This window comes from Variovorax sp. GW821-FHT09A10, assembly GCF_059418385.1.
This window is the reverse complement of sequence record NZ_JBWKPT010000004.1, coordinates 1-54,661: the sequence shown is the minus strand read 5'-3', so window position 1 is coordinate 54,661 and position 54,661 is coordinate 1. Positions and strand designations below refer to the sequence as shown.

The window sequence follows — 54,661 nt, the reverse complement described above, 5'->3', positions numbered from 1 at the left end:
AGCGGAAGAGGGTGACGGAGACGGTGGCAACGGCGTGGTGACGTGCGCGAAAGACGGGCGACCCGCCGCATCCGGAGGCCCGGACGATTCCTTGTACATACAGCTCCCTGACGACAACTCGGAACGGACCCCGGCTCCTCCTCACGAGGTCGTGGTCCGGCGTCCGGAGGGTGTTGCGGGGCCGATCGTGTGCGCCGGCCATCCTGGCAATCCCCCGGATGCGCGCGGGATTTTCGCCTGTATTTGGTACATATGTGCAACTTTGCACGCTTGGTGCGATGTTGCTGCGCCCGAGGGCTTGCTTGCGAACGGACGTTCGTTCTATTCAGCGCGCGTCGTGAAAGATCAGGCCCAGCGTGTGGCGCTGTCCGCTGCGCACGCGGCTCACGCCGTGGCGCATCGTCACGCGGTAGCTGCCGCGCGTGCCCGCCACCGGCCGCTGGTTCACCGCGAAGATCACGGCCTCGCCCTGCGCGAGCGACACCACCTCGGCGCGCGACTGCATGCGCGGACGTTGCTCGGTCAGCACGAACTCGCCGCCCGTGAAGTCTTCGCCGGGCCGGCTCAACAGCACCGTGAGCTGCAGTGGAAATTGCAGGTCGCCATACAGGTCCTGGTGCAGGCAGTTGTAGTCGCTTTCGCCGTAGCGCAGCAGCAGCGGGGTGGGGCGCAACTGGCCCGCCGCATGGCAGCGATCGAGGTAGGCCGCGTGGTCCGACGGGTAGTCGGCCGGCTGGCCCATCGCGGCGGCCCAGGCATTGGCCAGCGGCGCGAGGCGCTCGTACAGCGCGCTGCGAAATGCCACGAGTTTGGAAGGCAGCGGGTTCGCGAAGTACTGGTACTCGCCCTGGCCGAAGCCGTGGCGCTGCATGACCACGCGGCTGCGAAAGCGCGCGCTGTCGTCGTACATGGCCGTGAGCGCGGCGCATTCCGCGGGCGTGAACAACGCCCCGGTGACGGCGCAGCCGCAGGCGGCGAGGTCGGCATCGATGCGGGGCCAGTCGAGGGCGTGGATGCGGGTGGCGACGGAAGAACTCATGCGGGCAGTGTCGCGTGGCGGCGGGATGCGGGCTGGCCGTTTTCGGACGCGGGTTTCGGTGGGGCAGTGCCGGCTTGAGCGATCATCCTGAAGACCCAGCCCGAAAGCATTCCATGAGCACCCAGAACCCCACCCCCCAAGACACCGCCAGCGACTGGCAACTCCCCTGGACCGGCGGCTGCCGCTGCGGCCAGGTGCGCCTGCGGATCACCGCACCGCCGCTGCTGGCCATGGCCTGCCACTGCACCGGCTGCCAGCGCATGAGCGCCAGTGCGTTCTCGCTGTCATTGGCCATCCCCACGCCGGGCTTCGAAGTGGTGTCGGGCGAGCCCGTCATCGGCGGGCTGCACGGCGAGGAGTCGCACCACTTCTTCTGCCCGCATTGCAAGAGCTGGATGTTCACGCGCACCGAGGGCATGGACTATTTCGTCAACCTGCGCGCCACCATGCTCGACCGGCACGAATGGGTCGCGCCCTTCGCGGAAACCTGGACCGACGAGAAGCTGCCGTGGGCCACGACGCCTGCAAAGCACAGCTTCGGCACCTTGCCCGCGATGGACGCCTTCCCAGCGATGATTCAGGCGTACGCGCAAGAGGGCGCACGGCCGGCTGCGAAGGACTGAGCGGACCTGCCTCGATTCCCGTCTCGGCTCAGGAGCCGGGGTTGCCGGCCGCGTCTAGCGCCGCGAGCATGTCGGCCACCTGGCGATGGTGGGCGCGCTCAAACATCCAGCGGCTTCCGGCCCAGCAGGCGGGCCAGCTCGGCCAGCAGTTGGCGTTCGTTGGCCTTGAGCGCGGACGGATCGGCGTGGCGCCAGTTGCGTTCGTAGGTGCCCCAGGCTTCTTCGGGTGTGAGTTCCGCGTCCGCGGGCAATTGCCATGCGAGGCGGCGCAACTGCGCGAAGTCGCCCACCCGGACGGTTTTCGTCGGCATGGGCGAAGAGGCCGGCGTCGCCGTCTCCTTGGCGATACCTTCGATCGGCGCCGTCACTTCGACATCCAGACCCAGTGCCGCCAGGGCGTTCATGTAGGCCCCCATCGTGACGGAGGGCTCGCCGCGTTCGATGCGATGCAGCGTCATGCGCGACATGCCCGCTGCCTCGGCGGCCGTGGTGGCGCTGATCCTGAGCGACTTCCGACGGGCATGGATATGCTGGCCGAACGCTTCAAGGCGTCGGCTGGCTCTGTCCAAGGTCGGCGGGGCGGTGGATGGCATATGTGTATCTCATATTAGGCATACCTAAGAAAATGTCTAGTACGAGATACATTTTTGGCTGCTTCAACCTTCGCGCGCCTGCCCCAGCAACCAGTCACTGAACAACTTCAGCAACGGTCGCTGGTCCGCCCGCTCCGGCGTCACCAGGTAATAACTGCGCTCCGCCGACAGCGCGCGCGGGCAGGCCACCACCAGCTCGCCGCGCGCCAGCTCGTCGGCCACCAGCATGGTCGGCATCAACGCCACGCCCAGGCCGTGCGAGGCGGCGGCGGCGAGGATCGAGAACAGCTCGTAGCGCGGGCCGCCACGCGCGGTGGGCGCGTCGACCTGCTGTGCGTCGAACCACTGGCGCCAGCCGTCGGGGCGCGTGCTCTGCTGCAGCAGCGGCATCCGCGCGATGGCCGCGGGCGACACGGCCTTGCCATGGGGCAGCAGCGAAGGGCTGCACACGGGCACCACGTCTTCGTGCATGAGCAGCAGCGCGCGCGTGCCGGCCCAGTTCTCGACCTGCGCGGGCGTGCCGGCGTACAGCGCGGCATCGAACTCCGCGTCGGCGAAGAGAAAGGGGCGGGTGCGCGTCTCGATGTGCACCACCACGTCGGGCTGCAGCGCCGCGAAACCGCGCAGGCGCGGCACCAGCCAGCGCGTGGCGAAGGTGGGCACCGCGGCCAGCGACAGCGACCCGCCTTCGCCCTGGTGCGCCATGGCGTCGAGCGTGTCGCGCTCCATGGCCTCCAGGCGGCGGGCGATCTGGCGTGCGTAGGCGGCGCCGCTGGCCGTGAGCGCCACGCCGTGCCGCGTGCGGCGGAACAGCGCCACGCCCAGGAAGGCCTCGAGCGCCCCGACCTGGCGCGACACCGCGCTCTGTGTGAGCGCCAGTTCCTGCGCGGCGCGGGTGTAGCTCTCGTGGCGCGCGGCGGCGTCGAAGCACACGAGGGTCTGCAGGGGTGGGATCTTGCGGCGCATGTATGCCGGGAGTGTATGACTGGCGCCCTGGTTTCACCAGTAAATCAACAAGATGTATCTCTCGAGATGTGCGTCAGACGCATATCTGGGTGAGGATTCATCGTTTGCGCCGGGCCTTCTGCGTGGCTACGATCGACCGCATTCCCCCTTCTTTTGTTTCTTCTTCCTTTTCCGGAGACATCCACATGGCCGCCAAAGCGCAATTCCACTGGGACGACCCCCTTCTTCTCGACCAGCAGCTGACCGACGAAGAACGCATGATCCGCGACGCGGCCAACGCCTACTGCCAGGAGCGCCTGGCGCCCCGCGTCATCGAGGGCTTCCGCACCGGCGAAACCGACCCCGCCATCTTTCGCGAAATGGGCGCGCTCGGCCTGCTCGGCCCGACGATCCCCGAACAGTACGGCGGCCCCGGCCTGAACTACGTGGCCTACGGCCTGATCGCCCGCGAAGTCGAGCGCGTCGATTCGGGCTACCGCTCGATGGCCAGCGTGCAAAGCTCGCTGGTGATGGTGCCGATCTTCGAATTCGGCACCGAGGCACAGAAGCAGAAGTACCTGCCCAAGCTCGCCACCGGCGAATTTATCGGCTGCTTCGGCCTGACCGAACCCGACCACGGCTCCGACCCCGGCAGCATGGCCACGCGCGCCAAGAAGGTGCCGGGCGGCTACTCGCTGAGCGGCTCGAAGATGTGGATCAGCAACTCGCCCATCGCCGACGTGTTCGTCGTGTGGGCCAAGGAAGTCAGCGAAAGCGGCACCGTCGGCCCGATCCGCGGCTTCGTGCTCGAGAAGGGCATGAAGGGCCTGAGCGCTCCCGCCATCCACGGCAAGGTCGGCCTGCGCGCCAGCATCACCGGCGAAATCGTCATGGACGGCGTGTTCTGCCCTGAAGAAAACGCCTTCCCCGAAGTGCAAGGCCTCAAGGGCCCGTTCACCTGCCTGAACAGCGCCCGCTACGGCATCTCGTGGGGCGCCATCGGTGCCGCCGAAGACTGCTGGCACCGCGCCCGCCAGTACACGCTGGACCGCAAGCAGTTCGGCCGCCCGCTCGCCGCCAACCAGCTCATTCAAAAGAAGCTGGCCGACATGCAGACCGAGATCACGCTGGGCCTGCAAGGCAGCCTGCGCCTGGGCCGCATGAAGGACGAAGGCATTGCCGCGGTCGAGATCACCTCGATCATGAAGCGCAACAACTGCGGCAAGTCGCTGGACATCGCCCGCATGGCGCGCGACATGATGGGCGGCAACGGCATCAGCGACGAGTTCGGCGTGGCCCGCCACCTGGTGAACCTGGAAGTGGTCAACACCTACGAAGGCACGCACGACATTCACGCGCTCATCCTGGGCCGCGCCATCACCGGCATCGCAGCTTTCGCCAACTGAACGAACGCATGAGCACCAAGCCCGCAGCACTCGACGGCATCAAGGTCCTCGATCTGTCCCGCGTGCTCGCGGGCCCGTGGTGCACGCAGATCCTCGCGGACCTGGGCGCCGATGTCGTCAAGATCGAACGCCCCGGCGTCGGCGACGACACGCGCACCTGGGGCCCGCCGTTCGTGAAGGACGCGAACGGCCACGACACCGACCAGGCCAGCTACTTCACGTCCTGCAACCGCAACAAGCGTTCGGTCACCATCGACATGGCCACGCCCGAGGGGCAGGCGCTGCTGCAGCAGATGGCGGCGCAGGCCGACATCGTGGTCGAAAACTTCAAGACCGGCGGCCTCAAGCAGTACGGCCTCGACCATGAAAGCCTGCGCGCGGCCAACCCGCGCCTCATCTACTGCAGCGTGACCGGCTTCGGCCACGACGGCCCCTACGCCGAGCGCGCCGGCTACGACCTGATGATCCAGGCCATGACCGGCATGATGAGCATCACCGGTCGCCCCGACGGCGAACCCGGTGGCGGCCCGCTGCGCGTGGGCGTGGCGCTCACCGACCTCTTCACCGGCGTGTACGCCAGCACCGCCATCCTCGCGGCGCTGCAGGTGCGCGACCGCACCGGCGAAGGCCAGCACATCGACATGGCACTGCTCGACGTGGGCATGGCCATCCTTGCCAACCAGGCGAGCGCTTTTCTCAACACCGGCAAGGCGCCGGGCCGCCAGGGCAACACGCACCCGAGCCTCGCGCCTTATCAAGACTTTCCGACGCAAGATGGTTCGATGCTGCTGGCCATCGGCAACAACGGCCAGTTCGCGCGCTTCTGCGAAGCCGCCGGCCACGCCGGGTGGGCCGCCGACGAACGCTTTGCGACCAACACGCTGCGCGTGAAACACCGCGGCGTGCTGATCCCGATGATGGAAGAACTCACGCGCACCCGCACCACCGCCGACTGGGTCGCGCTGCTCGAAGACAAGGCCGTCCCCTGCGGCCCCATCAACGACATCGCGCAGGCCTTCGACGACGCGCAGGTCCAGGCGCGCGGCCTGGCCGTGACGCTGCCGCGCGATGCGGGCGACGGCATCGCCAGCATCACCGGCGTGGCGAGCCCGTTGCGCCTCACGGCCACGCCGCCCGTGCTGCGCCGCGCACCGCCCGCGCTCGGGCAGCACACGCAAGAGGTGCTGGCCGAGATGGGCGTCGACGCCTCGCGCTTCGAGGCATTGCGCGCGGCCGGGGTGGTCTGACACACTGGCGGGCATGACGCGCCCGCCTGATCCGTCGTCTCCTGACACTGCCACCGACGCAGCCCCGTTCGCGGTGCTGCGCATCGACCACGTCGTGCTGCGCGTGCGCGACGCCGCGCGGTCCATGGCCTTCTATTGCGACGTGCTCGGCTGCACGCTCGAGAAGCGTCGCGACGACCTCGGCCTCGTGCACCTGCGCGCCGGCAGCAGCCTCATCGACCTCGTCACGCACGACGGCAAGCTGGGCCGCCAGGGCGGCGCGCTGGCCGGGCGCGAGGGGCGCAACGTCGATCACCTGTGCCTGCGCATCGAGCCTTTCGATGAAGCCGCGATCCGCGCGCGCATGGCGCGGCACGGCGTGCCGGTGCAGGGCGAGGTGCAGAACAACTTCGGGGCCGAGGGCAGTGGCCCTTCGATCTACATCGAAGATCCCGATGGCAACGGCGTCGAGCTGAAGGGCCCGGCGGCCTAGACTCTGCGGCGCCTTGCGCAAGCCGCGGCTGACGCAGAATCGGCGCGCGCCACCCGGCGCTAAACAATCATTCAGGGGGATTCCACATGACCGAACATCCGTTCGCCGCGCGCGTTGCCGCGCGGCTTCTTGCGCTCGCGGGCGCCGCCTCGCTGCTGGCCGCCTGCGGCACGCGCCAGCCTGCGGCCCCCGAACCCCCGCCGCCCGAAGCCACGGCGCGCAACAGCGTGCTCATGGCACCCGTGGCCTACGGCACCACCGCCAAGGGCGTCGCGCTGTCGAAGGCGGATGATTCGTGCGACGTGCCCGCCTCGCTGCGCCAGGCCGTGCAGGACCAGCTGCTCGCGCCCTACGAGTTCCTGCTCGCACCGCCGCTGCCCGCCCACGCGCAGGGCGCGCCCGTGCTGAAGCTGGAGATCACCGACCTGCTCGCGAACGCGGGCGGCCTCTACGGCGGCCCCAAGATCGTCCAGCTGCGCGGCACGCTGGAGCGCGACGGCGCGGCGCCCGCCAGGTTCACGGCGCAGCGCCAGATGTTCATCTACTTCGGCATGCCGCGCAGCACCTGCAGCATGGTCGGTGTCGTCACCTACAAGCTGGGCGAGGACATCGCGCAGTGGCTGCAGAAGCCGGTCGACGGCGCGGTGCTGGGCGAACGCTGAAGACGCGCCGGGCGCGCGGCGTTCAGCCGCCGCGCCCGATCACCGCCACCGCGAACACCACCACGCCCAGCGCGAGGTTCAGCGTCACCAGCTGGCGCACGGTGTTGAGCCGCGCGGCCGCCACGGGCCAGGCGCTGTCGTCCACCGCGCGGCGCAGGGCGCGGAAGACCGAGGCGCGGATGTAGACGTAGACCGCCGCCATCACGAGCGCAATGCCCATCATGGCCTCGACGCGCCAGTGCACGGCGCGAAAGCCGCCGGTCGCGAGGATCATCGCGAAGCCGCTCACGAACAGCAGCGTGACCGACGCGTCCACCCCGACGAAGAAACGCCGCAGCGTCGCGGCCATCATGCGCAGGCGCAGCGGCGGCTCCAGCGTGGCGACGGCGGCGGGGCGCACCGCGAAGTGCATGACGGCCATGCCGCCGACCCAGAAGGCGGCGCACAGCAGGTGAATGAAGAGGGGAGCGAGGTAGGACATGGGCTCCGATCAGAACACCGAACCGTGCGCGCACGCAACGCAAGCCCCCATGCCCTTCAACCCGTCGCGCCGCGCCCGCGCGTGCTCGCGCGGGGCTTGGCGGTGCCCGTGCCCGCGATCGAATCGGCATAGCGCTTCATGTCCGCCACCACCTGGCGCAGCAGCGTTGCCGCGGCCGGCGGCAGCAGGCGGCCGTGGCGCGACACGATGTGCGAGCGCCCCTGCGACAGCAGCGGGTTCTTCATCGGCAGCTCGACCAGCGCCGGGTGGTCGGCATTGGGCGTGAGCGAGATGCGCGTGCCCAGCGTGTAGCCCAGGCCCGCCGACACGAAGTGGCCCAGCGCGCTGAACGAGGTGGTGGTCAGCAGCGCGGGCAGCCGCACGCCCTCGCTGATCTCGGCCGCCTCGATGTGCTGGCGCACGCCGAAATTGCGGTGCAGCGTGGCGCCGGGGTAGGGCAGCAGGTCGGCCAGCTTCAGCGGGCGATCGAGCTGCGCGAGCGGGTGCGAGGCCAGCACCATGGCCTGGATCGGCTGCGCGTGCGACTGGTGCGAGGTGAGCCGCTCGTCCTTCGGCGGCTGGAACAGCATGCCGATGTGGGCACGCTCCTCGATCACGCGGCGCACGATCTCGTCGGTGCTGGCGACGTCCAGGTTCACCGTGATCTTCGGGTGGCTGGCCATGAAGATGCGCAGGCTGTGCCGCATGAGCCAGTCGACATAGCCTTCGCCGGCCACGATGTCGATGTGGCCGCTCTCGATCTTGCGGATGCTGTCCATCTGCGCCAGCAGGTGCTGCCTTTGCCCCTGCTGCCGGCGCACGTAGCCAGCCAGCAGCTGGCCCGCGTCGGTGGGCACCACGCCGCGTCCGTGGCGCTCCAGCAGCGGCAGGCCGCACTCGGTCTCCAGGATGCCGATGGCGCGGCTCACGGCCGACGGGTCCATGTCGAGCACGTCGGCCGCGCCGCGCACCGAGCCGCTGTCGAGCACCTGCATGAAGTAGCGCACCCGGCGGGTGTCGAGCTTGTCGTCCATGGCGGTCGTCTCCGAGTGTTGCATTCAATGCAACGAATATCCTTATTTGCGGTCATTGATGCAAGAGGCTCGCAGCCCGAAACTCGCCGGCACCCCTCGAAAACGCCCCATCCCGCCCCACCCATGACCTCCGCCGCCTCCACGATTGCAGCCGTCGCGCCGTCCACCGCCGCCGGCAAATTCAAGCTCCTCGTCGTCACCCTGGTCCTCGTGGCCGTGGCCGAACTCATCGGCCCGACGCAGTTCAGCGTCGGCCCCGGCAAGGTGGTGCTGCTGCCGATGCTGTGGGCGCTGCTCATGGCCGCCGCCTGGGGCATCGCACACCGGCGCGTGCCGGGCGTGGTGCGTGTGGCCACGGCGCAGCAGTCGCTGGCCGGCGGCCTGCTCAACGCAGGCCTGCTGCTGTTCGTGGTGAAGCTGGGCCTCACGGTCGGCGCCGCGCTGCCGCAGGTGAAGCAGGCCGGCTGGGCGCTGCTGTTCCAGGAGTTCGGCCATGCGCTGGGCACCCTGGCGCTGGGCCTGCCGCTGGCGCTGCTGCTGGGCATCAAGCGCGAAGCCGTGGGCGCCACCTTCTCGGTGGGCCGCGAGGGCAACCTCGTGATCATCGGAGAGAAGTACGGCATGGCCTCGCCCGAAGGCCGCGGCGTGCTGGCCGAGTACATCACCGGCACCGTGTTGGGCGCACTCTTCATTGCGGTGCTGGCGGGCTTCATCGCCAGCCTGCACATCTTCGATCCGCGCTCGCTGGCCATGGGCGCCGGCGTGGGCTCGGGCAGCCTGATGGCGGCGGCGCTGGGCGCCATCGCCGCGCAGAGCCCGGCCGAGATGCTGCCGCAGCTCACGGCGATTGCCGCCGCATCGAACCTGCTGACCACCGTGGCCGGCTTCTACTTCACGCTGTTCCTGTCGCTGCCGCTGTGCTCGTGGCTCTACGGCAAGCTGGAGCCGGTGCTGGGCCGCTTCTCGAAGCATGGCGCGCAACAGGGCGCTGCCGTGGACGCGGGCGCGAACGTCTCGAGCGCCGACGTGGCCCACGCCGCACCGACGTCGCTGCGCGACACGCTGCTGGCCTGGCTGGTGGTGGGCGGCGGCGTGCTCATCGGCAATGCCGTGACCTACAAGGTGCCGGTGCTGGTGTCGCTCGAAGGCGTGCTCGCCGTGGTGGCGATTGCCGGCGCCGTCGAAGCCATCAAGCGCTTCGTGCCGCGCCTGCCGATGGTGCTGGTGCTCTCGGTGGTGGCCACCGTGGTCGGCATCCCGGGCCTGTTCCCCTTCTCCGACGCGCTGATCGCGATCACCGCCAAGCTCAACTTCCTGGCCTTCACCACCCCGGTGCTGGCGCTGGCCGGCTTCTCGGTCGCCAAGGACCTGCCCGTGTTCCGCCGCCTCGGCTGGCGCATCGTGGTGGTGTCGCTCACCGCCACCGCCGGCACCTTCCTCGGCGCGACATTGATCGCCGAGTTCTTCCACTGATTTCATCCCACGAGAGATTCACGCCATGTACCGCGACCCCGAGATTGCCGAAGACACCCGTGCCCGCATGCTCAGCTGGCGCCGTGACATCCACGCCAACCCCGAGACCGCCTTCGAGGAACACCGCACCGCCAACGTGGTGGCCAATGCGCTGATGCTCATGGGCCTGCCCGTGCACCGCGGCCTGGCCGGCACCGGCGTGGTCGGCACGCTGAAGAACGGCGACGGCCCGAGCATCGCGCTGCGCGCCGACCTCGACGCGCTCAACATGCAGGAGCTGGGCACGCAGGCGCACGCCTCGAAGTGCGTCGGCAAGATGCACGCCTGCGGCCACGACGGCCACACGGCCATGCTGCTGGGCGCGGCCGAGCACCTGTCGCGCCACAAGCCCTTCCAGGGCACGGTGCACTTCGTGTTCCAGCCCGCCGAGGAAAACGAAGGCGGCGGCCGCGTGATGGTGGAAGAGGGCCTGTTCGAGCAGTTCCCGGCCGACGCCGTCTACGGCATGCACAACTTCCCGAGCCTGCCGCGCGGGCGCTTCGCGATCCGCAAGGGCACCATGACGGCCTTTCTCGACACCTTCGAGATCGTCATCACCGGCAAGGGCGCTCACGGCGCCATGCCCGAGACCGGCATCGACTCGGTGGTGATCTCGGCCCAGCTCATCAACGCGCTGCAGACCATCGTGAGCCGGCGCACCGGCGCCACCGACGCGGCCGTGGTCAGCGTCACACAGATCCACGGCGGCGACACCTGGAACGTCATTCCCGAGACCGTGGTGCTGCGCGGCACCGTGCGCACGCTCGACGCCGCCATCCAGGACAAGACCCAGGCGGCGATGCAGCAGATCTGCGACGGCGTGGCCGCCACGCACGGCGCCAAGGTGGCGCTGGAGTACCGCCGCGGCTACCCCGGCGTGGTCAACACGCCGGCCGAGACCGACGCAGCCATTGCGGCGGCGGCCAGCCTGGTCGACATCGAGCAGGTGCACACCGACATCCCGCCCGCCATGGGCTCGGAAGACTTCGCCTTCATGCTGCAAAAGCGCCCCGGCGCCTACATCGGCATCGGCGCGGGCGAGGGCCCGAACGACCCGAACGTGCACAACCCGTACTACGACTTCAACGACAACATCCTGCCGCTGGGTGCGGCCTACTGGGTGGCGCTGGTCAAACAGCAGCTTCCGGTCGCATGATGCGCTGATGCTCTCCGCCTTCGAAATCTTCAAGATCGGCATCGGGCCGTCCAGCTCGCACACCGTCGGGCCGATGCGCGCCGCGCTGCTGTTCGCGCAATCGCTCGAACGGCGCGGCCTGCTCGCGCAGGTGGCAAGGCTGCACGTCGACCTGTTCGGCTCGCTCGGCGCCACCGGCCATGGCCACGCGACCGACCAGGGCGTGATCCTCGGGCTCTTCGGCGACGCGCCCGACACCGTGCGGCCCGAGACCGTGCAGCCGCGCCTGGACGCGCTGCGCCGCACCGGCCAGCTCGCGCTGCTGGGCACCACGCCCATCGCCTTCGACCGCGTGCGCGACATCGCCTTTCGCGGCGAAGAGTCGCTGCCCGAGCATCCGAACGCGATGCGCTTCACCGCCTTCGCGGCCGACGGCGCCGTGCTCGCCGAAGGCACCTACTTTTCGGTCGGCGGCGGCTTCGTCGTCGAGGGCGGGCAGGCGGTGGCGCAAACGGCCGCCGCCGCGGCGGCCGTGCCGCATCCCTTCACGACCGGCGACGAACTCATGGCGCAGTGCCGCGCGCACGGCATTTCCGTGGCCACGCTGGTGCTGCGCAACGAATGCGTGTGGCGGCCCGAGGCCGAGGTGCGCGCGGGCCTGCTGCGCATCTGGGGCGTGATGCAGCAGTGCGTGCAGCGTGGCTTCGGCATCGACAACCCGCTGGCCGCGCAGGCGCTGCCCGGCCCGCTGCGCATGCGCCGCCGCGCGCCCGAACTGCACCGCGAGCTGCTGGCACAGGCCGGCGCCGCCGATCCGCTCGCGGCCATGGACTGGGTCAATGCCTTCGCGATGGCGGTGAACGAGGAGAACGCGGCCGGCGGCCGTGTCGTCACCGCGCCCACCAACGGCGCGGCCGGCGTGGTGCCCGCCGTGATGCACTACTACCAGCGCTTCGTGCCGCAGGCCAGCGACGAGGGCATCGTCGACTTCCTGCTCACCGCCGCGGCCATCGGCATGCTCTACAAGACCAACGCCTCGATCTCGGGCGCCGAGGTCGGCTGCCAGGGCGAGGTCGGCGTGGCCTGCTCGATGGCGGCGGGCGCGCTCGCCGCCGTGCTCGGCGCCACACCCGCGCAGGTCGAGAACGCGGCCGAGATCGGCATGGAACACAACCTGGGCCTGACCTGCGACCCGGTCGGCGGCATGGTGCAGATTCCCTGCGTGGAGCGCAACGCGATGGGCGCCGTGAAGGCCATCAACGCCTCGCGCATGGCGCTGCGCGGCGACGGCAGCCACTACGTCTCGCTCGACGCCGTGATCCGCACCATGAAGCAGACCGGCGAGGACATGAAGTCCACGTACAAGGAGACCTCGCTGGGGGGGCTTGCGGTGAACGTGGTGGAGTGTTGAGAAGGTGTGAACGAACCCGGCATGTCCGCTCATCCCGCCCAGACACGCCCCCTCGGCGTTGCAAATGCTCGCCATAGCCCAAGCTATGGCTGCGCTTTGCGCCTTGAGGGGACGCGCCTGGACGGGCTGCTCGGCCACGCCGGATCCATTCACACCTTCTGAAGCCCGCTGCGTCAGAATGGCCGGCTCCCTGTCCTGAACACAGAAAGCCGAGGCCCCATGACCCGCACCGTCGCCGACAAGCGCGCCGCCTTCCGTGCCCTCCACGCACAAGGTTGCTTCGTCATTCCGAACCCCTGGGACACCGGCAGCGCGCGCTACCTCGAAGGCCTGGGCTACCAGGCGCTGGCCACCACCAGCTCGGGCTTCGCGTGGTCGCAGGGCCATGCCGACGGTGCCCTGTCGCGCGACCAGATCCTGGCGCACCTGCGTGAACTCGTGGCCGCCACCGACCTGCCGGTGAACGCCGACTTCGAGAACGGCTTCGCCACCGACGCGCAGGGTGTGGCCGAGAGCGTGCGCCTCGCGGTCGAGACCGGCGTGGCGGGCCTGTCGATCGAGGACTCGACCGGCAACCCCGACGATCCGCTGTTCCCCATCGACGTCGCGGTCGAACGCCTGCGCGCCGCGCGCCGGGCCATCGACGCGGCGGGCGGCGACACGCTGCTCGTGGGCCGCGCCGAGAACTTCTTTGCCAACCGCCCCGACCTCGAGGACACCATCGCGCGCCTGCGTGCGTACGCCGAAGCCGGCGCCGACTGCCTCTACGCGCCCGGCATCAAGACGCGCGAGCAGATCGCGGCCGTGGTGGCCGCCGTCGCGCCCAAGCCGGTCAACCTGCTGGTCGGCGCGACCAGCGAGCTCACGATGGCGGACATCGCCGCGCTCGGCGTGCGCCGCGTGAGCGTGGGCGGCGGCATGGCGCGCGCGGCCTGGGGCGGCTTCATCCGCGCCGCGCGCACGCTGGCCGAGCAAGGCCGCTTCGACGGCTTTGCCGATGCCACGCCGGGCACCGAGCTGAACGCCTTCTTCCGCCCGTTCGCAGACTAGTTTTCAGCACCGTGGACGCGCTGCTCGCCGACATCCGCGCCTGCCGCGCATGCGAGGCGCACCTGCCGCTCGGGCCGCGCCCGATCGTGCAGGCCAGTGCGAGCGCGCGGCTGCTGATCGTCGGCCAGGCGCCCAGCCTCACGGTGCACCAGACCGGCGTGCCGTGGAACGACAAGAGCGGCGACCAGCTGCGCCGCTGGCTCGGCATCGACCGCGAGCTGTTCTACGACGCGACGCGCATCGCGATCGTGCCCATGGGCTACTGCTACCCGGGCCGAGGCAAGAGCGGCGACCTGCCGCCGCGCAAGGAGTGCGCGCCGCTGTGGCACGACCGCCTGCTGGCGCAGATGCCGCACATCGCGCTGACCTTGCTCATCGGCCAGTACGCGCAGCGCCACTTCCTCGGCAAAGCCGCGCGCGGCGGCGTGACGGAAACCGTCGAGGCCTTTGCGGACTACGCGCCGCGCTTCGTCCCGCTGCCGCATCCGTCGCCGCGCAACACCGCGTGGTTCCAGCACCACCCGTGGTTCGAGCGCGACGTGCTGCCGGTGCTGCGCGAGCGCGTGCAGCAGGCGCTCAGCGCGCCTTCTTCCTAGGGGCCGACGGCCGCCTCGGCGGCTTCGCCTCCAGCACTAGCTCGGCCGGCAGCGCATCGTTCCATGACTCGGTGAAGTAGGCGCGGTCGCTCGGCACCAGCTGCGGCAGCACCTCGCGCAGCAGGGCCAGTGAGTGCTCGGCCGCCTTCAGGTCGCCCGCATGCGCCGCGTACCACGCGTGCTCGAACAGCAGGCTGCCCTGCTGCAGCCCGGGGTAGCGGCGTCGCCCGGCCTGGTGGTCGGCCAGCCGCGCCTGCGCCACGTCGACCCAGCGTGCGGGCCAGTTCGCGGTGTCGAAGGCGTCGGCGAGCGGGCCCGCGAGCTTCGACATCGCGGCCGGGTCGAGCGGCTTCTGTGCGCGGAACTGCGCGAGCGTGGGTTGCGCGTCGGGCCGGCAGTGGCCGCGCGCGATGCGCATCAGGTAGATCGCGTTCCATGCCGAGCGGCCCTGGCCGTCGGTGTGGCCGCACAGCCATTCGCTGAAGGCGATCCACTGCACCGCGCGGCGCGTGGTGTCGGCCCGGTGGCCGTCGTGCGCGAGCGCCGGCAGGTCGCCCAGGCCCACGCGGTCGAACAGCCACGCGGCCATGCCCATGTTGGCCGCCACGTGCTGCGCCGCATCGAAGGAGTGCGACTCGAAGGCCGCCGCCAGCGCCTCGCCGAAGCGCTGCAGCGACTCTTCGGCGAGCGCCGCGGCGGCCGGGCGGTCGTCGGCGGCCAGCGCGAGGGCGCGCGAGCGGCAGGCCAGCGCCCACAGGTTGCACCACTCGAAGCGCACGTCGGGGTGGTGGCGCAGCACCAGCGCGCGCGCCGGGTCCTCGGCCATGCCGCCCAGCAGCGACTGGGCCAGCGGCAGGTCGCGCGCGGTGTAGGCGCACCAGGCCGAGACGATGCACTCCATCGCGCCCAGGTAGTCGTTGCCCGCCACGTGGTGCGCGAGCCGCTGCTTCTTGAGCGCCTGCAGCCGCCGGCGCGCCTGTTCGTTGTCGCCGAGCCGGCGCCACAGCATCGCCTCGTTGAGCGTGACCAGCGCACGCTGGAAGTCGCTGGCGGCCAGCGTGCCGGCCAGGCGGATGGCTTCGAGCGCGCTGCCGTTGCCGTTTCCGCCCGCCACCGGCGACATCAGCCGGCCCTGTCGCGCGGCCTGCTGCGAGGCGACCAGCTGTTTCCAGAAGGCGGCGTCCTGCAGGTGCACGGCGTCGGGCGGCGTGATCGCGCCGGCGGCCTGCGCCTTGCGCGAACGCAGGCCGAGGAACGAGGCCACCTCGGCGGCGGTCGCCGGGCGGTTGTCCACGAGCAGGCGCAGGCGCTTGGCCTGCGCAGCCGGCAGCCAGAACGGGCCCTGGCTGCGCCGCTCGGCGTTGAGAAAGCGCGGCTCGCGCTGCAGGTCTTCGCCCCAGCCGACCTCCAGGCCCCAGGCCTTGAAGTCGCGGAACGCGCGGCTCACGACCATGCGCAGCGTGTTGGCGTCGGACACCTCGCCGCGCAGGTCGGCCAGCCGCACGACACCGCTGCCGCCGCCGTGGGCATGGGCGTGCTGCATGCGCACCAGCAGCCACAGCGACTGGAAGGCTGCGCGCCGTCCGTCGACGGACTGCGGCGAGGTGAGTTCGATGGAAAGAAGGGCAGGGGAGGCGGTGGAGGGCACGCCCCGGATTGAACCTCAAATCGCCCGCGGCTTCCTGAAGAAACCGCAGGCAGGGTTCAACGAGTCAGTAGCGGTTGCGGTCGACCAGCTCGGGCACTTCGCTGCGGCCGATGCCCAGGTCGCGCAGGTCGTGGTCGCTCATGCCGGCCAGCAGCAGCACGTCGTCGCGGGCGCGGCGGCGTGTCACGGCGCGGCGGCGCCAGTTGTGCAGGGCATGCAGCAGGCGTTGATGAAAAGACGGTGGCTTCGGCGCGGTCACGGTGGGCTCCTGGTTGGGGAGCGCTCATCTTCCGGCGGCGCGTGCTATTGTGGAAGTTGAGATTTCTGACACATTCAATCAGTATTCCTGATGCGACAGCTCAACCTCGACCAACTGCGCACCCTCATCGCCATCGCCGACCTGGGCACTTTCTCGGCGGCGGCGCAGGCGCTGCACCTGGCGCAGCCCACCGTGAGCCTGCACATCAGCGAGCTCGAATCGCGCCTGGGCGCGCAGCTGGTGGTGCGCGGCAACCGCCGCGTCACGCCCACCGCGGCCGGCGCGGCGCTGGTCGAGCGCGGGCGCAAGCTGCTGCGCGACACCGACGAGGCGGTCGAGGCCGTCAAGCGCCAGGCCGAGGGCCGCACGGGCCGCGTGCGGCTGGGCACCTCCACCGGCGTGGTGGTCGACCTGCTGCCGCAGGTGCTCGAGGCGCTGGGCGTGGGCCATGCGGGCATCGACGTCGAGGTGAGCATCCTCGGCTCGGCCGAGGCGATGGCGCGGCTGGCGGCGGGCACGCTCGACATCGGGCTGGTCGCAATGCCGCAGCCGCTGCAGCGCGAGCTGGTGGTCACGCCGTGGCGCACGCAGCCCATGATGGCCTTCGTGCCGCCGCGCTGGAAGGCGCCCAAGCGCGCCACGCCGGCCTGGCTGGCGACGCAGCCGCTGATCTTCAACGACGCGACCACGCACATGTACCGGCTGTCGATGGAGTGGTTCGCCGCGGCCGGCTTTGCGCCGCGCGCGCGCATCGAGCTCAACTACGACGCGGCGATCCGCAGCCTGGTGGCGGCGGGCTATGGCGCGGCGCTGCTGCCGCTGCAGCAGACCACCGACGCGGCGCTCAACGAGCGCATGCAGATCGTGCCGGTCACGCCCAAGCTCACGCGCCGCCTGGGCATCGCGCACCGCCCGCACGCCACGCTCGACGGCGCCACGCAGAGCGTGCTGAAGGTGCTGACGGCGTTCCGCCAGCTCTGAGTGCGGTCAGCCCGGCCCGGGCTTGGGGCCGCGCGTGCCCAGCGAGAGGATCTCGTTGGCGTTGACGATGGCCGCGGCAATGTCTTCCATGGTGGTGCGCTTGCTCATGGCCTGTTCGCGGATCAGGTCGTGGGCCTGGCCTTCGGACACGTCGTGCGTCTTCATGAGGATGCTCTTGGCCTCGGCCAGCTGGCGCACGCCGAGCAGCTTGGCTTCGGTCTTGCGCAGGCGCCGCGCGAGCGAGCGGCTTTCCTTGTGGGCTTCGCGCGCGACCACCAGCGCCGACAGCAGGCCGAACGAGCGCACCGGCGACGGCAGCACGGCCTTGGCGCGGATCTCGAGCACGGCCTCGACGATGGTCGGGTTCTCGTAGGTCACGACGGCGATGACGGCGGGGGCGTCCTCGCTCTGGGTCCATTCGAAGCGCAGGTTGATGAAGTCGGGCTGCACGGCCATGAAGGCCACGTCGATGCCCTCGGGCAGGTGCTGCACGGGCGGCCAGAAGGCCTGCACCTGGCAGCCGATGCGCTGCAGTTGCTGGGTGAGCTGCCGGCCGTCTGCGTCGTCGGGGTGGATCACCGCGATCTTCAGCAGCCGCAGCTCCTTGAGCTGCGGTGGCGTCACCCGCAGGGTGTGTCGCTTGGGGGCTGTGCTGTCCACGGTCAGGTCTTTCGCGGGACGCGCCTTGAAGCCTCGCCGGCAACGGAAAGAAAGCAGCGCGACCTCATCCTAGAGCTCCAGCGCATCGAGCCGCGCCGTCCAGTCGCCCAGCGAGTGCGTGACGAGGTAGGGGTCCGGGTACACCGGACGCGTCGCCTGGCGCACGATGGTGAACTGTCCGTGCGCGTCGACGCGGCCGATGCGCGGGTACAGGCAGGTGTGGTGGTTGGTCGGGTCGATCTTCACGCGGCCCTGCGGCGCATCGAACTCGCTGCCCAGGATGTGCGGCAGGATCTCCGCGATGCCGTCCGTGCCCGCCTGCCGGAAGGCGTTGGCGAAGATGTGCATCTGGAAGTACGAGGCCTCCCAGCACAGGTTGGGCACGCAGCCGTCGCCGAAGCGCGCGCGCAGCCGCGCCAGGCAGCGCTGGTTGGCGGGCGAGTCGATCGACTGGAAATACGGCGCCGCCGTGAAATGGCCCGTGGCCACGCCAGGGCCCATCTGCGAGATCTCTGCCTCCGAGGTGGTCAGGCTCGAGATGGGCATCGTCTTCGGGTCGAAGCCGGCCTCGGCATAGGCGCGGTACAGGCTCGCGGTGGAATCGCCCACCACCGTCGAGAAGATGAAGTCGGGCCGCTTGTCGCGGATGTCGTCCATGATTGCGCGGTAGTCCTTCTCGGTGGCGTCGAGTGCCACGTAGCGCTCGCCGAGCTTTTCGCTGCCGGGGCGCTGCATCACCAGCTCGCCCATGATGCGGTTCGACTCGTAGGGGTAGATGTAGTCGGAGCCGATCAGGTACACGCGCGCACCGAAGTTCGTGGTCATGAACTCGGCCAGCTGCACGCTGTTCTGGTTGGGCGCCGCGCCCGTGTAGATCACGTTGCCCGAGTACTCGAAGCCTTCGTACAGCGTGGGGTAGAACAGCAGCTTGTTCCACTTCTCGATCACCGGGATCACGGCCTTGCGGCTGCTCGACATGTAGCAGCCGAAGAGCACGTTGACGCGGTCCTGAACGATCAGCCGCTCGGCCAGCTGGGCGTAGCGCACGGGGTTCGATTGCGGGTCGTAGCGCACGGCCACGAGTTCGCGGCCGTCGACGCCGCCGGCCGCGTTGATCTCCTCGATGGCCAGCAGCGCGCCCTGCAGCTGCGACAGGCCGATGGTCGAGGTGACGCCGGTCTCGGAATACAGAATGCCGACGCGAAGAGGGTCCCTGTCAGCCACTGGGGTGTCTCCTGGATGTGTGGGCCCTCATTGTGTGCTCCTCCCTGGCTTTCTTCATTCGGTCGATCAATGGGCGGCGGCCAGCCGCGTGCTCATGCGCGCCAGCCGCGCGGGCAGGCTGCGCGCGTCGTCGGCGATGCAATAGTTGCGCCAGCCGAAGATGCGCCGCACGTACGCGTCGGCCGCGCCGTCCACCGCGATGCAGGCGCTGCGAACGCCGGCGTCGCGCGCCTCGGCCACGGCCTGGCGGGCGTCTTCGATCAGGTACTTCGGGTCGTGCACGTCGATGTCCGAGGGCGCGCCGTCGGTCACCAGCAGGATCGCGCGCGGCCCGGCCGGCTCGGCCTGCAGGTGCGAGGCCGCATGGCGCAGCGCGGCGCCCATGCGCGTCGAGTAGCGCCCGCGCACCGCGCCGATCATCGCGCGCGAGGGCGCGGCCAGCGGCTGTCCGAATTCGAGCAGGCGGTAGTAGTACACCTCGGCACGCGTGTTCGACGAGAAGCCGTGGATGGCGAGCCGGTCGATGCCGCGCGCGTTCGAGGCGGCGAGCAGCAGCGCGGCCTGCTTCTCGAGGTCGAGCAGCGAGACCGCGCCATCGCCGTGGCCCGCGTCGTTGGCCGACTCGGAGAGGTCGAGCAGCACCAGCACGCTCGACGGGCGCGGGCCCTTGCCGGGGCGCATGAACAGCCGCGCATCGGGCCGCAGGCGCAGGCGGCGATCGACCAGCACCTCGATGGCCGCGTTGAGGTCGATGTCGTCGCCTTCCCACTGCCGACGCAGGCGGTGCGTGCGGTCGAGGTGGCGCGCGCGGGGCAGGGCGAGCGGCGCGATGCGCTCACTGCCCGCCGCTCCTGAAGTGCTCGCCGCGCCCAGGCCCTGCCACGCGGGCAGCTTCTCGATCACCGTGCACCAGTCGGGGCGCAGGCGCTCCTGCGTGCGGTCCCATTCGGGGTAGGCGTAGCGGCCGAGTTCCATGTCGGCGATGCCTTCGGGTGGCGCTTCGTTGTCTTCGCTCTGGGCATCCGACGATGGCGGTGGCCGCACGCCGGTCTGCTGCAGCGCGATGGCTTCGTCGGGCGGCGTCTCGGCCTCGCCGAAGTCCCACAGGTAGCTGTTGTCGTCGCGCCAGGGCGCGGGCACGGCGTAGTCCTGCGGCTCGAAGCGCACGCGCATCTGGCCCAGGTCGTTGGCGAGGATCGAGGCGACGGCGCGGAAGGCGTCGTAGTCCTCCAGCCCCGCGCGCGAGACGGTCTCGTCGAACAGGCGGCGCGCCTTGTTCACCCAGTGGTTGTCGTCCTGCGCGTCGGCGCGCAGTAGCACGCGGTCCATGCGCGCGACCAGCGCGGCAAAGCGCAGGTCCAGCGGATCGGGCGCGGGCGGCAGCGCGGCGACGAACCAGCCGTGCAGGCCGGGAAAGTCGCGGCACAGCAGCCGCTCGACGCGTGCATCTTCAAGGGCCGAGACCACCGCGATGCCCATCGGCTTGAGCGTGCGTGCCGGTCGCGCAGGCGTCGAGTGGCGCAGGTGCGCGACCGCATGCGCCACCATCGCGCGGTGCAGGCGCACGGCCTCGTCGCCCTCGGGCAGCAGCAGCCGGCGCCCCGTGAGGACCGCACGCGCACCGGCCAGCGGCTGCACGTCGACATCGATGCCAGCCAGCCCGCGCGCGAGCAGCGAGAGGGCGCCGTGCCCGTCGTTCATCCGAACTGCGCCTCGACAAAGCCCTGCAGCGCGCTCGCCATGTCGGGGTCGTCGGTGAGGGCGCGCGTCATCGTCATGTCGCAGCTGTCGCGCGGTGACACGCCGTCGCGGATCAGCACGCCCGCGTAGATCAGCATGCGCGTGGACACGCCCTCGTCGAGCCCGCGGTGCTTGAGCTCGCGCGAGCAGTGCGCAATGGCCACCAGCTTCGCGGCGAGCTCGATGCCGACACCGGCCTCGTGCGCGACGATCTCCGCTTCGAGTGCGCCGTCGGGGTAGTCGAACTCCAGCGCCGCGAAGCGCTGGCGCGTCGAGGGTTTCATGTCCTTGGCGCTGCTTTGGTAGCCGGGGTTGTACGACACCACCAGCTGGAAGTCGGGGTGCGCGTGCACCAGCTCGCCCTTCTTGTCCAGCGGCAGGATGCGGCGCGCGTCGGTCAGCGGGTGGATCACCACGGTGGTGTCCTGCCGCGCCTCCACCACCTCGTCGAGGTAGCAGATGCCGCCGTGGCGCACCGCGAGCGTCAGCGGCCCGTCGTGCCAGGCCGTGCCGTTCGCGTCGAGCAGGTAGCGGCCCACGAGGTCCGACGCCGTCATGTCCTCGTTGCAGGCGAGCGTGACCAGCGGCCGCCCGAGCGACCACGCCATGTGCTCCACGAAGCGCGTCTTGCCGCAGCCCGTCGGGCCTTTCAGGATCAACGGCATGCGGTGGCGGTAGGCGTGCCGGTACAGCGCCACCTCGTGGCCCGCGGGCCGGTAGAAGGGCTCGGTCTCGATGCGGTAGGCGGCGAGCGGATCGTGCACGGGAGCGTTCATGGCGTGGCGAGCAGTTCCTGCAGGGCGTTGTCGATGAAGCGGGTGTCGACCGGGCTGCTGCCGCCGCCCGCGAAGTGGCCCCACACGCCGGGGATCGGGCGGCACTCGGCGTTCGGCATGTGCGACACCTCCCACGCGTTGTCGGCCACGGGGAAGTACAGGTCGCGCTCGGCCGGCATCACGATGGCGCGCGCCCGGATGGCGCCCAGCGCCTTCTTGAAGTCGCCCTGGAACACCGGGTTGTCGCTGATGTCGCCGTGCTGCCACGACCACAGCATCGCCAGCAGGTTGTTGGCGTCCTTCTTCAGGAAGAAGCCCTCCCAGTAGCCGACCAGGAAATCTTCGAGCGAGCTGAAGCCCAGCGCGCGCCACAGCTCTTGCATGTAGAAGGGCTGCGACAGGCCCCAGCCCGCGTACACGCGGCCCACCGCGCGCAGCCCGCGCGTCGGCGGCGTGGTGTACCAGCCGCCGTTCCAGGCCGCGTCGGCCGTGAGCGCGGCCTTCACGCCTTCGAGGAACACGATGTTGTGCGGCGCCGTCTGCGCCGAACCGCAGAAGGGCGCGATGCGCTTCACCATGTCGGGGTAGAGGCACCCCCACTGGTTGGTCTGCTGCGCGCCCATCGACCAGCCCACCACCAGCGCGAGCTGCTCGATGCCGAACTGCTCGGTCACCAGCCGGTGCTGCAGCGTCACGTTGTCGTACAGCGTGACGTTCGGAAAGCGCGCCAGGTTGTAGGGCTCGGGCGTGTTGCTCGGCGAGGACGAGAGGCCGTTGCCCAGCATGTTGGGCACGATGATGAAGTACTTCGCCGGGTCCAGCGCCATGCCCGGGCCGATGAGCCATTCGTTGTCATAGTGCTGGCCCGAGTACCAGGTCGGGTAGACGATGGCGTTGCTCTTCTGTGCGTTGAGCGTGCCGTAGGTCTTGTAGGCGAGCTTCGCGCCGCGCAGGGTGGCCCCCCGCTGCAGCGCGACATCGCCGAGTTCGAAGATGTCGTGGTCCATGGGGCGGCGCTTCAGCGGTGCTTGGCCGGTTCGTTCGGGATGCCCTCGATCGGGCATTCGGGCGTGCCGACGGTGGTGCGCGTGAACGACTCCACCCTCTCGCGCGTGCCCTCGGGGTCGTTGATCCACTGCGTGTAGAAGTTGTAGGGGCAGGCCGCCACGCCCTTGTCGCCGTCGCCCGAGTTGATGGTGCCGGTGTAGCCGCGGTGCACCAGCTTGAACAGGTGGTTCTGCGACTGGCCGTTCTTGCGCGCGTCGCGGATCAGGCCCATCGACAGCTCGGCGTAGTTGATGCCCATCTCTTCCTCGCCGCATTCGCCGAGCGTGCGGCCGTCGAAGCCGATGAGCGCGGAGTGGCCGAAGTACGAGTACACGCCGTCGAAGCCGGCCGCGTTGGCCACCGCCACGTAGGTGTTGTTCATGAAGGCCATGGCCTTGGAGACCATGATCTGCTGCTCCTTGGCCGGGTACATGTAGCCCTGGCAGCGGATGATGAGCTCGGCCCCGCGCATCGCGCAGTCGCGCCAGATCTCGGGGTAGTTGCCGTCGTCGCAGATGATGAGGCTCATCTTCATGCCCTTGGGGCCTTCGCTCACGTAGGTGCAGTCGCCCGGGTACCAGCCCTCGATGGGCACCCACGGCATGATCTTGCGGTACTTCTGGACGATCTCGCCCTGGTTGTTCATGAGGATCAGCGTGTTGTAGGGCGCCTTGTTCGGGTGCTCCTCGTGGCGCTCGCCGGTGAGCGAGAACACGCCCCACACGTTGGCGCGCCGGCACGCGTCCGCGAAGATCGCGGTCTCCTCGCCGGGGATGGCCGAGGCGGTGTCGTACATCTCCTTGGCGTCGTACATGATCCCGTGCGTGGAGTACTCGGGAAAGATCACCAGGTCCATGCCCGGCAGGCCTTTCTTCATGCCGACCAGCATCTCGCCGATCTTGCGTGCGTTGTCCAGCACCTCGGCCTTGGTGTGCAGGCGGGGCATCTTGTAGTTGACGACCGCGACGCCGACGCAATCGTTGCTGCTCGAAATATCACCATGTCTCATGACGCTGCTCCTGAAGGGGTGGTTGAAGAAAAAGAGGAAGGGCTACACGGTCAGGAAGGACCTGACCTTGTCCTGGTCGAGCGTGGCGCGCGCTTCGTCGTGCACGATGCGGCCCCGGTCGATGACGAGAAAGCGGTCGGCCAGGTCGAGCGCGAAGCTCAGCACCTGCTCCGACACCACGACGGCAAAGCCGCGTTCGGCGCGCAGCACGTTCAGCGTCTGCGCGATCTCCTTGATGATCGAAGGCTGGATGCCCTCGGTGGGTTCGTCGAGGATCAGCACCTTCGGTTCCGAGATGAGCGCGCGCGCAATCGCCAGCATCTGCTGCTGGCCGCCCGAGAGGTTGCCGGCCTTGCGCTGCTTCATGTCCTTGAGCACGGGGAAGAAGGTGTAGAGGTACTCGGGCACCGTGCGGTGGCCCGACCTTGCGGCACCGGCGAGGATGTTCTGCTCCACCGTGAGGAACGGAAACACCATGCGCCCCTGCGGCACGAAGGCCAGGCCTTGCGCCACGCGCTGGTAGCTGGGCAGCGTCGTGAGCTCGGTGCCGCCCAGGCGGATGTGGCCGCCGCGCGCGGGCAAGAGGCCGATGAGCGACTTCAGCAAGGTGGTCTTGCCCATGCCGTTGCGGCCCATGATGGCGACCGCCTCGTCGGGCGCGACGCGCAGCGACACATCGCGGATGACGTGCGATTCGCCATACGCCACGTTGAGTTCGGAGACTTCAAGCATCTGGGTTTCTCCTTCTTCTCAGTGGCCGAGGTACACGTCGATCACGCGCGGGTCGGCCTGCACCTCGGCGGCCGTGCCTTCGCTCAGCAACTTGCCCTGGTGCAGCACCGTGACGCGGTGCGCGATGCGTTTGACGAAGTCCATGTCGTGCTCGATCACGACCACCGACTTGCCGGCCGAGATGCGCCGCAGCAGGTCGCCGGTCTGCTCGCGCTCGCGCGGGCTCATGCCGGCCACGGGCTCGTCGAGCAGCAGCAGCTCGGGCTCCTGCATCAGCAGCATCCCGATCTCGAGCCACTGCTTCTGCCCGTGGCTGAGCTGCCCGGCGCGGTGGCCCAGGCGATCGGCCAGGAAGACCTGCTCGGCCATCGCGTCGATGCGCGCGCGCACGGCGGGCGTGCGGCGGAAGGTGAGCGACTGCAGCAGGCCGTGCATGCGCGGCAGCGAGATCTCGAAGTTCTCCAGCACCGTGAGGTCTTCGTAGACCGAGGGCGTCTGGAACTTGCGGCCCACGCCGGCGCGCACGATCTCGTACTCGTTCAACCGCCCGAGGTCCTGGCCGTTGAACACCACGCGGCCCGCGCTGGGCTTGGTCTTGCCGCACACCATGTCCAGCAGCGTGGTCTTGCCGGCGCCGTTCGGTCCGATGATCACGCGCAGCTCGTTGCGCTCGACCGAGAGGCTGAGTCCGTCCACGGCCTTGAAGCCGTCGAAGGACACGGTGAGGTCCTCGATGCGCAGGATCTGCTCGCTCGACGGCGGCACCGCCGAGGCGGCCTGCGGCAGCCCGCCGTTGGGCATCGTCATCGTGGCGTTCATGGCGCCACCTCCGCGGCGGTACGGCGGCGCACGAGCTTTTCGCCCAGCCCCGCGAGCCCGTTCGGCATCGCCCACACCACGAGGATGAACACCGCGCCCAGCACGTACAGCCAGCCTTCGGGGAAGGTCTCCGACAGGTACGACTTGAGAAAGCCGATCAAGAGCGCGCCGATCACTGCGCCCGGAATCGACAGCCGCCCGCCGACCGCCGCGTAGATCACCATCTCGACCGAGGCCACGACGCCGATCACGCCCGGCGCGATGAGTCCCACCTGCAGGCTGTAGAACGCACCGCCGATGGCCGACAGCACCGCTGCCACCGCGAACACGAAGGCCTTCATGTGCGCCGTGTTGTAGCCGCTGAAGCGCACGCGGTCTTCCTTGTCGCGAATGGCGATCAGCAGCTTGCCGAAGCGGCTGCGCACGATGGCGAGCGACACCATCATCACCAGCGCAATGGCCGCCACCTCGACGAAGTACATCGTGCGCCTGGCCTCGTCGGTGGCGATGTCCCAGCCCAGCAGCGTGCGGAAATCGGTGATGCCGTTGGCACCGCCGGTGTCGCCCTGCTGGCCGACCACCACCACCGTGAGCGTGAGCGCCAGCGACAGCGTGACGATCGCGAAGTACACGCCGCTCACGCGCCGCTTGAAGATCGCGTACGAGAACACGTAGGCCAGCAAGGCGGGCACGACGAGGATGCCCGCCACCGTCCAGCCCAGCGAGTGGAAGGGCTGCCACCACGCGGGCAGCTGCTCGACGCTGCTCCACACCATGAAGTCCGGCAGCTCGGGCGCCGAGGCTTCGAGCTTGAGGAACATGGCCATCATGTAGCCGCCCAGGCCGAAGAACATGCCCTGGCCCAGGCTCAGCACGCCGCCGTAGCCCCAGGTGAGCACCACGCCCACCGCAACGAACGCGAAGGCCAGGTACTTGCTCACGAGGTTCAGGCGGAACGGGTCGAGCGTGAGCGGCAGCACCACGGCCAGCAGCACCAGCACGGCGAGCAGGGCACCGAGGTCGCGCTTGCGTTGAGGAGAAAGACCGTGCATGCCTCAGCTCCTCGACCGCGTGGCGAACAGGCCGTTCGGCCGGAAGTACAGCACCGCGATCACCAGCAGCAGGATCGTGGCCTTGGCCATCGAGCCGCTCATGAGGTACTCGAGCCAGGTCTGCGACTGCGCGATGGCAAAGCCCGAGAGCGCGGTGCCGATGAGGCTCTGCACGCCGCCGAACACCACCACGATGAACGAGTCGACGATGTACAGCTGGCCCGTGCCGGGGTTGGTCGATCCGATCATGGTGAACACCGCACCCGCGATGCCCGCCAGGCCCGAGCCCAGCGCGAAGGTCATCGCGTCGACGCGGTGCGTGTCGATGCCCACCGCGCCGGCGATGGCGCGGTTCTGCGTCACCGCGCGCACCTTCAGCCCCCACGGCGTGCGGTACAGCAGCAGGTACACGCCGACCGCCACCAGGGCCGTGAGCCCGACGATGAAGATGCGGTTCAGCGGCAGCTGGATGCCCGCCGTCGGCTCCCACGCCCCCGCCAGCCACGAGGCCAGCGGCACGCTCACCTCCTGCGCGCCGAAGATCGAGCGGTAGGCCTGCTGCAGCATGAGGCTCAGGCCCCAGGTGGCCAGCAGGGTGTCCAGCGGGCGGTCGTAGAAGAAGCGGATGAAGCCCCGCTCCAGCACATAGCCGAACGCGAAGGTCACGGCGAACGCGAACGGAATCGCGGCGAACAGGTACAGGTCCATGAAGCCCGGCGCGTAGTGCGCGAAGAAGCGCGCCGCCAGGTAGGTCATGTAGGCGCCCAGCGCCATCAGCTCGCCGTGCGCCATGTTGATGACGCCCATCAGGCCGAACACGATGGCCAGCCCGATGGCCATGAGCAGCAGGATGGTGAACAGGCTCACGCCGTTGAACACCTGCATCACCGCGATGTCGAAGTTCATCGCGTTCAGACCTTCGGGAAGGGGTTGGGCTCGACCAGCTGCGGCGATTCCCACACGATGTCGAACTGCCCGTCGGGCCGCGCGCGGCCCACGCGCACCTTCTTCCACACGTGGTGGTTGGTGGCGTGGATGCGCACCGTGCCCTCGGGTGCCTCGATCTCCACGCCCGCGGCGGCGGCCGTGACCTTGTCCACGTCGAAGGACTTGGCCTTTTCCACCGCCAGCTTCCACAGGTACACGCTGTTGTAGGCCACCTCCATCGGGTCGCCGATCACGCGGTCCTGCCCGTACTTGGCCTTGAAGGCCTTCACGAACTTCTCGTTGGCCGGCGACTTGATGCTCTGGAAGTAGCCCATGCAGGCGTAGTAGCCGGCGGCGTTGTCGCGGCCGATGCCGTCGATCTCGTTCTCGGACACCACGGTCGAGAGCAGCACCTGCTTGGCGCCGTCCAGGCCCGCCGCGCGCAGCTGCTTGTAGAAGGCCACGTTGGAGCCGCCCACCACGGTGCTGTAGATGCAGTCGGGCTTGGCGGCCTTGATCTTGTTGATGATCGACGAGAACTCGGTGTGGCCCAGCGGCGCGTACTCCTCGCCGAGCACCTTGCCGCCGGCCTTCGCGATGGCGGGCTTGGCGATCTTGTTGCAGGTGCGCGGGTAGATGTAGTCGGAGCCGACGAGGAAGAAGTTCTTGCCCTTCTCGCGCGCCATCCATTCCACGGCCGCGATCACCGACTGCGTGGCTTCCTGCGAGGGGTAGAACACGCGCTTGTCCTGCTCCTGGCCTTCGTAGTAGGTCGGGTAGAACAGCAGGCCCTTGGCCTGGTTGAGCACCGGCAGCAGCGCCTTGCGCGAGGCCGAGGTGTAGCAGCCGATGATGGCCGCGACCTTGTCGCGCTCCAGCAGCTTGCGCGCCTTCTCGGCGAACACCGAGTTCTCGCTCGCGCCGTCTTCGACCACGGCCTCGATCTTCTTGCCCATCACGCCGCCGGCGGCGTTGATCTCCTCGATGGCCAGTTTTTCGGCGTCGACCAGCGAAGCCTCGGCGATGGCGATGGTGCCCGAGAGCGAATGCAGCAGGCCGAGCTTCACGGTGGCGCCGTCCTGCGCGCGGGCCAGGCCGGCCACGCCGGAGGCGACGCCCAGCACGATCATCGAGCCGCCGGTCTTCACGATCTGGCGGCGGTTGAAAGCGTTCGTCATGTCAAATTCCTTTGCTTTGGTTTTGTGCGAGTCATCAGGAACATCCGACCTTCGGAAGCCGTGCGTTGGGTGTCTCCTCCCGCCGCGCGGCCCCTGCAAACGAGCGCTGTGCTGCCAGTGCTTTTTCTTCGGACAAAGCTGCGCCACCGGATGACGCGCATCCGTTTTGAAAAGGCGTTGTTGCGACCGAAAAAACAAAAAAGCCCGAACCGGTGGTGAAACCGATTCGGGCTTTATTGCCCGACACCTCGCTGGCAGCACTGGCAGCGGGCGTCGTATGACTGGGAACGATTGCTCGTTGGGGCGGATTCTTCTCAACTCACCCCGGCGTGAACATACGCTTTTTCGCTAATTGGCGAAAGGGCGGCGCGTGTGCTATTCGCGCGCAGCGCCTGAACACATCAGCTGCGCGGGCGTGCGTAGTCCGACTCGATCCACGCGGTCGCGCTCGACGTCGTGAGCCGGAACGCGGGCGACACGTTCACGCTCGCCAGTTCCGAATCGTCGGCATCGTCATACGCCGTGAGCGTGGCCGAGGGGTTGTCTTCGTCGGGCACGATCGACAGCGCCACGCGGATGCGCTGCTCGTTGCGCGCGGTGACCGTCACGCTCTTGTTGAGCGTGGCGTGCAGCTGCTGTTCGTGGCGGCGGATCACCTCGGCGGCGGTCTTCACCAGCGTGTGGAAGGCGGGGGTGTCCAGCGGCTTGGGGTTCTTCTTGTCGCGGCCCATGGTCCAGGGGCCGACGAGCGCGGGCTCGGGGTCGCCGTGGCGGGTCATTTCGACGGCCCAGCCGTCGTCTTCCTCGTTCTTGATGATGCGGGCGGTCCAGAGGTCGTCGCGCCAGAGGCGGGGTTCCTGCAGGGGGAGGTGGTCGGGGGAATCGGTCGTCGTCATTCAGAGAGAGGCTTTGGGTCTTGCGCGGGGCATTGTCGCCCGGGGCGCGGGCGTGGAAGCCGCGCCAACGTACTGTTGCAAGCCCTCGACCAGCGCATCGAAGGCCACGCGGCAGCGCGGGCTGTGGCGCAGGTCCTCGTGCATCGTGACCCAGGTGTCGAGCTTCAGCGAGAGCGCGCGCGGCAGCAGGCGCACCAGCGCGGCGTCGCGCTTCGCCAGGCCCACCTGGCACACGCCGATGCCCGCGCCGGCGCGGATGAGGGCCAGCTGTGCGAGGTCGCTGTCGGTGCGCAGCGCAAAGGCATCGCGCGTGAAACCCGTGACCGACTTGAAGGACTTGATCGCCTCGCGCACGAAGGCCGAGGGCTGGTCGTAGCCGATGAGCGCGTGCGCCGCCAGGTCATCGGGCGTGCGCGGCGTGCCGTGGCGCGCGAGGTAGCTCGTGTGGGCATGGAAGCCCAGCTCGATGTTCCCGATGCGGCGCGCCACCAGCTGCGCCTGCCGGGGCCGGACCATGCGCACGGCGATGTCGGCCTCGCGGCGCAGCAGGTCTTGTACGCGGTTGGTCGACACCAGCTCGACCTTCAGCGCCGGGTGCGCCTCGCGCAGCCGCGCCACGACGGGCGGCAGCACCTCCACCGCGACCACCTCGCTGACCGACACCCGCACCACACCGCGCACGCCGTCACCCTGGCTGCTGGCGGCGCGCTGCAGCGAGGCCGCGGTGCTTTCCATGGCCTCGGCGTGCGTGCGCAGCGCCAGCGCCACCTCGGTGGGCAGCAGGCCCACCTGCGAGCGGGTGAAGAGCACCACGCCGAGCGCTTCTTCGAGCGCCGCCACGTGGCGACCGACGGTGGGTTGCGTGATGCCGAGTGCGCGCGCCGCACCCGAGAGCGAACCCTCGCGCAGCACGCCGAGGAAGGAGCGGTACAGCTCCCAGCTGATGTTCCAGGTCATACGGAAATGTATGGCCGGTGGTGCATGTTCGGCAATTCCATTCGAACCCCATCCTGCCCAGAATTCACCCATCGATCACTGTTCAGGAGCATTTCATGGCACGCAACGACAACACGGTTCTGGTGCTCGGCGCCACGGGCGGCATCGGCGGCGAGGTGGCCCGCCAGCTGTGCGATGCGGGCTGGGAGGTGCGCGCCCTGAAGCGCGGCGCGGTCGAAGGGAAGCGCGAGGGCATCACCTGGCTGGCCGGCGACGCGATGGACGCGCAGGCCGTGCGGCGGGCCGCGAAGGGCTGCGCGGTCATCGTGCATGCGGTCAACCCGCCGGGTTATCGCGGCTGGTCGGAGCTGGTGCTGCCGATGCTCGACAGCACCCTCGTCGCCGCGAAGGCCGAGGGCGCGACCGTCGTGCTACCCGGCACGGTCTACAACTTCGGCCCCGATGCCTTCCCGCTGCTGGCCGAAGACTCGCCGCAGCGCCCGCTCACCGCCAAGGGGGCGATCCGCGTCGAGATGGAAAGGCGCCTCGAAGAAGCCAGCCGCGAGGGCGCGCGCGTGCTGATCGTGCGCGCCGGCGACTTCTTCGGCCCGAAGGCGGGCAACAACTGGTTCTCGCAGGGGCTGGTGAAGGCGGGCCAACCCGTCCGGGCCGTCAGCTGCCCCGGCGACCCCGGTGTGGGCCACCAGTGGTCGTACCTGCCGGACGTGGCCCGCACCATGGTCGAGCTGCTGGCGCGGCGCGACCGGCTCGCGCCCTTCGCGCGCTTTCACATGGCCGGCCACTGGGACGCCGACGGCACGCGCATGAGCGACGCGATCCGCAAGGTGGTGGCCCGGCGCACCGGCGCCCAGGTGCGTGTGTCGGCCTTCCCGTGGTGGCTGCTGGCGCTGGCCTCGCCCTTCGTCGTCACCTTTCGCGAGCTGCGCGAAATGCGCTACCTGTGGCGCACGCCCGTGGGCATGGACAACGCGAAGCTGGTGGCCTTCCTGGGCCGCGAGCCGCACACGCCGCTCGAGGAAGCGGTGGAGGCCGCGCTCGACGGCATGGGCTGCCTGCCCGTGGCGCCGGTGGCCGTCGCCGCCTGAATGCGCGTCAGAACACCGACAGGCCGGTGCGCGCCACGAACAGCTCCAGCGCCTTCATGCCCAGCAGCGAGTTGCCGGTCGCATCGAGCGCCGGCGACCACACGCACAGCGTGAGCTGGTCGGGCACCACCGCGACGATGCCGCCGCCCACGCCGCTCTTGCAGGGCAGGCCGATCGAAAAGGCCACGTCGCCGGCCGCGTCGTAGGTGCCGCAGGTGAGCATCAGCGAGTTGATGCGGCGCGTCTGCCGCTCGCCCGTGACCTCGGGCTCGCCGGGGATCGGGTGCGCGCCGTCGCGGCACAGGAAGGCGGCGGCGCGCGCGAGCTGGCGGCAGCTCATGCGCAGCGCGCACTGGTGGAAGTAGGTGTCGAGCACCTCGGCCACGTCGTTGTCGATCTTGCCGAAGCTCTTCATGAAGTTGGCCAGCGCGACGTTGCGAAAGCCCGTGTCGGCCTCCGACTGCGCCACCTCGCCGTCGAAGCCGATGCGCTCGCCGCACAGGCTGGTCATGAGCGCGAGGATGTCGGCCTTGGCGCTGCCGCCCCTGGCCTTGGCCTGGCTCACGAGCCGGTCGGCCACCGCGATGGCGCCGGCATTGATGAAGGGGTTGCGCGGCTTGCCCTGTTCGTTTTCGAGCTGCACCAGCGAGTTGAAGGGGTTGCCCGAGGGCTCGCGCCCGATGCGCTCCCACAGCGCGTCGCCCATGCGCTGCATGGCGAGCGTGAGCGTGAAGAGCTTGGACACGCTTTGAATGGAGAAGGGCGTCTCGAAGTCGCCCGCGCCGGCTTCCTCGCCGTCGCAGGTGCGCAGCGCGATGCCGAATTGCCGCGCATCGACGCGCGCCAGCGCCGGGATGTAGCTGGCCACGGTGCCGCCCTGGCCGAGCTGCAGGCGCAGGGTGGCGACGATCTCGTCGAGGACGGGCTGGAACCGGTGGAGTGTCTTGCTCATGCCGGGCGTTGTACCGCAGGCCGCCGGTTCACCAGCACGATGCCCAGCGCCACGCCGATCAGCGCCACCACCAGCTGCAGCGTGAGCGGCTCCTTCAGCAGCGCCACGCCGAAGATCAGCGCGAACAGCGGCGTGAGAAAGGTGAAGGACGACATCTGCGTGGCCGGGTAGTGCCGCAGCAGCCACATCCAGGTGAGGTAGCTGGCGAAGGCGCCCACCACCGTCTGCAGGCCGATGGAGGTCCAGGCCCAGGCGGAGTACGAGAAGCCCCAGGTTTCGCCCAGCGCGAGCGACAGCAGGGGGCACACGGCGGCGGTCACGGCGACTTGGTAGAACAGCGTTTTTTCGGCGCTGGCCGTGGCCAGGCGTGTGGTGCGCAGCGTGAGCGTGGTCAGGCCCCAGAGCATGCCGGCCGCCAGGGCCATGCCGTCGCCGATGAGCTGCGACGAACTCATGTGGCCGAAGCCCTCGCTGAAGGCCAGCACCACGCCCGCGAAGGCGATGAACAGGCCCAGCCACTGGAAGCCGCGCAACCGCTCGGCCGGCACCCAGCGCGGCAGCAGCAGCGACACCCAGAAGGGGGCCGTGTAGAGGAACACCGTGAGCCGCGAGGCGCTGGTGTGCTGCAGGCCCAGGTAGATGCCGGCGAACTCGCCCGCGAACAGCAGGCCGGCCAGCAGCCCGGGCCACAGCGTGCCGTCGCGCTCGAACAGCGGCACGCGCCGCACCACGCACCACAGCCAGAGGAGCACGACCGCGCCGACCATGCGCACCGTGGCCTGCCACAGCGGCGGCACCTCGGTCACGGTGGTCTTGATGAGGATCTGCTGCAGGCCCCAGAACGCGCAGCAGACGATGAGCAGGCCGATGGCCAGGGAGTCGAGGTGGGTCTTGCGCTGGATCATTCGCGGTCAATCGGTGGCGGCACGGGCGGCGGTGTGCCGCCGAATTCATCCGATGATCGTAGCGCGCCGGCGCCAAAGCCGTGCGGCGCCGCTCAGTTTCCGGCCGGCGGGTAGGGCGGCTTGCCGCGCGTGCCCACCATCAGGTCGGGCACCACGGTCTCGACGTCGGGCACGGTGCGCGCCGCGCGTGCGAGCTTGCGGGCCAGGGCCGCGTCGGGCACGCAGCCCTGCAGGTAGACCCAGCGGCGCTGCACCGTGACCCACACGCTGCTGCGGCGCACGCCCGGCACTGCGAGCAGTGCGGCGCGCACCTTGGGCGCGAGGGGCTTGTCGTAGCGGTAGGCGTTGCTGTCGGTGCACTTGCCGGCGAGCCAGCAGCTGGTGCCGCGCTCCAGCCGCGAGTGGGTCTGCGCGCGGCGTTCCTCGGCGGTGTAGTAGGGGCCCTGCGGCATGGGGCAGGCCGGCAGGCCCGCAGCGACCTGGAAGAAGGGGTCGTCGAACCAGTTCTGCCGCAGCGGCGACGGCTCGGCGGTGCCCTGCGCCGTGGCGATCCGCGCGGCGAGCAGCAGGACGGCCAGCAGCGCGGGGCGTTTCACAACGGGTGCTCGGTGTAGAAGCGCCCGCCGTGGAACAGCAGCGGCGAGGCGTCGGGGTCGTGCGTGCAGCGCTCCACCTCGCCCACGAAGATCACGTGGTCGCCTTCGTCGTAGCGGCTGCGGTTGAAGCACTCGAAGCTCGCCGCCGCACCCTGCAGCACCGGCGCGCCGCCCAGGCCGTCGGTGTAGGCCACGTCGGCCCAGCGGTCGATGTTCTTGGTGGCGAAGCGCTCCGCCAGCGTCTTCTGGTTGGCGGCCAGGATGTTGACCGCGTAATGCGAGCCGGCGCGCAGCGCGGACATCGACGCGGCCGCGCGCGCCAGGCTCCACAGCACCAGCGGCGGCGCGAGCGACACCGAGTTGAACGAGTTGGCCGTGAGGCCGACCAGGCTGCCGTCGGCCGCGCGCGCGGTGACGATGGTCACGCCGGTGGCGAACATGCCGAGTGCCTTGCGGAATTCGCCGGGCGAGAAGGTGGGGGGCTGGGCCCGGCGGGAAGTGGTCACGGGAGAACGGACGGCAAGGCGGTGAGCGGCAAAGGAGGGGCCATTTTGGCTCAGGCCCCGGCGACCTGCTTGGCGGGCCCGAGCAACTCGGTCACCAGCCGGGTATAGACCGTGGCGGCGGCCGAGGGCGTGCGGCCCGCCAGCGTCACCAGGCTGTAGTGGGTGCGCATGCGCGACAGGCCCGCCACCGGCAGCGGCGCGAGCGCGGCGGTCTCGGGCGTGAGGCCGGGTGCGTGGGGCGCCAGGATCACCGCGTGGGCCGTGAGCGCGAGGTGCCGCAGCGTGTCGGCGTCGTCGCAGGTCACGTTGAACACGCCGCGGTCGGTGCGGCGGATCTGCCGGTCGAAATGCGCGGCCACCTCGGCCGGCAGGTTGGGGCCGGCCACCGGGTAGTCCATGAGCTGCTCGAGCGTGACCGGCGCCGGCTGCCTGAGCAGCGGATGCCGGGGCCGCACGAAGAAGGACACCGGCACGTTGGGCAGCCGCGCCAGCTTCAGGCCGGGCTGCTTCTTCAGGTCGCGGGTGTCGGCAATGAACAGGTCGATCTGGCGCCGGTGCAGGCGCTCGCTGAGGGTGGGGGTGTCGGCCACTTCCATGCGCATCAGCAGCTGCGGGTGGCGCTGGGTCATGAGCGAGAGCGCCGCGCGCCCCAGCAGGCCGGCTGCGAACGGGCCCAGGCCGACGTTGAGGCTGCCGAGCGTGAGGCCTTCGAGCTGCTGCACCTCGCGCTGGATCTGCCGCGCGTCGGCGACCAGCTCGCGGGCCCGCGCCAGCACCAGCTCGCCGGCCTGCGTGAAGCGCACGGTGCCGTAGGCGCGGTCGATGAGGCGGGCCTTCAGCGCCTGTTCCAGCGCGTCGATGCTGCGCGAGAGTGCGGGTTGCGACAGGTGCACGGCCTGCGCGGCACGCCCGAAGCTGCCTTGCTCGGCGAGGGCGATCAGGTGCTGGAGGTGGCGCAGCTGCATTTTGCGTTTCGGTTCAAAAGCAAGCGCACATTTTGCATTTGCCAAGGGGTTGGGCGCTTCCGAAAATCGGCCGCTGCCTTCCCGTGCTCCCGTCGTCCGACAGACCCCAACCCCGAGACATCGATGACCCGCATTGCTTCTGCTTCCGCGCCTTCCGCCCGTTTCTCCCTGGCCCTCGTCGCCTGGGCCTGCGCCTTCACCGCCACCGCGCAACCGATCGTGGCGCCCAAGGCGGCCGAGCCCGTCACTCTGAAGGCCAACGCCGACATGGCGAAGGCGCTGCCCTTTGCGAACAAGCAGGACTTCGAGGACGCGATGCGCGGCTTCATCGGCACCGTGCCCGACGCGCTGGTGACGGGCACGGGCCCGCGCCCGGTCTGGAACATGAAGCCCTACGACTTCCTGAAGGCGAACGAGGCGGCCGACACGGTCAACCCGAGCCTGTGGCGGCAGGCGCAGCTCAATGCCATTCACGGCCTGTTCAAGGTGACCGACCGGGTCTACCAGGTGCGCGGTTTCGACCTGGCCAACGTCACCATCGTCGAAGGCGACACCTCGCTGATCGTGATCGACCCGCTGCTGGCCGCCGAGACGGCGCGCGCCGCGCTCGAGCTGTACTACCAGCACCGCCCGAAGAAGCCGGTCGGCACGGTGATCTACACGCACGGCCACGCCGACCATTTCGGCGGCGTGAAGGGCGTGGTCAGCGAGGCCGACGTGGCTGCGGGCAAGGTGCAGGTGATCGCGCCTTCGGGCTTCATGGAGTCGGCGGTGGCCGAGAACATCCTGGCGGGCAATGCGATGAACCGCCGCTCGCAGTACCAGTTCGGCACGCTGCTGCCGCCGGGCGCGCGCGGGCAGGTCGACACGGGGCTGGGCAAGGCGCTGGCGCGCGGCAGCGTGACGCTGATCGCGCCCACCTCGACCATCGACAAGACCACCGAGGAGCGCACCATCGACGGCGTGCAGATCGTGTTCCAGCTGGTGCCGGGCTCGGAGGCGCCGTCCGAGATGCTCATGTACCTGCCGCAGTTCCGCGTGCTCAACATGGCCGAGGACGTGACGCACAACATGCACAACCTGTACACGATCCGCGGTGCCGAGGTGCGCGACGGCAACCTGTGGGCCAAGTACATCGACGAGGCCCGCGTGGCCTTCGGTGACAGGACCGACGTGCTCATCGCGCAGCACCACTGGCCCACCACGGGGCGCGAACGCATCGTCGACCTGCTGAAGAAGCAGCGCGACATGTACAAGTTCATCAACGACCAGTCGCTGCGCCTGCTGAACCATGGCTACACGGCGTCCGAGATCGCCGAGACGCTGCGCATGCCCGCGAGCCTGGAGCAGGAGTGGTCCACGCGCGGCTACTACGGCACGCTGCGCCACAACGCGAAGGCCGTCTACCAGAAGTACCTGGGCTGGTACGACGCGAACCCGGCCAACCTGAACCCGCTGCCGCCGGTGGCGCAGGCGAAGAAGACGGTCGAGTACATGGGCGGCGCCGACGCGGTGGTGGCGCGCGCCCGCGAAGACTTCAAGAAGGGCGAGTACCGCTGGGTGGCCAGCGCGATGAGCCAGGTGGTGTACGCCGACCCGGCCAACCGCGCGGCACGCGAACTCGGCGCCGACGCGCTGGAGCAGCTGGGCTACCAGTCGGAGGCGGGCACCTGGCGCAGCGCCTACCTGGTGGGCGCGATGGAACTGCGCAACGGCGTGCCGAAAATCCCGGGCGGCAGCAGTGCGAACGGCGACACGCTCAAGGCGGTGAGCAACGAACTCTTCTTCGACTTCCTCGGCGTGCGGCTCGATGCGGCCAAGGCCGAGGGCAAGACGATGGTGGTCAACTGGAACTTCACCGATTCGAACCAGAAGTTCGTGCTGACGCTGGAGAACTCGGCGCTCACGCACGTGAAGAACCAGCAGGCGGCCGGTGCAGACGCCACGGTCACATTGAGCCGGGCGACGCTCGACGCGATCACCCTGAAGCAGACGACCTTTCCGGAGGCCGTGCAGTCGGGGCTCGTGAAGATCGACGGCAACCGGGCGAAGCTGGGCGAGCTGTTCGGGATGCTCGACAACTTCGACCTGATGTTCCCGGTGGTCGAGCCCCGCAAGTAAGCGGGCTCAGCCGAAGAACCAGTAGCAGACCGCGATCGCAGCCACCACCCCCGCCAGCTCCGCCAGCAAGGCACAGGCCACGGTGTGCCGGGCGCGCTGGATGCCCACCGCGCCGAAGTACACCGCCAGCACGTAGAACGTGGTCTCGGTGCTGCCCTGGATGGTGGCGGCCACCAGCGCGGGGAAGCTGTCGACGCCCTGGGTCTTCATGGTCTCGATGAGCATCGCGCGGGCCGCGCTGCCCGAGAAGGGTTTGACGAGCGCCGTGGGCATCGCGTCGACGAAGCGCGCGTCCCAGCCGCCCGCCTGCACCAGCCAGCGCAGGCCGTCGAGCGCGAAGTCGAGCGCGCCCGAGGCGCGCAGCACGCCCACCGCGCACAGCATCGCGACGAGGTAGGGCAGCAGGTGCTTCGCGATGTCGAAGCCTTCCTTCGCGCCTTCGACAAAAGCCTCGTAGACCTTGACGCGCCGGATCGCGCCGGCCGCCAGGAACACGATGATCACGCCGAACAGCGTGAGGTTGCCCAGCAGCGACGACAGCGAGGCGATGGCCGCCGCCGACAGCGTGCCCAAGAGCGCCATGAAGCCGCCCAGCAGCAGCGCGCCGGGCACCAGGTAGGCCAGCACCACCGGGTCCCACAGCCGCAGGCGCTGCACCACCGCCACCGACAGCAGACCCACCAGCGTCGAGGCGCTGGTGGCCAGCAGGATCGGCAGGAACACCAGCGTCGGGTCGCTCGCGCCCTGTTGCGCCCGGTACATGAAGATGGTGACGGGAAGCAAGGTCAGTGACGAGGCGTTGAGCACCAGGAACAGGATCTGCGCGTTGGTGGCCGTCACGGGGTCGGGGTTCAGGCGCTGCAGTTCGCGCATGGCCTTCAGGCCGATCGGCGTGGCGGCGTTGTCCAGCCCCAGCGCGTTGGCCGCGAAGTTCATCGTGATGAGCCCCAGCGCCGGATGCCCCGCCGGCACGCCCGGCATCAGCCGCCGGAACAGCGGCCCGAGCAGGCGCGCGAGCCAGCCGACGAGGCCGGCGGTTTCCGCGATGCGCAGGAAGCCCAGCCACAGCGTGAGCGTGCCGAACAGCAGCACCATCACCTCGACGGCCAGCCGCGCCATCGCGAACAGGCTTTCGACCAGCGCCGCGAACACGGTCGGGTCGCCGCCGACGAGCCACCGTCCCAGCGCTGCGAGCGCCGCCATCCCGAAGAACCCCAGCCACAACCCATTGAGCACGCGTTTTTTCCTTCTTTTCGTTGGCTGCCGTGTGTGCCGTTGATCATAGGGCGGCGCTACAGTGCGACCCATGGCCGCCGCGCTCTCCCGCCTTCGTCGCTTTGTCGCTCTGGTGTCGACGGGGCTGGCCCTCGCCTGGCTCGCGGGCTGCGCCAGCCTGCCGCCGCCGCAGCCGCACCCGGTGCTCACGAGCGCGATCACCGACGTGGCCGACACCGACCTGGGCCGGCTGGCCGCCCAGGACGCGCCGCAGGGCGGGGCGGCGGGGCTGTCGGGCTTCCGGCTGCTGCCCGAGGCGGCGTTCGCGTTCGACGCGCGCATCTCGCTGGCGCGCCACGCCGAGAAATCGCTCGACGTGCAGTACTACCTGATCAGCAACGACGACGTCGGCCTGCTGTTCCTCAAGGAGCTGCGCGAGGCCGCCGCGCGCGGCGTGCGCGTGCGGCTGCTGGTGGACGACCTGTACACGGCGGGCGAGGACGAGGTGTTCAGCAGCCTCTCGGCCTTCCCGAACATCGAGGTGCGGCTGTTCAACCCGCTGCCCTCGCGCGCCGGTTCGCTGCCTGCGCGGCTGCTGTTCTCGCTGGGCGACTTCGGGCGCATCAACCACCGCATGCACAACAAGCTGCTGGTGGCCGACAACAGCTTCGCGGTCTCGGGCGGGCGCAACATCGCCAACGAGTACTTCATGCGCAGCACGGCGGCGAACTTCATCGACATGGACGTGCTGTCCAGCGGGCCGATCGTGCGCCGCATGTCCGAGGGCTTCGACCGCTACTGGAACAGCGACCACGCCTGGCCCATCGAGCGCATCGTGCCGCAGCGCCTGCCGCTCGAGGAAGCCCAGCGGCGCTTCGACGCCCTGGCGCGCGCGGCCGTGCCCGACGTGCCCATGCAGCAGCGCGACGTGCTGGGCAAGTCGCCGGTGGGCGAGCAGCTCACCACCGGCCGCATCGACCGCTACTGGGCGCCGGCCACGCTGTTCGTGGACGACCCCGACAAGATCACGCGCAAGGCCGAGGCGGCCTACGGCGGCAGCGTGACCGAGGGCGCGCTCGGCGTGATCCAGGCGGCCAAGCACGAGGTGAAGATCGGCTCGCCGTACTTCATTCCGGGCGCGCGCGGCATGGCGATGATGAAGACGGCCATCGAGCGCGGCGGGCGCATCACGGTCATCACCAACTCGCTGGGCGCCACCGACGAGCCGCTGGCCTATGCGGGCTACGAGCGCTACCGCGCCGACATGCTGAAGATCGGCGTCACCATCTACGAGATCGCGCCCACGCTCTCCGGGCGGTCGGGGCGCTTCGGCGACTTCGGCAAGTCGATCAGCCGGCTGCACGCCAAGCTGGCCATCGTGGACGACCAGCGCTTTTTTGTCGGCTCGATGAACCTCGACCACCGCTCGGCCGCCGTCAACACCGAGATGGGTCTGGTGATCGACAGCCCCCGGCTGGTGCAGGACTACGACAAGCTCATGAACGGCGAGCGCGTCAACCTGGGCTACCGGCTGCGGCTCGCGCCCGGCGGGCGGCGCGTGCAGTGGCTCGAATACGACGACGCCGGCGGCGACATCGTGCACGAGGACGAACCGGGGGAATTCCTCTGGCTGCGCTTCAAGAACTGGCTGCTTTTACCCATCGTGGGCGAGGAGCTGCTTTAGGGTTTGTCATGACCGATCCAGTGAGGTGCGTTACATTTCTGTTTGAAATGTGAACTTTTGTCACCGACTATTGGAGGCTTTGATCATGACCGTCCCCGTGCCGCGCGAGTCGACCGCGCCGCTTTCCACCAGCCGCCGCCGCGCCCTTTCCGGGCTGGCCGCCACGACGGCCGCCGCGGCCGGCGTCGGGCTGGGATTTCCGGCGTTCGCGCAGAACCGTGCGATCCGCATCGGGACGACCTTCGACAACAGCAGCGTGGAAAAGGCCAACGGCCAGGGGCTGTACCAGGGCTCCAGCGCGTTCTTCAACGCGCTGAACAAGGCCGGCGGCATCCACGGCAGCAAGGTCGAGCTCGTGATGGCCGACGACACCTTCAAGCCCGAGGTGGCCAAGGCCAACGCGCTGGCCTTCGAAAAGGACAGCTCGGTGCTCGCGCTGGTGCACCCGCTGGGCACGCGCCAGACGGCCGAGGTGATGGACGCGGTGCCCGGCATGGCCGTGGTCGGCCCGATCACCGGCACCATCGCGCTGCGCAAGAAGACCTCGCCCAACACCTTCTGGGTGCGCGCCAACTACGACCAGGAGGTCGACAAGCTGGTGAGCACGGCCGCCGTGCTGGGCCAGACCCGCATCGGCCTCGTGCATTCGAACGACCCGCTGGGCCAATCGGTGCTGGCGGCGTTCAAGAACGCGCTGGCCAAGGCCAAGCTGGAGCCGGCGGTGATCGCCACCACGCCCAACACCACGAGCATGGAAGTGGGCCCGGCCGCCGAGGCCATCGCCAAGGCCAAGCCGCAGGTGGTGGTGGTCGGCCTGGCCGGCACGGCGCCGGTGTTCCTGAAGGCGCTGCGCGGCGCGGGCAACAGCAGCTCGGCCTACGGCCTGTCGATCACGGCCAGCGCGCTGTCGGCCATGGGCGACCTGGCGCGCGGCCTGGGCTTCGTGATCGTGGTGCCGTCGCCGTACTCGACCAAGTTCGAGATCGTGCGCCGCTACCAGGCCGACATGGTGGCCAACGGCACCAAGGACTTCTCGCTGACCAGCCTGGAGGGCTACATGAACGCCGCCGTGCTGGCCGAGGGCCTGCGCCGCGCCGGCCCCGCGCCGACGCGCGCCGCCGTGCTCGGCGGCATGGCGAGCATCGAGAACTTCGACCTGGGCGGCGTGAAGATCAACTACGGCCGCTCCAACCGCGAAGGCGGCCAGTTCGTGGACGTGGCCGTGATCGGCAGCCGCGGGCAGATGCTGAGCTGATGCGGTCGAGGCGTACCGCGCGCTGCGGCGCTCGGTAGCGCCTGCCGGTACGCCGGCGCACGCGCGGCCCTGTCGCGGGTCGGCGTGCTTACAGTGCGGCCATGACCCTCGAACTCATCCTGGGCCTCGGCCTGCTGGCCCTGGTGCTGCTGGACCTGGCCCTGTTCTTCCTCGTGCGCTGGGCCGTGCTGCGCGAGCACCTCGGCCCGCTGGTGGCCAGCCTCGTCTACGGCCTGTGCCTGGCCGTGCTGCCGTACGTCGTGTGGTGGGGCCTGGGCACCCACGTGCTGTTCGGCAAGGACACGACCTTCCTGGCGCCTGTGGTGGACGTCGGCTTGGCCTTCATCCTGTACACCTGCGTGTGGCTGTCGTGGGGCGTGAGCCTCATCGCCGGGGGGCTGGCGTCGTGGCGTTTCTTCGTGCGGGCCCGGCGGATCGGCCTGGCCTGAGGGTTCAGCCGGCCGGCGCTTCGGCGATGCCGACGCCCAGCAAACCTTCGAGCAAGTCCTTGTCGGCCGCCAGCGCCGCGCTCGGGCCCGCATGCACGACGGTGCCGCGCTCCAGCACGATCGCCTGGTGCGTCATGTCCAGGGCCAGCACCGGGTGTTGCTCCACCACGATCGAGGCCAGGCCTTCCGATTCGCACAGGCGCCGGATCGCCGCGGCCAGCTCTTCCACGATGATCGGCGCGAGGCCTTCCATCGGCTCGTCGAGCAGCAGCAGCTTCGGGTTGGTCATGAGCGCGCGGCCGATGGCGAGCATCTGCTGCTCGCCGCCCGAGAGCTGGTTGCCGTAGTTGCCGCGCCGCTCGCGCAGGCGCGGAAAGAATTCGTACACGCGCTGCAAGGTCCAGCTGCCGGGGCGGGCGATCACCGTGAGGTTTTCTTCCACCGTGAGCGAGGGGAACACCTCGCGCTCCTGCGGCACCCAGCCCAGCCCCGCGCGCACGCGCTGGTGCGCAGGCCAGCGCGTGATGTCGGCGCCCTGCCAGCGGATCGCGCCCTGCATCACGCGGGTGTTGCCCATCAGCGTTTCGAGCAGCGTGGTCTTGCCCACGCCGTTGCGCCCGAGGATGGCCAGGCTTTCGCCGGGCCGCAGCGAGAAGTCGAGGCGGTCGAGGACCACGGCGTTGCCGTAGCCGGCGGTGACGCGGTCGAAGGCGAGGGCGGCGGTTGCGGTGTCAGCCATGGTGGTGCGAGCTTCCCAGGTAGACCTCGCGCACGCGCGGGTCGGCGCCGATCTCGGCGGGCGTGCCTTCGGTGAGGATGCGTCCGCCCACCAGCACCGAGATGCGGCGCGCAAAGCGGAACACGAGCTTCATGTCGTGCTCGATGAAGAGCACGCTGATGTCGGCCGGCAGCGCCGCGATGGCTTCGAAGAGTTCGCCGCTCTCGTCCTCCGGCACGCCGGCCGCGGGCTCGTCGAGCAGCAGGATGCGGGGCTTGGCGGCGAGCGCCAGCGCGATCTCGAGCAGCCGCTGCTTGCCGTAGGCCAGCTCGGCCACGGGCACGTCGGCCAGCGCGTCGAGCTTCAGCGTGGCCAGCAGCGCATGCGCCTCGTCGAACACGGCGGTGCAGCCCTTGAGCGGCCGCCACCAGGTGGCGCCCAGCCCTTCGCGCTCGCTGATGGCCAGCACCACCGACAGCAGCGGCGTGAGGCTGGGAAACAGCGTGTTGATCTGGAAGGTGCGCGCCAGCCCCATGCGGGCGCGCTTGTCACCGGGCAGGCGCGTGATGTCGCGCGGGCCCAGGTGGATGTGGCCGCTGGTGGGCTTGAACACGCCCGTGAGCAGGTTGATGAGCGTGGTCTTGCCGGCGCCGTTGGGGCCGATCAGCGCCTGCCGCGCACCGGGTTCGAGCGACAGGTTGACGTCGCTCACGGCCTGGAAGGCGCCGAAGCGGATGCCCAGGTTCTGCGTGCGCAGCGCGTGCGTGGTGTTCGTACTCATCGCGCCTTCCCCGTGCGCACCACGCGCGACAGCGCGCCCATGATCCCGCCGCGCCCCAGCATGACGGCCGCGATCAGGAAGATGCCGAGCCAGAACATCCAGTACTGCGGGTTCATGTCGGCGAACCAGTCGTGCACCAGCATGTAGACGATGGCGCCGATGAGGCCGCCGTACAGCCGCCCGGTGCCGCCGAGCACGAGGATGATCAGCACTTCGGCCGAGCGGTTGAAGCTGATCGATTCGATGCCGACGAACTGCGTGGTCTGCGCCAGCAGCGCGCCCGCCACGCCGGCCACGGCGGCCGACATCGCATAGGCCATGCGCAGGCGCGCTTCCACCGGCGAGCCGATGGCCGTCATGCGCTTGCGGCTGTCGTGGATGCCGCGCAGCGCCAGGCCGAAGGGCGAGCGCAGCACCAGCCGCACGAGCAGGAACATCGCGAGCACCACGCCGAAGGCATAGCCGAACGCGGTCTTGCCGTAGAGGTCGAAGTCGAACAGGCCCAGCACCGGCGCGATCACCACGCCCTGCAGGCCGTCGGTACCGCCCGTGATGCCCGAGAGCCGGTTGGCCAGCTCGAACAGCAGCACGCACACGCCGATGGTGATCATCAGCCGCGTGAGGTCGGCGCCGCGCACCACGAGGTAGCTCAGCACGTAGCCCAGCAGGGCGCACACGGCGAGCGCGAACACCAGGCCGGTGAAGGGCTCGCTCCAGCCGTACTTGGCGAGCAGGCCGGCCGCGTAGGCGCCCGCGCCGAAGAAGGCCGCGTGGCCCACGGTGAGGATGCCCGCGTAGCCCAGCGCCATGTCCAGCGACACGGCGAAGAGCCCGAAGATCATGATCTGGCTCATCAGCGTGAGCTTGTCGGGCAGCAGGAAGAAGCTCGATGCGAGCGCGAGCCAGAAGGCAATTTCGGCCACGCGCAGTTGCGCGGGGGACAGGCTCAGCGGCTTCATGCGAGCCCCTTCTTGGCGACGATGCCGTTCGGGCGCACCAGCAGCATGACGATCATGAACACGTAGATGAGAAAGGCGCCCGTTTCAGGCAGGTAGTACTTGCCCGCCACGTCGACGATGCCGACCAGCAGCGCCGCGATGAACGGCCCGGTGACGGTGCCTGCACCGCCCACGCACACCACCATCAGGAAGTAGACGAGGTACTTGAGCGGGAACGACGGCTCCAGCCCCAGCATGCCCAGGCTCAGCGCGCCGCCCAGGCCCGCCAGGCCGCAGCCCAGCGAGAAGGTCAGGAAGAACAGGCGCTGCACGTGGATGCCCGTGCCGCCCGCCACGCGCTGGTTGTCGACGGCGGCGCGCACCATCGCGCCATAGCGCGTCTTGCCCAAACCCAGCAGCAGCGCGACCAGCACGGCCACGCCGCAGCCGATCAGGAACAGCCGGTAGCGGCCCACTTCGAGGCCCAGCACCGACACCTGGCCTTCGAGCGCCTGGGGCAGCGTGAAGGGCTGCATGGTCGGGCCGAAGAAGTAGGTGAAGGCGGCGATCGAGACGAACACCACGCCGATCGACAGCAGCACCTGGTCCAGCGGGTGCGCGCGGTACAGCCGCCGGTAGAACACGAACTCCAGCACCGCGCCCACCACGGCCGCCGCGATGAAGGCTGCCGCCAGCGAGAGCCCGAAGCCCAGGCCCCACTGGTTCATGAGCACGCTGGCCGCGTAGCCGCCCACCATCGCGAAACTGCCGTGCGCGAGGTTGACGAAATTCATGAGTCCCATCGTGATGGACAGGCCCACGCCGATGAGAAACAGGAGCATGCCGTAGGCCACTCCATCGAAGATCACGATACCCATGAATTTCCTGCTTGCTGCGTGCTGGCTGGCGTTGGTTTACTTGGGAGCGGCTTCCTTGGCCGGGTCCTTGACGCGCTCGAACTTGTCGAACTCCACGTTCACCAGCTGGCCGTTGGCGCGCTCGGTCTTGCGGATGTAGACGGTCTGCACGATGTCGCGCGTGGCGGCGTCGATCTCGATCGGGCCGCGCGGGCTCTCGAAGCTCAGGCCCTTGAGCGCGTCCATGAACTTGTCGCCGGCGGTGTCGCCCTTGGTCTTGGCCAGCGCCAGGTCGATGGCGGCCATGGTGTCGTAGGCGGTCACGGCGAAGTAGCTGGGGCGCAGCTTGGTGCCGTTGTCGGCGGCGAAGTCCTTCACGAACTTCTGGTTCTTGGGCGAGTTGTGCGCGAACGAGTAGTGGTGGCTGGTGACCAGGCCCAGCGCCACGTCGCCGGTGGCGTCCAGGTAGCTGTCGTCGGTGGCTTCGCCGGTGGCGAAGAGCTTGATGCCGGCCTGCTCCATGCCGCGCTCCTTCCACACCTTGAGGAAGGCCGGCGGCATCACGCCCGAGGGGAAGAAGAAGAACACGGCCTGGGGCTTGGCGTCCTTGATGCGCTGCACGTAGGCCGAGAAGTCGGGGTTGTTCATCGGCGTGCGCACCTCGCCCGAGACCTTGCCGCCGCCGGCGGTGAAGGCCTTCTTGAACGCGGTCTCGGCGTCGACGCCCGAGGCGTAGTCGGCGACCACGGTGTAGGCGTCCTTCACGCCCTGCTTGAGCATGTAGCGCGCCATCGGATCGGTGACCTGCTGCACGGTGAACGACAGGCGCGCCACGTAGGGCGAGCTGGTGGTGATGGCCGAGGAGGCCGCGTTCATCACCAGCGTGGGGATCTTGGCCTGCGTGGCGATGGCGCCCACGGCGTAGGCGTTGGGGCTGAAGTCCAGGCCGGTGAGGATGCTCACCTTGTCGCGCACGATGAGCTCCTGCGCGATGCGCTTGGCGGCGTCGGGCGCGGGGCCGGCGGTGTCCTTCTTGATGATTTCGACGGTGCGACCGCCCACCTTGCCGCCGTGCTCCTTCAGGTACAGCGCGATGCCGGCGTCGAACTGGCGGCCGTAGTCGGCGTAGGGGCCGGAGTAGGTCGCGATGAGGCCGATGCGCAGCGGCTCGGTGGTCTGTGCCTGGGCCGCACCCGCCATGCCGAGGCTGGCGAGCAGCAGGGTCGAGAGGAGGGTTCGCTTGGTCATCGTCGTCGTCATGAAAAAACGCCTTTCAGTGGGAGTGGAATGCGCCGCGCGGGCGCCGCTGGCTTGTAACCGGATGTTTGGCAGCGGGCGATGATGCCCGACGCGTTGGTCAGACCTGTGTATCGGGCACACGCACCGTGAGGCCATCGAGGGCGGCGCTCACGCTGAGCTGGCAACTCAGGCGTGAACCGGGCCGGCGCTCGGACGCGACGGCATCGAGCAGCGCGCTTTCCATGTCGTCGGGCGGCGGCAGCAGTTCGAGGAACGCGTCGTCGACGTAGACGTGGCAGGTCGCGCACGAGCAGCAGCCGCCGCACTCGGCGTCGATGCCGCGCACGTTGCCGCGGATGGCGGTCTCCATCACGCTGGCGCCGACCTTGGCGTCGACCTCGCGCGTGGTGCCGTCCTTGAGGATGTAGTGGATCGTGGGCATGGAAGGGTTCAGAACATGTCGAAGTACTCGCGGTGTTCCCACTCGCTGACTTCGAGGTTGAAGCGGGCGATTTCCGCTTCCTTGATGTGGCACAGGTAGTCGACGAAGACCTTGCCCATCTGCGCGTTGAGCATCTCGTCGCGGCGCAGGCAGGCGAGGGCGTCGCCGAGCGACCGCGGCAGTTGCTCCGCCGGTGTTTCGTACGGCGCGTCGGCCGAGGGGCCCGGGTCGGTCTTGTTGCGGATGCCATCCAGGCCCGAGAACAACTGCGACGCGAGGTACAGGTACGGGTTGGCCGTCGGCTCGCCCACGCGGTTCTCGATGCGCGAGGCGTTCTGGCCCGGGCCGCCGAGCACGCGCAGCATCGCGCCGCGGTTGTCGCGGGCCCAGATCGCGCGGTCGGGCGCGAGCGAGAAGGGGCGGTAGCGGCGGTAGCCGTTGATCGTCGGGCTGGCCAGTGCCGCGGCGCCGCAGGCGTGCGCCTTCAGGCCGCCGAGGTAGTGCATGCCGATCTCGCTGAGGTCGCGCCCGCCGGGCTCGGGCATGAAGGCGTTCACGCCGTCGCTCTTGCGGCGCAGCGACTGGTGCAAGTGCCAGCCGCTGGACATCACGTTGGGGATCTTCGGGCGGCACATGAAGGTGGCGTGCAGGCCGGCGCGCTGGCAGATCTGCTTGATGGCACTGCGCAGCAGCACCATGGTGTCGGCGGGCGTCACGCCGGCCGTGGGGCCGAAGGTGAGCTCGAACTGGCTCGGGCCGAACTCGATCTCCAGCGAGCGCAGCGGCAGGCCGAGCGCCACGAGCTGCGAGCGCAGCAGTTCCATGAGGCCGTCGACGCGGTCGTAGCGCAGCTCGGTCAGGTACTGGTGGCCGTGCGAGAGCAGCGACACGCGCGGCGGCTCGCCGGGCTGGCCCGAGTCGGGCAGGCCCATGCGCGCGTCCTCGAGCTTGAAGACGTGGAACTCGACTTCGAGGCCGGCGATGAAGTCCAGCCCCAGCTCGTCGAGCTGCGCCACCGCGCGCTGCAGGATCTGCCGCGTGGCGAAGGGGCAGGGCCGGCCGTCGGCCATGTAGGCGTCGCACAGGATCCAGCCGGTGCGCGGCGCCCAGGGCAGCACCTTGAAGGTGGCGGGGTCGGCCACGATGGTGAAGTCGGCGCCGCCCTGCAGGCCCTCGATGGCGAAGCCGCCGCCCTGCGTGAACACGGGGAACACGGTCTTGTGCGAGGTGTCCTTGGCCAGCAGGGTGGAGGTGAGGTTCACGCCCTCCCACAGGGCCGAGCGCGCCTCGCCCGCGACCAGGGTCTTGCCGCGCAGCAGGCCGTGCTGGTCGGGCCAGGCGAAGCGGACGGTGTCCACCTCGCCGCTGTCGATGCGGCGCACGAGTTCGCGCGCCTGCGCATGCTGGTCGGCAGACCAGAGACCGAAGCGGTCGACGAAGGTGTGGCTGTTCATGGCGCGTGCTCAGGCCGTGGCGGCCAGGCGTGCGGACGCCCAGTCGGACTTCAGGCGGCGCGCGCGGTCGGCGTCCTGCCAGTAGGCCTCGGTGGCGGCTTCATCGACCACCTTGCCGATGCCGTCGATCGACGGCGGGCCGGTCATGGCGCTGGCCTGTGCGGCGTCGATGAGCATCGGCGCGGTGTCGCCCGCGAGCGTGGCCTCGATGGCCTTCACCAGCACGCGGCGGTAGGCAATGATGCCCTTGTCGGTGCTGCCCAGGTGCTCGCGCGTGCGGTCCTGGATAGCGCCTTGCGACTCCACCGCCCACTGGTCGTGCACGTTGATGTCGTCGCCCATGCCGGTGTAGGTTTCGGTCAGCTGCTCCTCGATGCTGTAGCCGTAGTTGTTGCGCTTGTTCTTGCGCGAGGTGTAGTCGGGCAGCTCGTACAGCTTCAGGCGCTGGTCGCGCATCTGTTGCTTGTCGACCGGGCCCGTGAAGCTGGTGAACACGGCATACCAGTAGCAGTGCGTGTCGTCCACGGGCACGTGCCACTGCGAGATGGTCATCTCGGCGCTCATCGGGATCACGAAGGCCTGCGGGAACACCACGTTGGTCACGCGCACGTGGGTGGTGTCTTCCGAGAGCTTGCGCAGCGCCTTGAGGCGGAAGCCGTAGTCGGTGGGCTCGACGCTAATGTCGGGGCGGTCGTACTCGCGCAGCACCTTGGTGATGGGCATGTCGGAGTCGGCCGAGGCGCCGCGGAACTGCTTGCCGTAGCTTTCCGACGTGTCTTCGTCCTCGAAGAAGCGGTGCAGGTACGAGGCATGCGCGGGGTCGATGCCCACTTCGAGCGCCTGCAGCCAGTTGCATTCGAAGAGGCCTTTGAACGCGAAGGTGTGGCTGTCGGGCGCAACGAAGCAGTCGAAGTCGGGGAAGGCCGGGGGCTCGCCCTCGCCGATGTACGCGAAGACGATGCCGGCCTTCTCGACCACCGGGTAGGCCGACTGCTTGATGCGGCTGCACAGCTTGCTGGTGGCGGGTTCGGCCGGGGTCTCCAGGCAGTTGCCCTTGGCGTCGAACAGCCAGCCGTGGAAGGCACAGCGGATGCCGCCGTTTTCCAGCCGGCCGAAGGCCAGGTCGGCGCCGCGGTGCGGGCAGTCGCGATCGAGCATGCCGAGCTGGCCGCTCTCGTCGCGGAACAGCACGAAGTCCTGGCCCATGAGCTTCACGGGCTTGACCGGGCGCGGGCCCGCCAGTTCGTCGGCCAGGGCCACCGGCTGCCAGTAGCGGCGCAGCAGCTTGCCGGCGGGCGCGCCGGGTCCGACGCGGGTGATGAAATCGTTTTGCTCGGCGCTGATCATCGTGCGGGCTCCATCGAGAGGTCTTTGTCAGAAGGCCTGCAGGCATTGCATGCAGTTGTATGCATTGTCTTGGTGATTTTTGACAAAGGTCAAACTTTCATTGGCCAATTCGCCCTGTTTTGGGGCTTGAAGCGGCCATATATAGGGTTAACTCTGAGGTGATTGTGTGTTTTTGACACACTTCTGTTTGCAGTGCATGCAACAACCGCGCCCGTTTGGCTATGCTGCGTGCAGTGGCGGGCGGGTCTCCTAGAATCCGCCCATTCATCCCTCTCCTTGTTGCCCTGGCGCCTCCCGATGGACTCCCAACAATCCCGCGTGCTCGTGCAACTGCGCGACCTGATCCTCAAGGGCGAATTCGTGCCCGGAGAGCGGCTGGCCGAGATCCCGCTGGCCGAGAAGCTCGGGGCCTCGCGCACGCCGGTGCGCCTGGCGCTGGCCAGCCTCGAGCACGAAGGCCTCATCGAGCAGTCGCCCAGCGGCGGCTACCAGATGCGCCGCTTCACCTCGCAGGAAGTGGCCGACGCCATTCGCGTGCGCGGCGTGATCGAAGGCTTTGCCGCCCGCCTGCTGGCGGAAGACGGCGTGTCGCGCCAGCTGCTGCGCGACCTGAAGGACTGCCTGGAAGACGGCGACCGCGCCGTCAACAAGCCCAGCATGGAGATCGACGACTACGCGGCCTACGTCGAGATGAACGACCGCTTCCACCGGCTGATCCTCGAAGGCTGCGGCAACCTCGCGCTCAAGCGCGTGATGGACATGCTCGGCGGCCAGCCCTTCGCCGCGCCCAGCGCGATGCTGCCCATGCAGTCGTCGATGGAAGAGGGCCAGCAGTGGATGCGCCAGGCGCACCGCACGCACCACGCGATGGTTCAGGCCATCGAGCGCGGCCAGGGCTCGCGCGCGCAGGCGCTCGGCGAAGAGCACGTGGAGATCGCGCGCATGAACCTCGACTACGCGTTGGAGCGGCCCGAGCTCGCGGCCGAACTCATGCCGGGCATCCGCCTCGTGGCCAAGGGTCGCACCGCCTGAGCGATAAAACTGCGCGGTCTGCAACAGACTGACTGGTATTTCGGCATCCGCGGCGTCTGGCCGGCGACGGTCATGACTAGAATTTCCGCATGAATGCCGCCGCCGTTCCCGCCAAGCCCTCGTTCAAGGAGCAGATGCTGCTGGCTCGCGAGGACGCCATCGTGCAGACCGCGAACCGCCTGCTGGCCGAGAAGGGCTTCGAGTCGATGACCGTGGACGAGGTGGCCGCCTCGGTCGGCATCGCCAAGGCCAGCCTCTACAAGCACTTTCCCAGCAAGGAAGACCTGGCCGCCGCCGCGATGGTGCGCATCATGCAGCGCACGCAGGATTTCCTGGCGTCCGTGCCGGCCGACCAGCCGCCCGTCGACAAGCTGCGCGCGGTGGTGCGCTGGGCCATGGAGATGCAGCTGGCCGGCGAGATGCCCTCGCTGCCGCACCAGAACTCCGTGCTGCGCGCCGCGCTGATGAAGCACCGTGGTTATCTCGACCGGCTGGTCGCGATCAGCGAAGTGCTCGGCGGCTGGATCCAGTCGGCGCAGGCCAACGGCGCGCTCAACCCGAAGCTGCCGGCGATCGCCGTGCTCTACACGCTGTTCGCGCGCGCCTGCGATCCGGTGCTGGGGTTCCTGAAGGCGGGTGGCCTGCAGAGCGACGCCGAGATCGTCGAACTGGTGCTCGGAACCTGCTTCGAGGGGCTGGCGGCGCGCTGAAGATCGGTCGATCGATCGCTCAGTTGATTTCGATCAGCAGCTGGGGCTGGTAGCCCTCCTGCTCGCCGTTGCTGCGATAGCCCAGCGGGTTGGCGACCACGCGGCAGCCGTCCTTCACATAGTCGAACGGGCAATGCAGGTGGCCGTGCAGCCACAGCTTCGCGTGCGGCAGCAGTTCGTCGAGCGAATTGCAGAAGCCCGCGGTGCCGGGCGTGAGGCCGTAGCGAGGATCGGCGCTCGCCAGGCTGGGCGCGAAATGGGTGATGGCCACTGTCGTGCCGTCGTAGGGCTGGGCCAGCGCGTCGCGCAGCCAAGCCTGACATGTGAGTGCTTGCTCTCTCATCTCGGCCGCCATGAAAGGCTTGCCATCGCGGGTGCCGGCCATTTTTTCGAGGTAGAAGTCGGCCGCGCGCATCGCCTTGCCGCGCTTCTTGAGCGCCTCGGCGAGGCCGTCGCGGGGCTCGACCAGCGCGTCGAAATCGGCCCACAGCGTGGTGCCGATGAAGCGGATGCCCTCGATGACCAGGGTCTCGCGCTCGAGCCAGAGGATGCCGAGCTCCTCGCACAGCGCACGCAGGCGCGCATGCGTGGCGTCGAAATCGAGGTTGTCGTACTCGTGGTTGCCCGGCACGTAGACCACCGGCGTCGGCCAGCCCTTGCGCGGCGAGTAGCGGCCCAGCCCGAAATCGGTGTCCGTCAGGCGGGAGCCTTCTTGGTAAGAGCCGATATCGCCTCCCAGCACCAGCAGGTCGGCGCCCGGGATGGGGTCGGCATGAAAGCGCGGATGGGATTCCAGGTGCAGGTCGGAGAGCAGTTGCAGCTTCATCGTGGGATCAGTCTAGGTGAATCGCACTATGCGTGAGATGCATAACCTGGGGCTTGCTTTACTAGGGATTACCCTTAATCTACATCCATCGTTAATCAACCCCGTCGCAGCCACAAGCCGCGCACCGTCATGTTCAGTCTTCTTGCCCAAGTGGCCCGTTTCTTCCGTTCGTCGCCGAGCCAGACCCCCGCCAGCCACGCTGCCGCGCTGATGGAAAGCGCCGACAGCCGTGCCGGTCGCGGTGCGCACCACGCGCAAGAGCTGCGTGCTGCCGCTTCCGCCTGGCTCAGCGTCGTCAGGTAACTGAATCGCGCCGTCGCCTCAGGCGGCGCACCTTGAATCAAGGGGCGGGTCCCGCCTGCCCGTGGACCGAGCCCGCGAACGCCGCGGCCGCCGAGCGCAACAGCGCCGTTCGCAACCATTCGTGTGAATGCCCATGCTGGGCGCGCCGATGCCAGATGGCATCCACGTGCACCGGCGGCTGGTCGAAGGGCAGGTCCCGCACCACCAGCTGATTCTCGATGCCCGTCACGCTCACGAAGTGGCGCGGCAGTACCGCCAGCAGGTCCGAATTCGCGACCACGCGCCCGGCGGTGAAGAACTGATTCACCGTCACCGCGATCCGTCGCTCGCGACCCATGGCGCCCAGCGTCTGGTCGATGAAGCCGTACGGCCGCCCCGAAAAACTCACCAGCAGGTGCCGCGCCGTGCAGTAGCTGTCGAGCGTCAACGGCGCACCCGCCAGCGGATGGCCGCGCCGCATCACGCACACGTACTGGCCCAGGTAGAGCCGCTGGGTCTCGAACGGCACCCCCACCCCCGACTGCCCGCGCGCCGCGAGGCTCGCGATCACCGCCGGAAAGTAGCCGACGGCCATGTCGACCTCTTCGTGCTCCAGCATGCGGCGCGGGTCGCGCGTGGTCAGCGGCAGCACGCGCAGCGAGATGGCGGGCGCTTCTTCTTCCGCAATCTTCACCAGCCCCGGCATGAGTTCGGCGGCCGTGGCGTCGGCCATGGCCAGCAGGAAGGTCGTGTCGGCAGTGCCGGCGTCGAATTCACCAGGTGCCAGCGTGTGCTGCAGCTGGCGCAAGGCGTCGCGCACGGTCGGCCAGAGGGCTTGTGCACGCGGCGTGGGCTCCACGCCTGCACCGGAACGCCGCACCAGCTCGTCGCCCAGCAACTCGCGCAGGCGGCGCAGCGAGTTGCTCACGGCCGGCTGGGTGATCGCAAGGTTGCGGGCGGCGCGCGTGAGGTTGCGCTCTGCCATCACCTCGTCGAAGACGCGCAGCAGGTTGAGGTCGAATGTGCGGAAATTGACGTCCATCAGCGATATGAATGATAAACATCAGAAAGATAAAGTGGCGGAACACTGGGGTAATCCCTAATATCGGGTCATCGGCCTTGTTCGCCACCACTGATTACCACTTATCCCCAGGAGGGATGCATCATGACCAGCTTTGTCCACGTTGACCAACCCACCGAACATCCCGGCGTCCGTCGCGCCGAAGTTCTCTTCGGCCAGATTCAGGCCGCCCGTGCCGGTGCCCATGGCGCCCGTCCGCTGATCGCACTGTTCGTGCTGGCCCTCGCGGCCGCCGTGCTGGTGGTCGCCGACAAGATCGTCTCCAACTGGGACGAAGGCGCGCTGCTCGCCGCATGGACCGTGTTCTGTGTCGCCGCCATCGCCCTGTTCGCGCTCTTCGTGGGCTCGGTGCGCAAGAGCAGCCTCGCCACCCTGTGGCGCGAAGCTGCAGAACGTCGCGCTGAAGCCCGTGCAGACGCCCGCTTCCTGGCGACCGCCCAGAGCGACCCGCGCATCATGCAAGAGCTGCAAGCCGCAGTCTGGCGTCAGCAGTCGGACGACGTCGCGTCGGTGGAAGCCGTCGCCAAGGTCGACGCCCTGGCTCGCATGAACCGCCGTTCGCAAGAAGTGCGCATGCCCACGCTGTACGAAGCGATGCGTCGCATGAACAGCTCGCGCTACTACTAAGCAAGACTGAGCCGGGCGCTGAAGCGCTCGGCTGCAGTTGAGTGGATTCAAATGCCCGTCAGACGTATGTCTGACGGGTATTTTTCATTTGGGGGAGGGTGTGCTGCACCGATCACGATCACCCCTCGTGCTCGGTGGGGGCGACCGAGGTATGCGGGAGTTGCCCAGCGGCGCTCTGCCTAGAGAGTGCGTATCTATCTATATATAGAAGGGGGCCGGCTCCAGGGAGAAGCCGAAGCAAGATCAAGCGTTGGCTGATGCCGCCCAAGACGGGAGCGCGGAGTTCAATGCAGATTCTTTTCATCCTGTGTTGGCTAGAGCACCCAAAATGACATACACTGGCAGGCTTCGCTGCTGAATACCTCTGGTTTTCGAAGCGACCGGTGCTCTCAGGGGTGTTGGTTGCGAGTGGTGAAGAAAGTCTTCGAAAGTTGACGCGGTTTGAAAAAACAGTGCATAATCGAAGGCTTCGCTGAAACGGCT

The 54,661-nt window shown here is 69.0% G+C and carries 58 protein-coding genes (1 of these 58 cut by a window edge); 20 read left to right on the top strand and 38 right to left on the bottom strand.

Going from position 1 to position 54,661, the window contains the following annotated elements:
- Both AC07Q9_RS16935 and AC07Q9_RS16930 read right to left on the bottom strand, forming a co-directional pair.
- Positions 1-99, bottom strand: partial view of an adenylate/guanylate cyclase domain-containing protein gene (locus tag AC07Q9_RS16935; protein WP_492683197.1) — the 5' end (the start) only. It extends 1,866 nt beyond the left edge of the window; 99 of the gene's 1,965 nt are visible here — the first part of the coding sequence; the start codon lies at positions 97-99; the stop codon falls past the left edge of the window.
- A 226-nt stretch (positions 100-325) separates the two neighbouring features.
- Positions 326-1,039 carry a 2OG-Fe(II) oxygenase gene (locus AC07Q9_RS16930; RefSeq protein ID WP_495310858.1) on the bottom strand — a complete coding sequence of 238 codons (714 nt, stop codon included), beginning with the start codon at positions 1,037-1,039 and terminating at the stop codon, positions 326-328.
- 113 nt (positions 1,040-1,152) lie between these two features.
- On the opposite strand from AC07Q9_RS16930, the gene AC07Q9_RS16925 reads away from it, so the two are divergent.
- The gene (locus AC07Q9_RS16925; protein ID WP_495310857.1) at positions 1,153-1,662 is read left to right on the top strand and encodes a GFA family protein; all 510 of its coding nucleotides are present in this window, start codon (positions 1,153-1,155) and stop codon (positions 1,660-1,662) included.
- Between the two features lie 98 nt (positions 1,663-1,760).
- On the opposite strand, the gene AC07Q9_RS16920 is transcribed toward AC07Q9_RS16925, so the two are convergent.
- Positions 1,761-2,255 carry a helix-turn-helix domain-containing protein gene (locus AC07Q9_RS16920; protein WP_495310856.1) on the bottom strand — a complete coding sequence of 165 codons (495 nt, stop codon included), beginning with the start codon at positions 2,253-2,255 and terminating at the stop codon, positions 1,761-1,763.
- 63 nt (positions 2,256-2,318) lie between these two features.
- The gene (locus AC07Q9_RS16915; RefSeq protein ID WP_495310855.1) at positions 2,319-3,221 is read right to left on the bottom strand and encodes a LysR substrate-binding domain-containing protein; all 903 of its coding nucleotides are present in this window, start codon (positions 3,219-3,221) and stop codon (positions 2,319-2,321) included.
- 185 nt (positions 3,222-3,406) lie between these two features.
- Between AC07Q9_RS16915 and AC07Q9_RS16910 the strand changes: the two genes are divergently transcribed.
- The 4 genes from AC07Q9_RS16910 to AC07Q9_RS16895 all read left to right on the top strand — a co-directional run bounded on the left by AC07Q9_RS16910 (position 3,407) and on the right by AC07Q9_RS16895 (position 6,987).
- Complete coding sequence (locus tag AC07Q9_RS16910; RefSeq protein WP_495310853.1) at positions 3,407-4,606, top strand: acyl-CoA dehydrogenase; 1,200 nt, start codon at positions 3,407-3,409, stop codon at positions 4,604-4,606.
- 8 nt (positions 4,607-4,614) lie between these two features.
- Positions 4,615-5,853 carry a CaiB/BaiF CoA transferase family protein gene (locus tag AC07Q9_RS16905; RefSeq protein ID WP_495310852.1) on the top strand — a complete coding sequence of 413 codons (1,239 nt, stop codon included), beginning with the start codon at positions 4,615-4,617 and terminating at the stop codon, positions 5,851-5,853.
- 13 nt (positions 5,854-5,866) lie between these two features.
- Positions 5,867-6,325, top strand: coding sequence for a VOC family protein (locus AC07Q9_RS16900; protein WP_495269953.1), 459 nt, complete (start codon positions 5,867-5,869; stop codon positions 6,323-6,325).
- A gap of 86 nt (positions 6,326-6,411) precedes the next feature.
- On the top strand, positions 6,412-6,987 hold the full coding sequence (locus tag AC07Q9_RS16895) for a hypothetical protein (RefSeq protein ID WP_495310851.1): 576 nt from the start codon (positions 6,412-6,414) through the stop codon (positions 6,985-6,987).
- 22 nt (positions 6,988-7,009) lie between these two features.
- On the opposite strand, the gene AC07Q9_RS16890 is transcribed toward AC07Q9_RS16895, so the two are convergent.
- A complete protein-coding gene (locus AC07Q9_RS16890) occupies positions 7,010-7,468 on the bottom strand; it encodes a CopD family protein (protein WP_495310850.1) in 459 nt (152 codons plus the stop codon).
- Positions 7,469-7,524: 56 nt separating this feature from the next.
- Positions 7,525-8,502: a LysR family transcriptional regulator gene (locus tag AC07Q9_RS16885; protein WP_495310848.1), complete on the bottom strand. Its 978-nt coding sequence runs from the start codon at positions 8,500-8,502 to the stop codon at positions 7,525-7,527.
- A gap of 123 nt (positions 8,503-8,625) precedes the next feature.
- Here AC07Q9_RS16885 and AC07Q9_RS16880 point away from each other — a divergent pair, with 123 nt between their 5' ends.
- The 5 genes from AC07Q9_RS16880 (at position 8,626) to AC07Q9_RS16860 (ending at position 14,206) form a co-directional block, all read left to right on the top strand.
- The gene (locus tag AC07Q9_RS16880) at positions 8,626-9,975 is read left to right on the top strand and encodes a DUF3100 domain-containing protein (RefSeq protein WP_495310847.1); all 1,350 of its coding nucleotides are present in this window, start codon (positions 8,626-8,628) and stop codon (positions 9,973-9,975) included.
- Positions 9,976-10,000: 25 nt separating this feature from the next.
- Complete coding sequence (locus AC07Q9_RS16875) at positions 10,001-11,170, top strand: M20 aminoacylase family protein (protein ID WP_495310846.1); 1,170 nt, start codon at positions 10,001-10,003, stop codon at positions 11,168-11,170.
- Between the two features lie 4 nt (positions 11,171-11,174).
- Positions 11,175-12,560 (top strand): L-serine ammonia-lyase, encoded by a 1,386-nt coding sequence (locus AC07Q9_RS16870; protein ID WP_495311413.1) that lies wholly within the window; start codon positions 11,175-11,177, stop codon positions 12,558-12,560.
- A 219-nt stretch (positions 12,561-12,779) separates the two neighbouring features.
- Positions 12,780-13,610 (top strand): isocitrate lyase/PEP mutase family protein, encoded by an 831-nt coding sequence (locus AC07Q9_RS16865; RefSeq protein ID WP_495310845.1) that lies wholly within the window; start codon positions 12,780-12,782, stop codon positions 13,608-13,610.
- An 11-nt stretch (positions 13,611-13,621) separates the two neighbouring features.
- Positions 13,622-14,206 (top strand): uracil-DNA glycosylase family protein, encoded by a 585-nt coding sequence (locus AC07Q9_RS16860; RefSeq protein WP_495310844.1) that lies wholly within the window; start codon positions 13,622-13,624, stop codon positions 14,204-14,206.
- Here AC07Q9_RS16860 and AC07Q9_RS16855 read toward each other — a convergent pair.
- Complete coding sequence (locus AC07Q9_RS16855; protein ID WP_495310842.1) at positions 14,187-15,854, bottom strand: hypothetical protein; 1,668 nt, start codon at positions 15,852-15,854, stop codon at positions 14,187-14,189. The genes AC07Q9_RS16860 and AC07Q9_RS16855 overlap by 20 nt on opposite strands.
- A gap of 64 nt (positions 15,855-15,918) precedes the next feature.
- Positions 15,919-16,113, bottom strand: a complete 195-nt coding sequence (locus AC07Q9_RS16850) for a YjiS-like domain-containing protein (protein ID WP_492742517.1) — start codon at positions 16,111-16,113, stop codon at positions 15,919-15,921.
- Between the two features lie 90 nt (positions 16,114-16,203).
- Here AC07Q9_RS16850 and AC07Q9_RS16845 point away from each other — a divergent pair, with 90 nt between their 5' ends.
- Complete coding sequence (locus tag AC07Q9_RS16845) at positions 16,204-17,094, top strand: LysR family transcriptional regulator (protein WP_070061367.1); 891 nt, start codon at positions 16,204-16,206, stop codon at positions 17,092-17,094.
- Between the two features lie 6 nt (positions 17,095-17,100).
- Here AC07Q9_RS16845 and AC07Q9_RS16840 read toward each other — a convergent pair whose 3' ends face one another.
- From AC07Q9_RS16840 to AC07Q9_RS16780, 13 genes are all read right to left on the bottom strand, one after another.
- Complete coding sequence (locus tag AC07Q9_RS16840) at positions 17,101-17,754, bottom strand: ANTAR domain-containing response regulator (RefSeq protein WP_095948498.1); 654 nt, start codon at positions 17,752-17,754, stop codon at positions 17,101-17,103.
- Between the two features lie 69 nt (positions 17,755-17,823).
- A complete protein-coding gene (locus AC07Q9_RS16835; protein WP_062470403.1) occupies positions 17,824-18,978 on the bottom strand; it encodes a transporter substrate-binding domain-containing protein in 1,155 nt (384 codons plus the stop codon).
- Positions 18,979-19,044: 66 nt separating this feature from the next.
- Positions 19,045-20,679 (bottom strand): nitric oxide reductase activation protein NorD, encoded by a 1,635-nt coding sequence (locus tag AC07Q9_RS16830; RefSeq protein ID WP_495310841.1) that lies wholly within the window; start codon positions 20,677-20,679, stop codon positions 19,045-19,047.
- On the bottom strand, positions 20,676-21,494 hold the full coding sequence (locus AC07Q9_RS16825; protein ID WP_369645812.1) for a CbbQ/NirQ/NorQ/GpvN family protein: 819 nt from the start codon (positions 21,492-21,494) through the stop codon (positions 20,676-20,678). Before AC07Q9_RS16825 ends, AC07Q9_RS16830 begins: the two co-directional genes overlap by 4 nt.
- On the bottom strand, positions 21,491-22,501 hold the full coding sequence (locus AC07Q9_RS16820) for an alpha/beta fold hydrolase (protein WP_495310840.1): 1,011 nt from the start codon (positions 22,499-22,501) through the stop codon (positions 21,491-21,493). The genes AC07Q9_RS16825 and AC07Q9_RS16820 overlap by 4 nt, the downstream gene beginning before the upstream one ends.
- An 11-nt stretch (positions 22,502-22,512) precedes the next feature.
- Positions 22,513-23,550 carry an aliphatic amidase gene (locus tag AC07Q9_RS16815; RefSeq protein WP_095743110.1) on the bottom strand — a complete coding sequence of 346 codons (1,038 nt, stop codon included), beginning with the start codon at positions 23,548-23,550 and terminating at the stop codon, positions 22,513-22,515.
- 42 nt (positions 23,551-23,592) lie between these two features.
- Entirely contained in the window at positions 23,593-24,282 is a 690-nt protein-coding gene (urtE, locus tag AC07Q9_RS16810; RefSeq protein WP_495303181.1) for an urea ABC transporter ATP-binding subunit UrtE, read from the bottom strand.
- An 18-nt stretch (positions 24,283-24,300) separates the two neighbouring features.
- Positions 24,301-25,083, bottom strand: coding sequence for an urea ABC transporter ATP-binding protein UrtD (urtD, locus tag AC07Q9_RS16805; RefSeq protein ID WP_495311411.1), 783 nt, complete (start codon positions 25,081-25,083; stop codon positions 24,301-24,303).
- A 14-nt stretch (positions 25,084-25,097) separates the two neighbouring features.
- Positions 25,098-26,153: an urea ABC transporter permease subunit UrtC gene (gene urtC, locus AC07Q9_RS16800; protein ID WP_495310839.1), complete on the bottom strand. Its 1,056-nt coding sequence runs from the start codon at positions 26,151-26,153 to the stop codon at positions 25,098-25,100.
- Positions 26,154-26,156: 3 nt separating this feature from the next.
- Entirely contained in the window at positions 26,157-27,059 is a 903-nt protein-coding gene (gene urtB, locus AC07Q9_RS16795) for an urea ABC transporter permease subunit UrtB (RefSeq protein WP_062470432.1), read from the bottom strand.
- A 5-nt stretch (positions 27,060-27,064) separates the two neighbouring features.
- Entirely contained in the window at positions 27,065-28,258 is a 1,194-nt protein-coding gene (gene urtA / locus AC07Q9_RS16790) for an urea ABC transporter substrate-binding protein (protein WP_495310838.1), read from the bottom strand.
- A gap of 401 nt (positions 28,259-28,659) precedes the next feature.
- Positions 28,660-29,154, bottom strand: a complete 495-nt coding sequence (locus tag AC07Q9_RS16785) for a hypothetical protein (protein ID WP_307696772.1) — start codon at positions 29,152-29,154, stop codon at positions 28,660-28,662.
- On the bottom strand, positions 29,155-30,111 hold the full coding sequence (locus AC07Q9_RS16780) for a LysR family transcriptional regulator (protein ID WP_495310837.1): 957 nt from the start codon (positions 30,109-30,111) through the stop codon (positions 29,155-29,157).
- Between the two features lie 95 nt (positions 30,112-30,206).
- On the opposite strand from AC07Q9_RS16780, the gene AC07Q9_RS16775 reads away from it, so the two are divergent.
- Positions 30,207-31,196, top strand: a complete 990-nt coding sequence (locus tag AC07Q9_RS16775; RefSeq protein WP_495310836.1) for an NAD-dependent epimerase/dehydratase family protein — start codon at positions 30,207-30,209, stop codon at positions 31,194-31,196.
- Positions 31,197-31,203: 7 nt separating this feature from the next.
- Here the strand turns inward: AC07Q9_RS16775 and AC07Q9_RS16770 are convergent, their stop codons facing one another.
- The 5 genes from AC07Q9_RS16770 to AC07Q9_RS16750 form a co-directional block, all read right to left on the bottom strand.
- The gene (locus tag AC07Q9_RS16770; protein ID WP_495310835.1) at positions 31,204-32,148 is read right to left on the bottom strand and encodes a glutaminase; all 945 of its coding nucleotides are present in this window, start codon (positions 32,146-32,148) and stop codon (positions 31,204-31,206) included.
- Complete coding sequence (locus AC07Q9_RS16765) at positions 32,145-33,053, bottom strand: DMT family transporter (RefSeq protein ID WP_492742529.1); 909 nt, start codon at positions 33,051-33,053, stop codon at positions 32,145-32,147. The genes AC07Q9_RS16770 and AC07Q9_RS16765 overlap by 4 nt, the downstream gene beginning before the upstream one ends.
- 92 nt (positions 33,054-33,145) lie before the next feature.
- Positions 33,146-33,649 carry a BON domain-containing protein gene (locus tag AC07Q9_RS16760; RefSeq protein ID WP_495310834.1) on the bottom strand — a complete coding sequence of 168 codons (504 nt, stop codon included), beginning with the start codon at positions 33,647-33,649 and terminating at the stop codon, positions 33,146-33,148.
- Complete coding sequence (locus tag AC07Q9_RS16755) at positions 33,646-34,155, bottom strand: flavin reductase family protein (protein ID WP_095743117.1); 510 nt, start codon at positions 34,153-34,155, stop codon at positions 33,646-33,648. Before AC07Q9_RS16755 ends, AC07Q9_RS16760 begins: the two co-directional genes overlap by 4 nt.
- 50 nt (positions 34,156-34,205) lie before the next feature.
- Positions 34,206-35,120, bottom strand: a complete 915-nt coding sequence (locus AC07Q9_RS16750; RefSeq protein ID WP_495310833.1) for a LysR family transcriptional regulator — start codon at positions 35,118-35,120, stop codon at positions 34,206-34,208.
- A 123-nt stretch (positions 35,121-35,243) separates the two neighbouring features.
- On the opposite strand from AC07Q9_RS16750, the gene AC07Q9_RS16745 reads away from it, so the two are divergent.
- Positions 35,244-37,241 (top strand): alkyl/aryl-sulfatase, encoded by a 1,998-nt coding sequence (locus AC07Q9_RS16745; protein WP_495310832.1) that lies wholly within the window; start codon positions 35,244-35,246, stop codon positions 37,239-37,241.
- A 6-nt stretch (positions 37,242-37,247) separates the two neighbouring features.
- Here the strand turns inward: AC07Q9_RS16745 and AC07Q9_RS16740 are convergent, their stop codons facing one another.
- Entirely contained in the window at positions 37,248-38,477 is a 1,230-nt protein-coding gene (locus AC07Q9_RS16740; RefSeq protein ID WP_062470462.1) for a nucleoside recognition domain-containing protein, read from the bottom strand.
- 70 nt (positions 38,478-38,547) lie between these two features.
- Here AC07Q9_RS16740 and AC07Q9_RS16735 point away from each other — a divergent pair, with 70 nt between their 5' ends.
- From AC07Q9_RS16735 to AC07Q9_RS16725, 3 genes are all read left to right on the top strand, one after another.
- Positions 38,548-40,140, top strand: a complete 1,593-nt coding sequence (locus tag AC07Q9_RS16735) for a phospholipase D family protein (RefSeq protein ID WP_495310831.1) — start codon at positions 38,548-38,550, stop codon at positions 40,138-40,140.
- A gap of 85 nt (positions 40,141-40,225) precedes the next feature.
- Complete coding sequence (locus AC07Q9_RS16730) at positions 40,226-41,395, top strand: ABC transporter substrate-binding protein (RefSeq protein WP_070061347.1); 1,170 nt, start codon at positions 40,226-40,228, stop codon at positions 41,393-41,395.
- 101 nt (positions 41,396-41,496) lie between these two features.
- The gene (locus AC07Q9_RS16725; RefSeq protein WP_495310829.1) at positions 41,497-41,844 is read left to right on the top strand and encodes a hypothetical protein; all 348 of its coding nucleotides are present in this window, start codon (positions 41,497-41,499) and stop codon (positions 41,842-41,844) included.
- A 4-nt stretch (positions 41,845-41,848) separates the two neighbouring features.
- Here AC07Q9_RS16725 and AC07Q9_RS16720 read toward each other — a convergent pair whose 3' ends face one another.
- From AC07Q9_RS16720 to AC07Q9_RS16685, 8 genes are all read right to left on the bottom strand, one after another.
- Positions 41,849-42,583, bottom strand: coding sequence for an ABC transporter ATP-binding protein (locus tag AC07Q9_RS16720; RefSeq protein WP_492686872.1), 735 nt, complete (start codon positions 42,581-42,583; stop codon positions 41,849-41,851).
- Positions 42,576-43,343 (bottom strand): ABC transporter ATP-binding protein, encoded by a 768-nt coding sequence (locus AC07Q9_RS16715; RefSeq protein ID WP_495310828.1) that lies wholly within the window; start codon positions 43,341-43,343, stop codon positions 42,576-42,578. The genes AC07Q9_RS16720 and AC07Q9_RS16715 overlap by 8 nt, the downstream gene beginning before the upstream one ends.
- Entirely contained in the window at positions 43,340-44,302 is a 963-nt protein-coding gene (locus AC07Q9_RS16710; RefSeq protein ID WP_495310827.1) for a branched-chain amino acid ABC transporter permease, read from the bottom strand. The genes AC07Q9_RS16715 and AC07Q9_RS16710 overlap by 4 nt, the downstream gene beginning before the upstream one ends.
- Positions 44,299-45,159, bottom strand: coding sequence for a branched-chain amino acid ABC transporter permease (locus AC07Q9_RS16705; protein ID WP_495310826.1), 861 nt, complete (start codon positions 45,157-45,159; stop codon positions 44,299-44,301). The genes AC07Q9_RS16710 and AC07Q9_RS16705 overlap by 4 nt, the downstream gene beginning before the upstream one ends.
- 36 nt (positions 45,160-45,195) lie before the next feature.
- Positions 45,196-46,398 (bottom strand): ABC transporter substrate-binding protein, encoded by a 1,203-nt coding sequence (locus AC07Q9_RS16700; RefSeq protein WP_495310825.1) that lies wholly within the window; start codon positions 46,396-46,398, stop codon positions 45,196-45,198.
- A gap of 97 nt (positions 46,399-46,495) precedes the next feature.
- A complete protein-coding gene (locus AC07Q9_RS16695; RefSeq protein ID WP_062470484.1) occupies positions 46,496-46,819 on the bottom strand; it encodes a 2Fe-2S iron-sulfur cluster-binding protein in 324 nt (107 codons plus the stop codon).
- A gap of 8 nt (positions 46,820-46,827) precedes the next feature.
- Positions 46,828-48,273 carry a glutamine synthetase family protein gene (locus tag AC07Q9_RS16690; protein WP_495310824.1) on the bottom strand — a complete coding sequence of 482 codons (1,446 nt, stop codon included), beginning with the start codon at positions 48,271-48,273 and terminating at the stop codon, positions 46,828-46,830.
- 9 nt (positions 48,274-48,282) lie between these two features.
- Entirely contained in the window at positions 48,283-49,620 is a 1,338-nt protein-coding gene (locus tag AC07Q9_RS16685; RefSeq protein WP_495310823.1) for an aromatic ring-hydroxylating dioxygenase subunit alpha, read from the bottom strand.
- A gap of 297 nt (positions 49,621-49,917) precedes the next feature.
- On the opposite strand from AC07Q9_RS16685, the gene AC07Q9_RS16680 reads away from it, so the two are divergent.
- Both AC07Q9_RS16680 and AC07Q9_RS16675 read left to right on the top strand, forming a co-directional pair.
- Positions 49,918-50,652 carry a GntR family transcriptional regulator gene (locus tag AC07Q9_RS16680; protein WP_062470492.1) on the top strand — a complete coding sequence of 245 codons (735 nt, stop codon included), beginning with the start codon at positions 49,918-49,920 and terminating at the stop codon, positions 50,650-50,652.
- An 89-nt stretch (positions 50,653-50,741) separates the two neighbouring features.
- The gene (locus AC07Q9_RS16675) at positions 50,742-51,362 is read left to right on the top strand and encodes a TetR/AcrR family transcriptional regulator (RefSeq protein ID WP_495310821.1); all 621 of its coding nucleotides are present in this window, start codon (positions 50,742-50,744) and stop codon (positions 51,360-51,362) included.
- 19 nt (positions 51,363-51,381) lie between these two features.
- Here AC07Q9_RS16675 and AC07Q9_RS16670 read toward each other — a convergent pair whose 3' ends face one another.
- On the bottom strand, positions 51,382-52,188 hold the full coding sequence (locus AC07Q9_RS16670) for a metallophosphoesterase (RefSeq protein ID WP_489062177.1): 807 nt from the start codon (positions 52,186-52,188) through the stop codon (positions 51,382-51,384).
- A gap of 129 nt (positions 52,189-52,317) precedes the next feature.
- On the opposite strand from AC07Q9_RS16670, the gene AC07Q9_RS16665 reads away from it, so the two are divergent.
- Positions 52,318-52,491 (top strand): hypothetical protein, encoded by a 174-nt coding sequence (locus tag AC07Q9_RS16665; protein WP_167394953.1) that lies wholly within the window; start codon positions 52,318-52,320, stop codon positions 52,489-52,491.
- 37 nt (positions 52,492-52,528) lie between these two features.
- On the opposite strand, the gene AC07Q9_RS16660 is transcribed toward AC07Q9_RS16665, so the two are convergent.
- On the bottom strand, positions 52,529-53,512 hold the full coding sequence (locus AC07Q9_RS16660) for a LysR family transcriptional regulator (protein ID WP_495310820.1): 984 nt from the start codon (positions 53,510-53,512) through the stop codon (positions 52,529-52,531).
- 123 nt (positions 53,513-53,635) lie between these two features.
- Here AC07Q9_RS16660 and AC07Q9_RS16655 point away from each other — a divergent pair, with 123 nt between their 5' ends.
- Positions 53,636-54,178, top strand: coding sequence for a hypothetical protein (locus AC07Q9_RS16655; protein WP_101490539.1), 543 nt, complete (start codon positions 53,636-53,638; stop codon positions 54,176-54,178).
- A 300-nt stretch (positions 54,179-54,478) separates the two neighbouring features.
- Here AC07Q9_RS16655 and AC07Q9_RS16650 read toward each other — a convergent pair.
- Positions 54,479-54,661, bottom strand: a 183-nt coding sequence (locus tag AC07Q9_RS16650; RefSeq protein WP_495310818.1) for a hypothetical protein, incomplete at its 5' end; no start/stop codon positions are given.

Coding starts and splice junctions, on each gene's coding strand:
- urtC (WP_495310839.1), bottom strand. CDS start 26,153: ATGCACGGTCTTTCTCCTCAACGCAAGCGCGACCTCGGTGCCCTGCTC.
- AC07Q9_RS16815 (WP_095743110.1), bottom strand. CDS start 23,550: ATGAGACATGGTGATATTTCGAGCAGCAACGATTGCGTCGGCGTCGCG.
- AC07Q9_RS16705 (WP_495310826.1), bottom strand. CDS start 45,159: ATGGGTATCGTGATCTTCGATGGAGTGGCCTACGGCATGCTCCTGTTT.
- AC07Q9_RS16685 (WP_495310823.1), bottom strand. CDS start 49,620: ATGATCAGCGCCGAGCAAAACGATTTCATCACCCGCGTCGGACCCGGC.
- AC07Q9_RS16865 (WP_495310845.1), top strand. CDS start 12,780: ATGACCCGCACCGTCGCCGACAAGCGCGCCGCCTTCCGTGCCCTCCAC.
- AC07Q9_RS16785 (WP_307696772.1), bottom strand. CDS start 29,154: ATGACGACGACCGATTCCCCCGACCACCTCCCCCTGCAGGAACCCCGC.
- AC07Q9_RS16915 (WP_495310855.1), bottom strand. CDS start 3,221: ATGCGCCGCAAGATCCCACCCCTGCAGACCCTCGTGTGCTTCGACGCC.
- AC07Q9_RS16880 (WP_495310847.1), top strand. CDS start 8,626: ATGACCTCCGCCGCCTCCACGATTGCAGCCGTCGCGCCGTCCACCGCC.
- AC07Q9_RS16765 (WP_492742529.1), bottom strand. CDS start 33,053: ATGATCCAGCGCAAGACCCACCTCGACTCCCTGGCCATCGGCCTGCTC.
- AC07Q9_RS16720 (WP_492686872.1), bottom strand. CDS start 42,583: ATGGCTGACACCGCAACCGCCGCCCTCGCCTTCGACCGCGTCACCGCC.
- AC07Q9_RS16695 (WP_062470484.1), bottom strand. CDS start 46,819: ATGCCCACGATCCACTACATCCTCAAGGACGGCACCACGCGCGAGGTC.
- AC07Q9_RS16905 (WP_495310852.1), top strand. CDS start 4,615: ATGAGCACCAAGCCCGCAGCACTCGACGGCATCAAGGTCCTCGATCTG.
- AC07Q9_RS16655 (WP_101490539.1), top strand. CDS start 53,636: ATGACCAGCTTTGTCCACGTTGACCAACCCACCGAACATCCCGGCGTC.
- AC07Q9_RS16780 (WP_495310837.1), bottom strand. CDS start 30,111: ATGACCTGGAACATCAGCTGGGAGCTGTACCGCTCCTTCCTCGGCGTG.
- AC07Q9_RS16660 (WP_495310820.1), bottom strand. CDS start 53,512: ATGGACGTCAATTTCCGCACATTCGACCTCAACCTGCTGCGCGTCTTC.
- AC07Q9_RS16900 (WP_495269953.1), top strand. CDS start 5,867: ATGACGCGCCCGCCTGATCCGTCGTCTCCTGACACTGCCACCGACGCA.
- AC07Q9_RS16920 (WP_495310856.1), bottom strand. CDS start 2,255: ATGCCATCCACCGCCCCGCCGACCTTGGACAGAGCCAGCCGACGCCTT.
- AC07Q9_RS16895 (WP_495310851.1), top strand. CDS start 6,412: ATGACCGAACATCCGTTCGCCGCGCGCGTTGCCGCGCGGCTTCTTGCG.
- AC07Q9_RS16680 (WP_062470492.1), top strand. CDS start 49,918: ATGGACTCCCAACAATCCCGCGTGCTCGTGCAACTGCGCGACCTGATC.
- AC07Q9_RS16715 (WP_495310828.1), bottom strand. CDS start 43,343: ATGAGTACGAACACCACGCACGCGCTGCGCACGCAGAACCTGGGCATC.
- AC07Q9_RS16690 (WP_495310824.1), bottom strand. CDS start 48,273: ATGAACAGCCACACCTTCGTCGACCGCTTCGGTCTCTGGTCTGCCGAC.
- AC07Q9_RS16890 (WP_495310850.1), bottom strand. CDS start 7,468: ATGTCCTACCTCGCTCCCCTCTTCATTCACCTGCTGTGCGCCGCCTTC.
- AC07Q9_RS16820 (WP_495310840.1), bottom strand. CDS start 22,501: ATGGACCACGACATCTTCGAACTCGGCGATGTCGCGCTGCAGCGGGGG.
- AC07Q9_RS16670 (WP_489062177.1), bottom strand. CDS start 52,188: ATGAAGCTGCAACTGCTCTCCGACCTGCACCTGGAATCCCATCCGCGC.
- AC07Q9_RS16825 (WP_369645812.1), bottom strand. CDS start 21,494: ATGAACGCTCCCGTGCACGATCCGCTCGCCGCCTACCGCATCGAGACC.
- AC07Q9_RS16675 (WP_495310821.1), top strand. CDS start 50,742: ATGAATGCCGCCGCCGTTCCCGCCAAGCCCTCGTTCAAGGAGCAGATG.
- AC07Q9_RS16845 (WP_070061367.1), top strand. CDS start 16,204: ATGCGACAGCTCAACCTCGACCAACTGCGCACCCTCATCGCCATCGCC.
- AC07Q9_RS16770 (WP_495310835.1), bottom strand. CDS start 32,148: ATGAGCAAGACACTCCACCGGTTCCAGCCCGTCCTCGACGAGATCGTC.
- AC07Q9_RS16665 (WP_167394953.1), top strand. CDS start 52,318: ATGTTCAGTCTTCTTGCCCAAGTGGCCCGTTTCTTCCGTTCGTCGCCG.
- urtB (WP_062470432.1), bottom strand. CDS start 27,059: ATGAACTTCGACATCGCGGTGATGCAGGTGTTCAACGGCGTGAGCCTG.
- AC07Q9_RS16775 (WP_495310836.1), top strand. CDS start 30,207: ATGGCACGCAACGACAACACGGTTCTGGTGCTCGGCGCCACGGGCGGC.
- AC07Q9_RS16885 (WP_495310848.1), bottom strand. CDS start 8,502: ATGGACGACAAGCTCGACACCCGCCGGGTGCGCTACTTCATGCAGGTG.
- urtD (WP_495311411.1), bottom strand. CDS start 25,083: ATGCCCAACGGCGGGCTGCCGCAGGCCGCCTCGGCGGTGCCGCCGTCG.
- AC07Q9_RS16745 (WP_495310832.1), top strand. CDS start 35,244: ATGACCCGCATTGCTTCTGCTTCCGCGCCTTCCGCCCGTTTCTCCCTG.
- AC07Q9_RS16750 (WP_495310833.1), bottom strand. CDS start 35,120: ATGCAGCTGCGCCACCTCCAGCACCTGATCGCCCTCGCCGAGCAAGGC.
- AC07Q9_RS16910 (WP_495310853.1), top strand. CDS start 3,407: ATGGCCGCCAAAGCGCAATTCCACTGGGACGACCCCCTTCTTCTCGAC.
- AC07Q9_RS16700 (WP_495310825.1), bottom strand. CDS start 46,398: ATGACGACGACGATGACCAAGCGAACCCTCCTCTCGACCCTGCTGCTC.
- AC07Q9_RS16875 (WP_495310846.1), top strand. CDS start 10,001: ATGTACCGCGACCCCGAGATTGCCGAAGACACCCGTGCCCGCATGCTC.
- AC07Q9_RS16925 (WP_495310857.1), top strand. CDS start 1,153: ATGAGCACCCAGAACCCCACCCCCCAAGACACCGCCAGCGACTGGCAA.
- urtA (WP_495310838.1), bottom strand. CDS start 28,258: ATGACGAACGCTTTCAACCGCCGCCAGATCGTGAAGACCGGCGGCTCG.
- AC07Q9_RS16735 (WP_495310831.1), top strand. CDS start 38,548: ATGGCCGCCGCGCTCTCCCGCCTTCGTCGCTTTGTCGCTCTGGTGTCG.
- AC07Q9_RS16930 (WP_495310858.1), bottom strand. CDS start 1,039: ATGAGTTCTTCCGTCGCCACCCGCATCCACGCCCTCGACTGGCCCCGC.
- AC07Q9_RS16730 (WP_070061347.1), top strand. CDS start 40,226: ATGACCGTCCCCGTGCCGCGCGAGTCGACCGCGCCGCTTTCCACCAGC.
- AC07Q9_RS16710 (WP_495310827.1), bottom strand. CDS start 44,302: ATGAAGCCGCTGAGCCTGTCCCCCGCGCAACTGCGCGTGGCCGAAATT.
- urtE (WP_495303181.1), bottom strand. CDS start 24,282: ATGCTTGAAGTCTCCGAACTCAACGTGGCGTATGGCGAATCGCACGTC.
- AC07Q9_RS16830 (WP_495310841.1), bottom strand. CDS start 20,679: ATGAACGACGGGCACGGCGCCCTCTCGCTGCTCGCGCGCGGGCTGGCT.
- AC07Q9_RS16725 (WP_495310829.1), top strand. CDS start 41,497: ATGACCCTCGAACTCATCCTGGGCCTCGGCCTGCTGGCCCTGGTGCTG.